This is a genomic window from Spirillospora sp. NPDC052242, assembly GCF_040679555.1.
Classification (GTDB): domain Bacteria; phylum Actinomycetota; class Actinomycetes; order Streptosporangiales; family Streptosporangiaceae; genus Spirillospora.
In genome coordinates, this window is sequence record NZ_JBFAUZ010000040.1 from 1 (window position 1) to 55521 (window position 55521).

57 protein-coding genes (1 of these 57 only partly in view) are annotated in these 55521 nt (G+C 73.3%); 20 read left to right on the plus strand and 37 right to left on the minus strand.

All coding sequences use genetic code 11. From position 1 onward, the window contains the following. Positions 1 to 93 precede the first annotated feature (93 nt). The 9 genes from AB0L25_RS28710 to AB0L25_RS28750 all read right to left on the minus strand — a co-directional run bounded on the left by AB0L25_RS28710 (position 94) and on the right by AB0L25_RS28750 (position 8449). The gene (locus AB0L25_RS28710; RefSeq protein WP_500175835.1) at positions 94 to 885 is read right to left on the minus strand and encodes an ABC transporter permease; all 792 of its coding nucleotides are present in this window, start codon (positions 883 to 885) and stop codon (positions 94 to 96) included. Then, positions 882 to 1823 (minus strand): ATP-binding cassette domain-containing protein, encoded by a 942-nt coding sequence (locus AB0L25_RS28715; protein WP_500175836.1) that lies wholly within the window; start codon positions 1821 to 1823, stop codon positions 882 to 884. The genes AB0L25_RS28710 and AB0L25_RS28715 overlap by 4 nt, the downstream gene beginning before the upstream one ends. Before the next feature lie 371 nt (positions 1824 to 2194). Beyond that, positions 2195 to 3037 (minus strand): DUF4097 family beta strand repeat-containing protein, encoded by an 843-nt coding sequence (locus AB0L25_RS28720; protein WP_500175838.1) that lies wholly within the window; start codon positions 3035 to 3037, stop codon positions 2195 to 2197. 41 nt (positions 3038 to 3078) lie between these two features. After that, positions 3079 to 3633: a hypothetical protein gene (locus tag AB0L25_RS28725; protein ID WP_500175839.1), complete on the minus strand. Its 555-nt coding sequence runs from the start codon at positions 3631 to 3633 to the stop codon at positions 3079 to 3081. A gap of 306 nt (positions 3634 to 3939) precedes the next feature. Then, a complete protein-coding gene (locus AB0L25_RS28730; RefSeq protein WP_500175840.1) occupies positions 3940 to 4734 on the minus strand; it encodes an SDR family NAD(P)-dependent oxidoreductase in 795 nt (264 codons plus the stop codon). Next, entirely contained in the window at positions 4731 to 5192 is a 462-nt protein-coding gene (locus AB0L25_RS28735; protein WP_500175841.1) for a nuclear transport factor 2 family protein, read from the minus strand. The genes AB0L25_RS28730 and AB0L25_RS28735 overlap by 4 nt, the downstream gene beginning before the upstream one ends. Then, on the minus strand, positions 5189 to 6067 hold the full coding sequence (locus AB0L25_RS28740; protein ID WP_500175842.1) for an LLM class F420-dependent oxidoreductase: 879 nt from the start codon (positions 6065 to 6067) through the stop codon (positions 5189 to 5191). The genes AB0L25_RS28735 and AB0L25_RS28740 overlap by 4 nt, the downstream gene beginning before the upstream one ends. Beyond that, complete coding sequence (locus AB0L25_RS28745) at positions 6064 to 7542, minus strand: FAD-dependent oxidoreductase (protein WP_500175843.1); 1479 nt, start codon at positions 7540 to 7542, stop codon at positions 6064 to 6066. Before AB0L25_RS28745 ends, AB0L25_RS28740 begins: the two co-directional genes overlap by 4 nt. Before the next feature lie 4 nt (positions 7543 to 7546). Then, positions 7547 to 8449, minus strand: coding sequence for a VOC family protein (locus tag AB0L25_RS28750; protein WP_500175844.1), 903 nt, complete (start codon positions 8447 to 8449; stop codon positions 7547 to 7549). Between the two features lie 162 nt (positions 8450 to 8611). Between AB0L25_RS28750 and AB0L25_RS28755 the strand changes: the two genes are divergently transcribed. After that, positions 8612 to 9472, plus strand: a complete 861-nt coding sequence (locus AB0L25_RS28755) for an SDR family oxidoreductase (protein WP_500175845.1) — start codon at positions 8612 to 8614, stop codon at positions 9470 to 9472. A 59-nt stretch (positions 9473 to 9531) separates the two neighbouring features. On the opposite strand, the gene AB0L25_RS28760 is transcribed toward AB0L25_RS28755, so the two are convergent. From AB0L25_RS28760 to AB0L25_RS28775, 4 genes are read right to left on the minus strand one after another with little or no spacing between them, the layout of a single operon-like run. Next, on the minus strand, positions 9532 to 10716 hold the full coding sequence (locus tag AB0L25_RS28760; RefSeq protein WP_500175846.1) for an acyl-CoA dehydrogenase family protein: 1185 nt from the start codon (positions 10714 to 10716) through the stop codon (positions 9532 to 9534). A 44-nt stretch (positions 10717 to 10760) separates the two neighbouring features. Beyond that, positions 10761 to 11801 carry a 2Fe-2S iron-sulfur cluster-binding protein gene (locus tag AB0L25_RS28765; RefSeq protein ID WP_500175847.1) on the minus strand — a complete coding sequence of 347 codons (1041 nt, stop codon included), beginning with the start codon at positions 11799 to 11801 and terminating at the stop codon, positions 10761 to 10763. 13 nt (positions 11802 to 11814) lie between these two features. Next, entirely contained in the window at positions 11815 to 13527 is a 1713-nt protein-coding gene (locus AB0L25_RS28770; RefSeq protein WP_500175848.1) for an FAD-binding protein, read from the minus strand. Continuing rightward, the gene (locus AB0L25_RS28775; protein ID WP_500175849.1) at positions 13524 to 14420 is read right to left on the minus strand and encodes an alpha/beta fold hydrolase; all 897 of its coding nucleotides are present in this window, start codon (positions 14418 to 14420) and stop codon (positions 13524 to 13526) included. The genes AB0L25_RS28770 and AB0L25_RS28775 overlap by 4 nt, the downstream gene beginning before the upstream one ends. Positions 14421 to 14632: 212 nt before the next feature. Here AB0L25_RS28775 and AB0L25_RS28780 point away from each other — a divergent pair, with 212 nt between their 5' ends. Then, positions 14633 to 15235 (plus strand): flavin reductase family protein, encoded by a 603-nt coding sequence (locus AB0L25_RS28780; protein ID WP_500175850.1) that lies wholly within the window; start codon positions 14633 to 14635, stop codon positions 15233 to 15235. Positions 15236 to 15252: 17 nt separating this feature from the next. On the opposite strand, the gene AB0L25_RS28785 is transcribed toward AB0L25_RS28780, so the two are convergent. After that, entirely contained in the window at positions 15253 to 16161 is a 909-nt protein-coding gene (locus AB0L25_RS28785; protein ID WP_500175851.1) for an IclR family transcriptional regulator, read from the minus strand. Between the two features lie 179 nt (positions 16162 to 16340). On the opposite strand from AB0L25_RS28785, the gene AB0L25_RS28790 reads away from it, so the two are divergent. Both AB0L25_RS28790 and AB0L25_RS28795 read left to right on the plus strand, forming a co-directional pair. Continuing rightward, a complete protein-coding gene (locus AB0L25_RS28790; RefSeq protein ID WP_500175852.1) occupies positions 16341 to 17210 on the plus strand; it encodes a TIGR03619 family F420-dependent LLM class oxidoreductase in 870 nt (289 codons plus the stop codon). Further along, positions 17207 to 17698 carry a nuclear transport factor 2 family protein gene (locus tag AB0L25_RS28795; protein ID WP_500175853.1) on the plus strand — a complete coding sequence of 164 codons (492 nt, stop codon included), beginning with the start codon at positions 17207 to 17209 and terminating at the stop codon, positions 17696 to 17698. The genes AB0L25_RS28790 and AB0L25_RS28795 overlap by 4 nt, the downstream gene beginning before the upstream one ends. Positions 17699 to 17718: 20 nt before the next feature. Here the strand turns inward: AB0L25_RS28795 and AB0L25_RS28800 are convergent, their stop codons facing one another. From AB0L25_RS28800 to AB0L25_RS28870, 15 genes are all read right to left on the minus strand, one after another. Beyond that, positions 17719 to 18522, minus strand: coding sequence for a maleylpyruvate isomerase family mycothiol-dependent enzyme (locus AB0L25_RS28800; protein ID WP_500175854.1), 804 nt, complete (start codon positions 18520 to 18522; stop codon positions 17719 to 17721). 615 nt (positions 18523 to 19137) lie between these two features. After that, complete coding sequence (gene fusA, locus AB0L25_RS28805; RefSeq protein ID WP_500175855.1) at positions 19138 to 21162, minus strand: elongation factor G; 2025 nt, start codon at positions 21160 to 21162, stop codon at positions 19138 to 19140. Positions 21163 to 21310: 148 nt separating this feature from the next. Continuing rightward, the gene (locus AB0L25_RS28810; protein WP_500175856.1) at positions 21311 to 21961 is read right to left on the minus strand and encodes a GntR family transcriptional regulator; all 651 of its coding nucleotides are present in this window, start codon (positions 21959 to 21961) and stop codon (positions 21311 to 21313) included. Between the two features lie 318 nt (positions 21962 to 22279). Continuing rightward, a complete protein-coding gene (locus AB0L25_RS28815) occupies positions 22280 to 23239 on the minus strand; it encodes a catechol 2,3-dioxygenase (RefSeq protein ID WP_500175857.1) in 960 nt (319 codons plus the stop codon). Continuing rightward, the gene (locus AB0L25_RS28820) at positions 23229 to 24359 is read right to left on the minus strand and encodes a 4-oxalomesaconate tautomerase (protein ID WP_500175858.1); all 1131 of its coding nucleotides are present in this window, start codon (positions 24357 to 24359) and stop codon (positions 23229 to 23231) included. Before AB0L25_RS28820 ends, AB0L25_RS28815 begins: the two co-directional genes overlap by 11 nt. After that, a complete protein-coding gene (locus AB0L25_RS28825; protein ID WP_500175859.1) occupies positions 24356 to 25081 on the minus strand; it encodes a 4-carboxy-4-hydroxy-2-oxoadipate aldolase/oxaloacetate decarboxylase in 726 nt (241 codons plus the stop codon). The genes AB0L25_RS28820 and AB0L25_RS28825 overlap by 4 nt, the downstream gene beginning before the upstream one ends. Beyond that, entirely contained in the window at positions 25078 to 25818 is a 741-nt protein-coding gene (locus AB0L25_RS28830; protein WP_500175860.1) for a PIG-L deacetylase family protein, read from the minus strand. Before AB0L25_RS28830 ends, AB0L25_RS28825 begins: the two co-directional genes overlap by 4 nt. A gap of 39 nt (positions 25819 to 25857) precedes the next feature. Then, positions 25858 to 26952, minus strand: coding sequence for an FUSC family protein (locus AB0L25_RS28835; protein ID WP_500175861.1), 1095 nt, complete (start codon positions 26950 to 26952; stop codon positions 25858 to 25860). A gap of 63 nt (positions 26953 to 27015) precedes the next feature. Further along, positions 27016 to 27810 (minus strand): VOC family protein, encoded by a 795-nt coding sequence (locus AB0L25_RS28840; RefSeq protein WP_500175862.1) that lies wholly within the window; start codon positions 27808 to 27810, stop codon positions 27016 to 27018. 13 nt (positions 27811 to 27823) lie between these two features. Then, entirely contained in the window at positions 27824 to 28618 is a 795-nt protein-coding gene (locus AB0L25_RS28845) for a VOC family protein (RefSeq protein WP_500175863.1), read from the minus strand. A gap of 78 nt (positions 28619 to 28696) precedes the next feature. After that, a complete protein-coding gene (locus AB0L25_RS28850; protein WP_500175864.1) occupies positions 28697 to 29476 on the minus strand; it encodes a VOC family protein in 780 nt (259 codons plus the stop codon). Between the two features lie 64 nt (positions 29477 to 29540). Beyond that, entirely contained in the window at positions 29541 to 30812 is a 1272-nt protein-coding gene (locus AB0L25_RS28855) for an alpha/beta hydrolase (RefSeq protein WP_500175865.1), read from the minus strand. Positions 30813 to 31150: 338 nt separating this feature from the next. Beyond that, entirely contained in the window at positions 31151 to 31882 is a 732-nt protein-coding gene (locus AB0L25_RS28860; RefSeq protein ID WP_500175866.1) for a DUF4097 family beta strand repeat-containing protein, read from the minus strand. Positions 31883 to 31980: 98 nt separating this feature from the next. Continuing rightward, complete coding sequence (locus tag AB0L25_RS28865; protein ID WP_500175867.1) at positions 31981 to 32949, minus strand: TIGR03557 family F420-dependent LLM class oxidoreductase; 969 nt, start codon at positions 32947 to 32949, stop codon at positions 31981 to 31983. 44 nt (positions 32950 to 32993) lie between these two features. Further along, positions 32994 to 33530 (minus strand): ferritin-like domain-containing protein, encoded by a 537-nt coding sequence (locus AB0L25_RS28870; RefSeq protein ID WP_500175868.1) that lies wholly within the window; start codon positions 33528 to 33530, stop codon positions 32994 to 32996. A gap of 246 nt (positions 33531 to 33776) precedes the next feature. Here AB0L25_RS28870 and AB0L25_RS28875 point away from each other — a divergent pair, with 246 nt between their 5' ends. The 4 genes from AB0L25_RS28875 to AB0L25_RS28890 all read left to right on the plus strand — a co-directional run bounded on the left by AB0L25_RS28875 (position 33777) and on the right by AB0L25_RS28890 (position 36977). Continuing rightward, positions 33777 to 34043: a hypothetical protein gene (locus AB0L25_RS28875; RefSeq protein ID WP_500175869.1), complete on the plus strand. Its 267-nt coding sequence runs from the start codon at positions 33777 to 33779 to the stop codon at positions 34041 to 34043. 117 nt (positions 34044 to 34160) lie between these two features. Further along, positions 34161 to 34388: a hypothetical protein gene (locus tag AB0L25_RS28880; protein ID WP_500175870.1), complete on the plus strand. Its 228-nt coding sequence runs from the start codon at positions 34161 to 34163 to the stop codon at positions 34386 to 34388. After that, complete coding sequence (locus AB0L25_RS28885) at positions 34385 to 35755, plus strand: zinc metalloprotease (RefSeq protein ID WP_500175871.1); 1371 nt, start codon at positions 34385 to 34387, stop codon at positions 35753 to 35755. Before AB0L25_RS28880 ends, AB0L25_RS28885 begins: the two co-directional genes overlap by 4 nt. Positions 35756 to 36116: 361 nt before the next feature. Beyond that, complete coding sequence (locus AB0L25_RS28890) at positions 36117 to 36977, plus strand: alpha/beta hydrolase (protein ID WP_500175872.1); 861 nt, start codon at positions 36117 to 36119, stop codon at positions 36975 to 36977. Positions 36978 to 36996: 19 nt separating this feature from the next. On the opposite strand, the gene AB0L25_RS28895 is transcribed toward AB0L25_RS28890, so the two are convergent. Then, on the minus strand, positions 36997 to 38250 hold the full coding sequence (locus tag AB0L25_RS28895) for a PP2C family protein-serine/threonine phosphatase (protein ID WP_500175873.1): 1254 nt from the start codon (positions 38248 to 38250) through the stop codon (positions 36997 to 36999). A gap of 300 nt (positions 38251 to 38550) precedes the next feature. On the opposite strand from AB0L25_RS28895, the gene AB0L25_RS28900 reads away from it, so the two are divergent. The 3 genes from AB0L25_RS28900 (at position 38551) to AB0L25_RS28910 (ending at position 42140) form a co-directional block, all read left to right on the plus strand. After that, positions 38551 to 39414, plus strand: coding sequence for a HalD/BesD family halogenase (locus AB0L25_RS28900; protein ID WP_500175874.1), 864 nt, complete (start codon positions 38551 to 38553; stop codon positions 39412 to 39414). Between the two features lie 74 nt (positions 39415 to 39488). Beyond that, on the plus strand, positions 39489 to 40298 hold the full coding sequence (locus AB0L25_RS28905) for a class I SAM-dependent methyltransferase (protein ID WP_500175875.1): 810 nt from the start codon (positions 39489 to 39491) through the stop codon (positions 40296 to 40298). A gap of 60 nt (positions 40299 to 40358) precedes the next feature. Continuing rightward, a complete protein-coding gene (locus tag AB0L25_RS28910; protein WP_500175876.1) occupies positions 40359 to 42140 on the plus strand; it encodes a choline/carnitine O-acyltransferase in 1782 nt (593 codons plus the stop codon). Positions 42141 to 42143: 3 nt separating this feature from the next. Here the strand turns inward: AB0L25_RS28910 and AB0L25_RS28915 are convergent, their stop codons facing one another. The 5 genes from AB0L25_RS28915 to AB0L25_RS28935 form a co-directional block, all read right to left on the minus strand. Next, a complete protein-coding gene (locus AB0L25_RS28915; RefSeq protein ID WP_500175877.1) occupies positions 42144 to 42719 on the minus strand; it encodes an antibiotic biosynthesis monooxygenase in 576 nt (191 codons plus the stop codon). A 153-nt stretch (positions 42720 to 42872) separates the two neighbouring features. After that, on the minus strand, positions 42873 to 44081 hold the full coding sequence (locus AB0L25_RS28920; RefSeq protein ID WP_500175878.1) for an ABC transporter permease: 1209 nt from the start codon (positions 44079 to 44081) through the stop codon (positions 42873 to 42875). Next, positions 44081 to 44764, minus strand: a complete 684-nt coding sequence (locus AB0L25_RS28925) for an ABC transporter ATP-binding protein (RefSeq protein WP_500175879.1) — start codon at positions 44762 to 44764, stop codon at positions 44081 to 44083. The genes AB0L25_RS28920 and AB0L25_RS28925 overlap by 1 nt, the downstream gene beginning before the upstream one ends. Next, positions 44761 to 46038 carry a peptidoglycan-binding protein gene (locus tag AB0L25_RS28930; protein ID WP_500175880.1) on the minus strand — a complete coding sequence of 426 codons (1278 nt, stop codon included), beginning with the start codon at positions 46036 to 46038 and terminating at the stop codon, positions 44761 to 44763. Before AB0L25_RS28930 ends, AB0L25_RS28925 begins: the two co-directional genes overlap by 4 nt. Then, positions 46035 to 46571 carry a hypothetical protein gene (locus AB0L25_RS28935; protein WP_500175881.1) on the minus strand — a complete coding sequence of 179 codons (537 nt, stop codon included), beginning with the start codon at positions 46569 to 46571 and terminating at the stop codon, positions 46035 to 46037. Before AB0L25_RS28935 ends, AB0L25_RS28930 begins: the two co-directional genes overlap by 4 nt. 170 nt (positions 46572 to 46741) lie before the next feature. Here AB0L25_RS28935 and AB0L25_RS28940 point away from each other — a divergent pair, with 170 nt between their 5' ends. Together AB0L25_RS28940 and AB0L25_RS28945 are read left to right on the plus strand one after the other, a co-directional pair. Then, positions 46742 to 47398, plus strand: a complete 657-nt coding sequence (locus tag AB0L25_RS28940; protein ID WP_500175882.1) for a response regulator transcription factor — start codon at positions 46742 to 46744, stop codon at positions 47396 to 47398. Then, positions 47395 to 48675, plus strand: coding sequence for a sensor histidine kinase (locus AB0L25_RS28945; RefSeq protein WP_500175883.1), 1281 nt, complete (start codon positions 47395 to 47397; stop codon positions 48673 to 48675). Before AB0L25_RS28940 ends, AB0L25_RS28945 begins: the two co-directional genes overlap by 4 nt. On the opposite strand, the gene AB0L25_RS28950 is transcribed toward AB0L25_RS28945, so the two are convergent. After that, positions 48657 to 49409, minus strand: coding sequence for a helix-turn-helix transcriptional regulator (locus AB0L25_RS28950; RefSeq protein WP_500175884.1), 753 nt, complete (start codon positions 49407 to 49409; stop codon positions 48657 to 48659). The genes AB0L25_RS28945 and AB0L25_RS28950 overlap by 19 nt on opposite strands. A 284-nt stretch (positions 49410 to 49693) precedes the next feature. On the opposite strand from AB0L25_RS28950, the gene AB0L25_RS28955 reads away from it, so the two are divergent. From AB0L25_RS28955 to AB0L25_RS28975, 5 genes are all read left to right on the plus strand, one after another. Then, entirely contained in the window at positions 49694 to 51040 is a 1347-nt protein-coding gene (locus tag AB0L25_RS28955) for an ATP-binding protein (protein ID WP_500175885.1), read from the plus strand. Further along, positions 51037 to 51495 (plus strand): roadblock/LC7 domain-containing protein, encoded by a 459-nt coding sequence (locus AB0L25_RS28960; RefSeq protein ID WP_500175886.1) that lies wholly within the window; start codon positions 51037 to 51039, stop codon positions 51493 to 51495. The genes AB0L25_RS28955 and AB0L25_RS28960 overlap by 4 nt, the downstream gene beginning before the upstream one ends. After that, complete coding sequence (locus AB0L25_RS28965) at positions 51492 to 51845, plus strand: DUF742 domain-containing protein (RefSeq protein WP_500175887.1); 354 nt, start codon at positions 51492 to 51494, stop codon at positions 51843 to 51845. Before AB0L25_RS28960 ends, AB0L25_RS28965 begins: the two co-directional genes overlap by 4 nt. After that, on the plus strand, positions 51823 to 52470 hold the full coding sequence (locus AB0L25_RS28970) for a GTP-binding protein (protein WP_500175888.1): 648 nt from the start codon (positions 51823 to 51825) through the stop codon (positions 52468 to 52470). Before AB0L25_RS28965 ends, AB0L25_RS28970 begins: the two co-directional genes overlap by 23 nt. A gap of 86 nt (positions 52471 to 52556) precedes the next feature. Continuing rightward, on the plus strand, positions 52557 to 53768 hold the full coding sequence (locus AB0L25_RS28975) for a cytochrome P450 (protein WP_500175889.1): 1212 nt from the start codon (positions 52557 to 52559) through the stop codon (positions 53766 to 53768). A gap of 112 nt (positions 53769 to 53880) precedes the next feature. Here AB0L25_RS28975 and erm read toward each other — a convergent pair whose 3' ends face one another. Then, positions 53881 to 54663 (minus strand): 23S ribosomal RNA methyltransferase Erm, encoded by a 783-nt coding sequence (erm, locus tag AB0L25_RS28980; RefSeq protein ID WP_500175890.1) that lies wholly within the window; start codon positions 54661 to 54663, stop codon positions 53881 to 53883. 273 nt (positions 54664 to 54936) lie between these two features. On the opposite strand from erm, the gene AB0L25_RS28985 reads away from it, so the two are divergent. Beyond that, entirely contained in the window at positions 54937 to 55371 is a 435-nt protein-coding gene (locus AB0L25_RS28985) for a hypothetical protein (RefSeq protein ID WP_500175891.1), read from the plus strand. Between the two features lie 146 nt (positions 55372 to 55517). Continuing rightward, on the plus strand, positions 55518 to 55521 hold the 5' portion of the coding sequence (locus AB0L25_RS28990) for a hypothetical protein (protein WP_500175892.1). It continues 119 nt past the right edge of the window; the window shows 4 of its 123 coding nt (coding positions 1-4); it begins with the start codon at positions 55518 to 55520; its stop codon lies off the right edge, out of view.

Here is a 55521-nt window from a genome sequence, read left to right on the forward strand (position 1 = left end):
GTTCCGCTCGTGGAAGTACGCCTGCCAGTCGATGGCGTCGTCCTTGTCCTGCCAGCGCACCCGGAGGGTGCGGGGCGCCGGGACGTGGGGCGGTCAGCGGGTGGTGGCGCGGTTGAAGCGGTACTTCGACCAGACGTAGCCGGAGACCGTGATGCCGACGCACCAGGCGACGGCCTGGACGCCGCTGTCGCCGATCCGGTCGCCCATGAGCAGCCCCCGCAGGGTCTCGGTGAGGGGCGTGAAGGGCTGGTACTCGGCGAACCAGCGCAGCGCGGTGGGCATCGTGTCGGTGGGGACGAATCCGCTGCCGAAGAACGGCAGGAGCATCAGGATCATCGGGGAGTTGCTGGCGCTCTCCACGGTCTTGGCGGCGAGCCCCAGCCCCACGGACAGCCAGGTGAGGGCGAGCGCGAACCCGGTGACCAGGCCCGCCGCGGCGAGCCACTCGATCACGGACGCGTCCGGCCGGAAGCCGATCGCGAGGGCGACGCCGATGACGACCACGATGCCCAGCAGGGCCTGGACGACGCTCGCGATGACGTGCCCGGTGAGCACCGAGGGTCGCCAGATCGCCATGGTGCGGAAGCGGTCGACGATGCCCTCGGTCATGTCCATCGCGACCGAGATGGCGGTGCCCTGCGCGGCGGCGGCCATCGCCATCAGGATGATGCCGGGCGCCACGTAGTCGACGTAGGCGCCGCGGCCGCCGGAGCCGCCGCCGATGCCGTTGCCGAGGGTGCCGCCGAAGACGTACACGAACAGCAGCAGAAAGACCACCGGCATGCCGACGAGCATCAGCGTCATCGACGGGTAGCGCAGCATCCGCCGGAACTGGCGGCGCAGCATCGTCGTCGAGTCGGTCAGGGAGTGGGCCACGGTGTTCATCGCTGGGGCTCCTTGTCGCGCCGGCCGGTGAGGGTGAGGAAGACGTCGTCGAGGTCGGGGGTGTGCACGGACATCTCCGCCACGTCGATCGACAGATCGTCGAGGCGGGCGAACAGATCCCGCATCGAGCGGACGCCGCCGTCGCTCGGGACCCGCAGGGACAGGCCGTCCTCGCCGAGGGCCGCGTCGGCCAGGGCGTGGACGGCGGTGGACACGGCGGCCGGGTCGGCGAACCGGAGCAGGATGTGGCCGCCGGGGATGAGGCGCTTGAGCTCGTCGGCGGTGCCCTCCGCGATCAGCCGCCCGTCGTCGAGGAGCGCGATCCGGTCGGCGAGCTGGTCGGCCTCCTCCAAATACTGGGTGGTGAGGAAGATCGTGACGCCGGCCGCCGCGAGGTCCCGGATGGTCCGCCACATGGTGCGGCGGCTGCGGGGGTCCAGGCCGGTGGTGGGCTCGTCGAGGAAGATCACGGCCGGGTTCCCCACCAGCGTCATCGCCAGGTCGAGCCTGCGCCGCATGCCGCCGGAGTAGGTGCTCGCCGGCTTGCGGCCCGCCTCGACCAGGTCGAACCGCTCCAGCAGCTCGTCGGCGCGGCGCCGGGACGCCGCCCGGCCGAGATGGTGCAGGTCGCCCATCAGGGCGAGGTTCTCCCGGCCGGTCAGCAGGTTGTCCACCGCCGAGTACTGGCCGGTGACGCCGATCGCGGCGCGCACGGCGTCGGCGTCCCGGGCCGGGTCGTGCCCGGCGATCCGCAGCTCGCCGCCGTCCGCGGGGATCAGCGTGGACAGGATCTTGACCATGGTCGTCTTCCCGGCCCCGTTCGGGCCGAGCAGCGAGAAGATCGTTCCCCGGTCGACCCGCAGGTCGATGCCGTCGAGCACGACCTTGTCGCCGTACGCCTTGCGCAGGCCGGTGACCGTGATGGCCGGTTCCGTCATGATTACTCTCCGTGTTCAATAGGGGGTGCAGGAGGTCCGCAGGCGGCCGGGACGGCGCGTACCGCCGTTCCCGACCCCCGCCGTTAAGTGATGTCGGTGAGTTGGGTGGTCTCTGTGGTCTCGGCCACGCCACCGCCGGCACCCGTGACGCCGACGCCGCCGACGGCGCCGTGGTGACGGACCGCCCGCGTCAATGACGCCGGGCGCTCCGGTGGTGCTGGAGGCGTCGGTGAGCTGGGGGACGGCGGTGGGGGCGGGATCACCTGGCGGCGGTCGTCAGTGCCTCGCGGCGCCGGGACTGGCGGGCGGGTAAGCAGAGTTCTTTGCGCCTGGGCCGAGTTGGCCGGGCGGGTGCGGGTCGGGGGCGGCGGTCAGGCGCGGCGGACCAGGATGTCGGCGAAGCGGGTGCGGGCGCGGATCTCGACCATCTCGACGGCGTTGCCCGGGTCGTCGGCGGCTTCGAGTTCGCTCCGCACGTTGCCGTACTCGGAGCTCACCTCCAGCCAGGCCGCGGTGCCCTCCGGGACGCCGACCTCCACCTCGCCGAAGCCGGTCTCCAGTGTGGCGCCGCCGCTGACGGCCTCGCTGATCCGGACGCTGCCGTGCGCGGTCTTCGCGTGGATCTCGGCGCGGGAGCGGCCGATCAGGACGTCGCCGTTCGCGGTGACGAGCCGTGCCTCGCCCGCCAGCCGGCCGATGGTGATGTCGCCGTTGGACGTCTTCACCGACGCGGTGCCGTCGATCTCGCCGAGCCAGATCTTCGCCGAGGCCGACACCACCTCGATGTGGCCGGTCGCCCCCCGGACGGAGATCTCCCCGGCGGCGGCGCGCACCTTCAGGCGTCCCGTCTCCTGCAGCCGGACGAACCCGGCCGCGGTGTCGAGGTCGGTGTCGCCGAGCCGGCCCTCGCCGCGGAAGTGCCCGCCGCTCTTGCCCTCGACCTGCGAGCCGGTCGGCAGGTCGATGGTCACCTCCACCGACGGCGGGGTGCCGACGAGCGAGCGGACCGCGTAGCGGGGCGTCCTGACCGAGAGCCGTCCCGCCTCGAACTCGACGCGGGTCTCCTCGGCCGCCTGGACGTCGAACTCCCGCGTGGCGTCGCTGGGACGCACGTCCACCACGGTGTCGGTGCGGTCCCCGGCGCGGAACCGGACCATGCCGCCCGCGGTCTCGACGGCGGCGACGATCGCGTCCGGGGTGTCGAAGGTGTGCACGTGGACCCCTTCCCGGTGCCCCTTGGGTCTGGTCTGCATCTTCAGCGCACCCATCCGGTGTAGTTCCGCCCGATCGGCCGTCCCTCGCCTCTGTCCTGCGGGGGGCCGCCGGGGTCGAGGGCGGCGGTGACCGCCCGGACGAGCCAGGCGTTGACCGACAGGCCCATCCGGCCGGCCGCCTCCTCGATCCGCGGTTTGAGGTGCTCCGGCAGTCGGAGCGTGATCCGCGACGTGCCGCCGGTCTCCTCCGGCTCGGCCACCGGCGCCCGGACGCCCATCGAGACCTCGAGGGCGCCGGCCAGCGCCTGCCGGAGCCCGCCGGGCGGCGGAGCCTCCGCGGGCGCGGGCTCGGGAGGCGGCGGCGTCACGACGAAGTCGGGATCGCGGCCGCGCAGCCGGACCTCGACCGAGCCGGGCGCGAGGTCCCGGGTGATCTCGTCGGCCGCGTCCGACAGGGCCTCCAGCAGGACGAGGCGGACCGCGGCCTCCAGTGGCGAGGTGAGCCGCTCCGCGAGGGCGCGGGCGTCCTCGCCTCCGGCCTCGGCCGCGACCGCGAGTTCGCGTCGAAGACTGTCGACGTACATCGCGATATCCATGACGTCATCATGGCGTCACGAGTGACGTCATGTCAAGTCGATGGATGTGGCGGAGTGATGTCAGGTTGGCGGCACCAGGTCTCCGGCTGTTCGCCGTCCGGCTGGGGATGCCTGCTTTTTCGGCAGAATGCCTGCTCAGAGCGGGTGTGGCGATGTGACGTCACGTGCGTCACGGTGGACTCGCGAGTGTTCGGGGTCGGCCGTCTCGGGTGCGGGTGGTCGGGTGGCGGCCCGGGCGACGCGGGCGTGACATCATCGGCGACTGCATCGTGACGTCACGCCCGGCGTCGCGGCTCCGGGGGGCGGTCAGGCGCGGTGGGGGCGGTTGGTCCAGCCCCGGTCGTCGGCGCGGACGAACCAGCCCGAGGCGGCCAGGGTGCCGCCGTCGACGGGGATCGTGTGGCCGGTGACGTAGCGGGCCTCGTCGGAGGCGAGGAAGGCGACGACGGCGGCGTAGTCGTCGGGACGGCCGAAGCGGGCCATGGGCACCCAGGTGTGCATCAGACCGGGGTCGTAGCCGCGGAGCATCCAGGACGCCGGGGTCTGCTCGGTGTCGGCGAGGTCGGGGGCGATGGCGTTGACGCGGACGCCGTGGCGGCCGACGGCGACGGCGAGGCTGCGGGTGAAGGCGGAGACGCCCGCGTTGAACGCCGAGTACACGGGGTGCTGGGGGATGCCGCGGAACGCCTCGACGGTGGAGTTGTTCACGATGGCGCCGGAGCCGTGCTCGATCATCGCGGGGAGCAGGGCGTGGGTGAGCTTGAAGACGTGCAGGAGGTTCAGCTCGTAGAGCCGCTGCCACTGCTCGGGGGTGCTCTCCTGGAAGGACGGGGCGGCGGGGCGGAAGTCGCCGACGTTGTTGACGAGGACGTCCGCGCGGCCGGCCGTGCGGGCGACCTCGGCGACGGTGGCGTCGTCGACGATGTCGCCGACGACGGTGACGCAGCGGCCGCCGGCGGCCTCGATGTCGGCGCGGGTGCGGGCGGCGGCGTCGGCGTCGATGTCGTTGATGACGACGAGGTCGCCGGCGGCGGCGAGGCGGCGGGAGACGGCGCCGCCGATGCCGAGGGCGCCGCCGGTCACCACGCTGACTCGGGTCATGGGCGTGCCTTTCGGACGGGACGGGTCTCGATCCAGTCGATCCGCAGGGCCCGGCGGACGATGCGCCACGTGCCGTCCCGGCGCGCGTAGGCGTCGGTGTAGTGCAGGTGCCAGGCGAGGTCGGTGAGTCGGCCGTCGTGTTCGGTGATGTGGTGGGCGACGCACGTGACGTGCCCGGACGCCGTGTCGGGTTCGTCGCCCGCGTCGAACACCTCGCCCGCGAGTTCGTGGGACGTCACCTGGACCGCCCGCAGCGTCGCGAGGGCCCGGACGATCGCGTCGCGTCCGGTGTGCGCGCGGACGGGCCCGAGGTCGGCGGGCGGGTCGGGCAGGACGAGCGCCGCGTCGGGCGTGAAGAGGTCCGCGAGGGCGTCGAGGTCGCGGCGGTCGGCGTGCAGCGCGTAGCGGGCGACCAGGTCGCGCAGGTCGATCCGGTCGCCCGCCGTGAGGTGCGTCATGCGAGGCCGAGGCGTTCGGCGCAGGCGGAGAGTTCGTCCTTGGCTTCGTTGAGGTCGCGCGTGGGGTTCGCGCGGAGGACGAGGCGGTCGGCGCCCTGGTCCGCGAGCCTCGCCGCCTTTTCCGGCGTTACCTTGGCCAGGCTGTGGCCGAGGGTCAGCTGCAGGACGTCGGGGTCGCGGTCCGCCTGTTCGGCTTCCTCGCGCATGAGCTTGACCAGCGCCTGCAGTTCGTCCCCTGCGACGCCCAAGGGCTGGAGGCCCTGCCCCAGGCGGCCGGCGCGGCGGGCGGCCGCCTTGCTGTGCCCGCCGATGTGGATCGGGACGTCGCCCTGCGCGGGCTTCGGGTAGCTCATCGCGTTGCGGAAGCTGAAGAACTCGCCCTCGTGGGTCGCGCCTTCGGGGGCGGTGTCGGCCCAGAGCGCGCGCAGGACGGCGATCTGCTCGTCGGCGCGGCGCCCGCGGGTGTCGAAGTCGGCGCCGCACGCCTCGATCTCCTCGCGCATCCAGCCCATGCCGACGGTGACGCGGAGCCGTCCGTTCGAGAGCGCGTCGATGGTGGCGAGGCGCTTGGCGAGGACGACCGGGTGGTGGTTCGGCAGGACGAGGACGCCCGTGGCGAGCCCGATCCGGGACGTGCGGCCCGCCAGATACGCGAGGAGGTCCAGCGGGTCGGGGATGTCGAGGTCGTCGGCGAGTTCCATCTTCCCGGACGCGTCGTACGGGTAGACGCTGTCGTAGCGGCTGGCGACGACGGCGTGCTCGACGGCGACGATGGACTCGAACCCGCAGGCGTCCGCGTGCTCGGCGTAGGGACCGATCCACGCGGGGTCCGCGGTGACGCCGGCGGCGACGGGCGCCAGGACGGCGTATCTCACTCGTTCTCCTCTCGTGCGGCGGCGCGTCCGGCGCGGCGGCCGAAGAAGGTGCCGTCGCCCAGGGACGTCCCGCTGATGTAGCCCTCGCCGTGCATGCCGGAGGACGCGCGTCCGGCGGCGTAGAGCCCGGGTACGGGGTCGCCGGAGTTGTTCAGGACCGCGCCGTCGACGGTGGTGTGCAGGCCGCCGAGGGTGAATCCGGCGGCTCCGGTGCCCTTGCCGCCGCCGCCGTCGAAGAAGCCCGCGCGGGGGTCGATCGCGGCGAACGGGGGCCGGAGCGGCCGCAGCCACTTCGGGTCCTTGTGGAAGTAGGGGTCCTCGCCCCGCTCGGCGTGCCGGTTGTACGTCTCGACCGTGGCCGCCAGGGACCCGGCGGGCATGCCGAGCTCCCGCTCCAGTTCGGCGAGGGTCTCGGCGACGTGGGCGGGCCGCAGGCCCCACCGGTCGGCCTCGGGGACGCTCTCGAACCCCTCCTCGTCGATGATCGTCCAGTAGGGGCCGGGCTGGTGCCGGACGGCGTGGACGCTGAAGTGGCCGGGGTAGACGTCCTCGTTGATGAAGCGGCGGCCGAGGCCGTCCACGAGCATCCCGCGGTTCACCATGGCGGGCAGCGCGGTGAGGGCGATCTCGACGACGCCCATGCGGCGGACGGCGGCGCCCGCGGCCGTGGCCATCCGGATGCCGGAGCCGTCGTCGAGGCCGTCGCTGACCTTGCCGTGCCCGAGCAGGACGGGCGCGTGGTCGGCGAGCATCTCCTCGTTGTCGACGAACCCGCCGGTGGTGATCACCACGGCCTTGCGGGCGCGGTAGGCGACCTCCCGCCCATACTTGCGGGCCACGACGCCCGCGACCCTGCCGCCGTCCATGACGAGCGCGGCGGCCTGGGTGTCGGTGTGCGTCGCGGCGCCGGCCGCGGTGGCGGCGGCGGCGAGCCTCTCCATGAGGAGCCCGCCGGCGAAGCCGGGGGCGGCCGGCCGGTGGCCGCGGGGCGCGGGCTTGGCGAGCGTGTTGTACGGCCAGGAGTTCTCGCCGAGCCACATCAGCCCGTCGTCGGTCATCGGCATCCAGACCGGCGACGGGTAGAGGGTCGGGTTGAACGGGACGCCGCGCTCCCGGAACCACTCGAAGTGCTCGACGCTCTCGTCGCAGTACAGCCGGAGCTTGGCGGTGTCGGCGTGCGGGCCGAGCGCCGCCTCGAGGTAGGCGTACATGTCGTCCGGCGTGTCGTCGAAGCCGCACGCCTTCTGGATCTCGGTGCCGCCGCCGAGGTACAGCTCGCCGCCGGACTGCGCGGACGACCCGCCGGGGCCGCTCGCCCGCTCCAGGACGATGACGTCCGCGCCCACGTCCGCGGCCTCGAACGCGGCCGCGGCGCCCGCGCAGCCGAAGCCGAGGACGAGGACGTCGCACTCGTGGTCGAACCCGTCGCCGACGACGGACGCGGCGACGGGCTCGACGGAGGATCGCCGGGTCACCCGTTCACTTCCCCTTCGGGACGAACGCGGCGAGCGGCTCGGAGCCGGACCAGTCGTGGCCCCAGTAGCTGTCGGCGGTGATCTCCTCGGCGGTGTAGTGCGTCTCGTCGACGAGCATGCCCTCGCAGCCGTACTCGAGGTCCCAGCCGCCGGGGGCGCGCACGTAGAACGACACCATCTTGTCGTTGGTGTGGCGGCCCAGCGTGGACGAGATCGAGAAGCCGTTCTTCGTGACCTTGTCGAGGGCGATGCCGACGGCGTCCAGGCTGTCGACCTCCACCATCAGGTGGACGAGGCCCGGGTCGCCGTCGTGCGGGGCGGGGCACACGGCGAGGCTGTGGTGGCGCTGGTTGACGCCCATGAACCGGACGCGCATGCGCTTGCCGGGCTCACCGCTGCCGAACGCGCCGCGCGGGAGGAACCCGAGGACCTCGGTGTAGAACGCGACGACCTCGTCCTGGCGCGGGGTCGGCAGGACGACGTGGCCCATGCCCTGCGGGCCGGTCACGAACTTCTGCGCGTTGCCGGTGACGACCGGCGAGTGGTCCAGGACCGGCCCGTAGAACACCTCGAGCGGCGTGCCGCCCGGGTCGGTGAACGCGATGGCGCGTTCGACGTCCTCGCCCGGGGGCAGGTCGGTGACCTCCCGGCCGGCCTTCTCCACGGCCTCCCGGACGGCGGCCAGCGCGAACTGGTCGCGGACCTCCCAGCCGACGGCCAGGACCCGGTCGCTGTCGCCGGGCAGGACGGCGAGGCGGTGCCTGCGCTCGTCCATGCGCAGGTACAGGCCGTCCGGGTCGGGGCCGGAGCCCTCGGCGAACCCGAGCGCGTCGATCGTCAGTTCGCGCCACCGCTCGATGTGCTGCGTCTGGACCTTGAGATATCCGAGTCCACGGATGTGCGTCACTGTCCTCGATCCCTTCGAAGTCGCGGCCCGCGCCGACCCGCCACGGCCGTCCATGGCCAACGTGTCAAAGCGCGCGCCCCGGCGCGCGGCCCCTTCCCGCTCAGTGAGAACCGGTCGCGGCGGGACCGCCCCGCCCGCTCTCATCGGGTCGAGGAGGTCTCGATGACGAACACGAAGCCGGACACGAAGCCGGACGCGAAGCCGGTCGCGCTCGTGACCGGAGCCAGCCGCGGGATCGGCCGGGCGACGGCGCTGGCGCTGGCCGCCGCGGGCCACGACGTGGCGTTCACCGCGCGGACGGTCGAGGAGGGGGCGGGCCGGATCCCGCCCAGGCACGGGAGCGGCGCGGACATCGCCGTCCCGGGGAGCCTGGCGCGGACGCGCGCGGAGGTCGAGGCGCTCGGGGCGCGGGCGCTGCCCGTCCGGATGGACCTGCTGGACGCGCGGAGCGTGACGGCCGCCGCGGAGACCGTCCGGCGGGAGTGGGGCCGGGTGGACGTGCTGGTCAACAACGCGGTCGCGCACGTCGGCGGCAACCACGCGCGGCTGCTCGACCTCGACCTCGAGGTGGCGGCGCGGACGATGGCGGGCAACTACCTGCACCAGCTCGCGCTGGTGCAGGCGGTGCTGCCGGGCATGGCGGAGCGGGACGGCGGGACGATCGTGAACCTGTGCTCCGGGTCGGCGACGTCCGATCCGCCGGCGCCGCCCGGGGAGGGCGGCTGGGGGCTGGCGTACGCGGCGTCCAAGGCGGCGTTCGGGCGGCTCGCGGGCGCGATCAACGCCGAGTACCGGGGGCGGGGCGTCCGGGCGTTCAACCTGGATCCCGGGTTCGTCGTCACGGACGCGGGCGCGGCGCGCGGCGGCGTCGACACCATCGCGGGCAAGGGGTTCGAGCCGACGCCCGAGAGCGCGCCCGCCGCGGCCGTCGTGTGGCTGGTGACCTCACCGGACGCCGACCGGTTCCTGGGCAAAGTGATCTGGACGCCGAAGCTCGTGCAGGATCTCGGCCTCAGGACGTAGTGCGCGCGCGCCCGACCCCGCCCGGCCGTCCGGCCGGGCGGGGTGGACACGGGATCCGGTCAGATCATCGAGCGCATCGGGCCCTGCGGGGGCTCGATGTCGAGGTCGGAGAGCGCGGACACGTGGTAGACGGCGCCGGGGACGTGGATCGCGTGCGCGAGGCCGACGTGGGCGTCCCGCCAGAACCGCTGGATCGGGTTGTCGGCGCGCATCGCGTTGCCGCCGGACCGGACGACGATCTCGTTCATCGCCTGCACGGCGCGCCACGCGGCGCGCACCTGGGTGCGGCGCCCGGCGGCGCGCTCGGCGAACGAGAACTCGTGCCCCGCGGCGGCCTTGTCGTACATGCGCGAGGCGTTCTCGATCAGCGCGGTGCGGGACGCCTTGATCTCCTCGGCGGCCTCGCTGATCGCGTACAGCACGTACGGGTCGTCCTTGATCTTGGTGCCGGTGATCTGGACGCGGGTGCGCTGGTAGGCGAGGTGGTGGTGCAGGGCGCCCTCGGCGATCCCGATCACGGCGGAGGTGATGCCGAGGGGGAACGCGCAGGAGAACGGCACGAGGAAGGTCGGGTTGGTCAGCCCGGCCTCGCGCGGCGCCGAACCGTCGATGATCTTGTTGAACGGGATCGTCCGGTAGTCGGGGACGAACGCGTCGCGGACGATGATGTCCTTGCTGCCGGTGCCCTTGAGCCCGGCGACGTCCCAGGAGTCCTCGACGATCTCGTAGTCGGAGCGCGGCAGGATCATGTGCAGGGACGACGGCGGCTGCGCGACCTTGCCGTCCTTGTCGCCCAGCATCGCGCCGAGGAAGATCCAGTCGCAGTGGTCGGTGCCGGAGGAGAACTGCCAGCGGCCGTTGAAGATGTAGCCGCCGTCCACCGGACGGGCGACGCCCATCGGCGCGTACGGGGACGCGATCCAGGTGTCGGGGTCGTCGCCCCAGATCTCCTGCTGCACGCGCGGGTCGGCCATCGCCATCTCCCACGGGTGCAGGCCGACGATCCCGGAGACCCAGCCGGTGGAGCCGTCCAGGGAGGCGATCTTCATGACCGTCTCGGCGAACTCCCGCGGGTGCGACTCCAGCCCGCCGTGCGCCGCCGGCTGCAGCATCTTGATGACGCCGGAGTCGCGCAGCACCTTGGCGGCCTTGTCGTCCAGCTTGCCGAGCCGCTCGTTGACCGGGCCCAGCTCGCGGATCTCCTCCGCCCGTTCCATGATCGTGTCGAGGACGCGGTTCGTCATCGCCTGTCTCCCGTGGTGTCGTGCGCGGTGCCGGGGCGCCGCGGTCAGCCGTCGTAAGTGATCTTCAGCCGGTCGCCGGCCGGCCGCGCCTGGCAGGCGAGGATGAGCCCGTCGGCGAGGTCCTGCTCGTCGAGGACGGTGTTGGCGTCCATGACCGCCTCGCCCTCCAGGACGACGCAGGCGCACGCGGCGCACGAGCCCTCGCGGCACGAGAACGGGGCGTCGACCCCGGCCCGCAGCAGGACGTCGAGGAGCAGTTCGGAGCGGGGCCAGGGCAGCGTGCGGGTCTCCCCGTCGAGCTCGACCTCGATCTCGCCGGGCTCGCCCGCGTCCCCGTCCGTGTCACCGCCGGACGGCGCCGGGTCGGTGGCCTCGGGGGTCTCGAACGGGTCGGCGGCGAGCGAGAAGAACCGCTCGACGTGGACCTTCATGCCGAGGCCGGAGAGCGCCGCCGCCGCGAGGTCCATGAACGCGCCGGGCCCGCACACGAACGCGTCACGATGGGTGTGCGCGCGCGCCAGTGCGCGTAGTCCCGACTCGGTGGGGAGGCCCTGCACCGACTCCAGCCAGTGGACGACCGTGAGCCGCTCGCCGTGCTCCGCCGCGAGCTCCCGCAGTTCGTCCGCGAAGATGACGGACCGCTCGTCCCGGTTCGCGTAGACGAGGACGACCGACCCCGTGCCCCCGGCCAGGCACGACTTGAGGATCGACATGACCGGGGTGATGCCGCTGCCGCCCGCGAGGAGCAGCAGGTCGGCGTCCAGCGAGGCGGGCGTGAACGTCCCGGACGGCCGCAGCACCTCCAGGACGTCGCCCGCGGTGACGTTGTCGCAGATCCAGTTCGAGCCGAGCCCGCCCGCGACCCGCTTCACCGTGACCTTGAGCCGGTCGTCGGTGACCGGCGAGCTGCACAGCGAGTAGCAGCGCGCCGCCCAGCCGTCCGGCGCGGGCACCCGGACGGTCAGGAACTGGCCGGGCTTGTACCGGAACCGGTCGCGGTCGCCCTCGGCCGGTTCCAGGACGAGCGAGTGCGCGTCGGCCGTCTCGCGGACGACCTCGACGACGCGCGCCTTCAGTCCCGTCATGCCTTCGGTCCCGTCATGCCCGCTCCGCCTCCGCGGTCGCCGCCCCCGCCCCGGTCTCGGCCCGGCCCGCGGCGTGCCGGGCCGCGATGTAGCCGAACACGATGGACGGGCCGATGGTGGCGCCCGGTCCCGCGTACTCGTTGCCCATCACCGACGCGGACGTGTTGCCCGTCGCGTACAGGCCGCCGATCACCGAGCCGTCCGCGCGCAGGACGCGGCTGTGCTCGTCGCACACCAGCCCGCCCTTGGTGCCGAGGTCGCCGACCTCCAGCCGGAACGCGTAGTAGGGCGCGGACTCGATGACGTCCAGGTTCGGGTTCTTCAGGTTCGGGTCGCCGTAGTAGCGGTCGTAGGCGCTGTCGCCGCGGCCGAACTCCGGGTCCTTGCCCGCGCGCGCGTACTCGTTGAACTTCGTGACCGTCTCGTTCAGCGCGTCCGCCGGGACGCCTATCTGCTTCGCGAGTTCGTCAAGGCTGTCGGCCTTGAACACGATGCCCTGCTCGTAGAACGCCTTGGGAATCGGCGCGCCCGGAAGGATCTGCGCGAACGGGTAGCGCGCGCGCGTCTTCGCGTCCATGACGAACCAGCAGGGGACGTGCCCGCCCTCCAGCTGGTCGTGGACGAAGTTCACGTACGGGGACGCCTCGTTCGTGAACCGCTTCCCCTCGGCGGACACGATGACCATCCGCGGGATGGCCCGCTCCGACACCAGCGGGATCACGGCCCCGGCGGGATGCCGCACGGCGGGCATCCACCAGGCGTCGTCCATGAAGTCCAGGGCGGCGCCGAGCCGCTCGCCGAGCCGGATGCCGTCGCCGGTGTTCTCCCGCGCGCCCATCGCGAAGTCCTCGCGGCCGCCCTCCGGCAGGTACGCGTCGCGCATCTTCTGGTTGTGGTCGAACCCGCCGGTCGCCAGCAGCACGCCGCGCCGCCCGCGCAGCCGCAGCGTCGCGCCGTCGCGCTCCACCACGACGCCGGTGACCGTGCCGTCCTCGTCGGTGACCAGGTCGGTCATCTTCGTCTTCAGCCACAGCGGGATGCCGGCGTCCTTGAGCGCCATCCGCATCCGGGCGACGAGCGCGCGCCCGCCCGTCGACATGTGGCGGCGGCGGATCAGGTTGGACGACACGCGCCACGCCGCGACCATCGACGCCCGGCGGCCCGCCCACGTCCGCTTGGCCATCGCCAGGTCGTGGTAGTCCTTCGCGGTGATCCACAGGCCCAGCGGGCCCTTCATGTTGTTCGGCCGCTGGTACTTCTCGTCCTCGCCGAGCTTGCGGGTGTCGAACGGCTTGGCCTCGATGGACCGGCCCAGCGGCCGTCCGCCCTCCAGCTCGGGGTGGTAGTCGGCGTAGCCCTTCGTCCAGAAGAACTGCATCCACTTGCTCTTGCAGATCAGCTCCATCGCGGCCGGGCCGTGGTCGACGTAGGCGTCGAGGCGGGCGGCCGGGACGCGGCCCTCGGTGAGCAGGTCGAGGTAGCGGCGGATCGACTCGCGGCTGTCGTCGTGGCCGCGCGCGCGCAGCGTCGGGTTGTTGGGGATCCAGATGCCGCCGCCGGACAGGGCGGTGCTGCCGCCGAACTTCTTGCCCTTCTCCACGATGAGGACGCTCAGGCCCTCCTCGTGCGCGGTCAGCGCCGCGGCCATCCCGCCGCCGCCGCTGCCGACGATGACGAGGTCGTACTCGTGGTCCCAGGCGCCGGACCCGTTCTCCGCCGCGCTCATGCCCGGCCCCGCTCACCGGCGGTGCGCCCGTCCACGGAGCGGGTGAGGAACGCGAGGACCGCGTTCTCCCACGCCTCCTTCTGCTCGATCATCACCCAGTGCCCGCAGTTCGGGAAGATGTTGACCTGCACGTCCGGGATCGTCCGCATCGGCACCAGGGCCATGTCGACGGGGCTGACGCGGTCGTCGCGGCCCCACGTGATGAGGGTGCGGGTCTTCAGCCTGTGCAGCATCGCCCAGTACGGGGGCTGGTCCGACTTCGCCTGCATCTTGAAGTTCGCGGCCATCGCGGCCTTGCCGTACATGCGCCGCGCGGCGGCCAGCGTGTCGGGGTCGGTGGCCTGCTTCCACCGCTCCTCGATGAGCTCCTCGGTCACCAGCCGCGGGTCGTAGACCATCGAGTGCAGCCACTGGACGAGCGCCTCGCGCGTGGGGTTCTCGGTGAACTCCATCAGCAGGTTGATGCCCTCGCCGGGCGACGGGCTGAAGATGCTGCGGCCGATGCCGCCGATCGTGACGAGGCTGCCCACCCGGTCCGGGTTCGCGAGCGCGACGTTCGTCCCGACGATGCCGCCCATCGAGTTGCCGATGACGTCGACGCGGTCGAGGCCCAGGCCGTCCAGGAAGCGGATCACCGAGCCGCCCGCCGCCATCATCGGGTGCTGGTCGGTCGGGTCGCTCACCCCGAAGCCCGGGAACTCGAGGACGAGGCAGCGGAAGTACCGCGAGAACAGCGGCAGGTTGTCGCGGAAGTTGCGCCAGCCCGTCACGCCCGGGCCCGAGCCGTGCAGCATCAGCAGGGGCGGGCCGTCGCCGGCCTCGTGGTAGCGCAGGACGCCCTGGTCGGTGGCGAGTTCCCGCAGCGTCGCGTCGTACGTCAGCTCCGTCGGCATGGCCTCTCAGTCCTTCAGGGTGGCTTGTCCGGAACGTATGCCCGCGCGCCTCGGCGGCACCGCCCCGGATCCCGATCAGCGGGACATTGCGGGCCCCGTACCGTCCCCCCGTCCCGCCCGGACCCCGTTCCGCTCAACGGGATCGTCCGCGCGCGGCACGCCGCGCGGCGCTTACGTTCCGAATCAGTCCAGCGACGATCCGAGGTGCATCGATGCCAGCCGAACCAGCGCTCACCACGCCGCCGCACACCGAGCCCGCCGCCGCGCCCGCCGCCGGGCCGGACCCCGCCGACTTCCGCCGGGCGATGTCCGAGTTCGCCACCGGCGTCACCGTCGTCACCGCGATCGACGGCGGCGAGCCGATCGGCTTCGCCTGCCAGTCGTTCACGTCGGTCTCCCTGGAACCCCCGCTGGTCCTGTTCTGCGCCGACCACCGCGGCCGGTCGTGGCCGCGGATCCGCGCCGCCGGGCGGTTCTGCGTCAACGTGCTCGGCGAGGACCAGCGCGACCTGTGCCAGCGGTTCGGGTCCAGCCGTGGCCGCAAGTTCGAGGACCTCGGCTGGGACGTCTCGCCATGGGGGACGCCCGCGCTGCGGGACGTGCTGCTCGCGGTCCACGCGGAGGTGCACGCCGTGCACCGCGCCGGCGACCACGACGTGGTGATCGGCCGCGTGCTCGCGGTGGAGCGGCCCGAGGACCGGCTCGACCGTCCGATGATCTTCTTCCGGAGCCGGTTCGGCGTGGACGAGCCGGAGGACCCGGGCGCGCTCGACGCGCCGGACGCGTGGTGGGCGGGCCAGTGGGGGTGGATGTGACGCCACCCCCGCCCGCGTCACATCCAGTCGCCGCGGCCGTCCACGGCCAGCAGCCGGTTCATCGTCTCGGCGGACCAGCAGTCCCGGTCGGACGGCCGGTCCCCCGCGTGCCCGCGGGCGCGGGACGTCCCCTTCCCGGCGGCGTCGTGCCGGGCGGGGGCCGAGCCGGGGAAGAGCACCTGGGACGCCTCGCGGGCCGCGGTGACGACGAGCGGCGCGACGTTCTCCAGCGGCGCGCGGACGTCGCCGACCAGCGAGATGCCCGCGACCGGGCCCTCGGCGCCGCGGATCGCGGCGGCCACGCAGGCGATGCCGGGGAACGACTCGCCGCGCTCGAACGCCAGCCCGCGCCGCTGCCGGATCCGGTGCAGCTCCTGGTGCAGCGTGCCCAGCTCGCCGATCGTGCGGCTGGTCATCCGGGCGATCTCCGGGCCGAGCAGCGCGTCGACCTGCTCGGGCTCCAGCCACGCCAGCATCGCCTTGCCGAGCGCGGTGGAGTGCGCCGGGGCCCGGCCGCCGACCCGCGACGGCACGGAGGTGGCGAGCCGGCCGCCGAGCTTGTCCAGGTAGAAGACCTCGGCGCCGTCCAGCACGGCCAGGTGCGCGACCAGGCCGGTGGTGACCTGCAGTTCGTGCAGCAGCGGCGCCGCCGCCTCGCGGATCTTGCCGTGCCCGCCGTCCCGGCCGCCCAGCCCGAGCGCGCGCTGGCCGAGCCCGTACCCGTACGAGTGGTGCGACAGCCAGCGCTGCCGGACGAGCTGGTCGAGGATCCGGTGGGCCGTCGAGCGCGGCAGCCGGGTGCGGCGCGCGACGTCCTCCAAGGTCAGGCGGGCGGACGGTCCGTTGAACGCGTCGAGGATCAGGGTCATCCGCTCGACCATCGACGGCGGCGTCTCCCGCCGTCCGGGCGCCATGAGCTCGGCCATCGCACCTCCCAGGGCACAAGACTGAAATGAATTCTTGTTGACTGGAATGTAGCAAGCGCTGGGTGACAACGGAAGGGGTCGCGTAAGACCAGGTCAGCCAATCGTGTAGCACCACCTGGAGGCCAGAGGCCGCGACCGCCTCGAAACTAGAACCTTTTCCTACCGAAGGGAGTCCCTGGATGCGCGTCGGCATCGTCACGCCCGTGGTGGCCCAGCCGCCGCCCGGGCACGCCGCCTGGGAGCGGCACGCGGGCATCGACGAGATCGCCCGGATCGTCGAGACGGCCGACCGCCTCGGCTACCACCACGTCACCTGCAGCGAGCACGTCGCCGTCCCGGCCGAGGCGGCCGAGCAGCGCGGCGGCGTCTACTGGGACCCCCTGGCCACGTTCGGCTACCTCGCCGCCCGCACCGCCCGGATCCGCCTCGCCACCCAGGTCCTGGTGCTCGGCTACCACCACCCCCTGGCGATCGCGAAGCGCTACGGCACCCTCGACCTGGTCAGCGGGGGCCGCCTCACCCTCGGCCTGGGCGTCGGCAGCCTCCAGGAGGAATTCGACCTGCTCGACGCGCCCTTCAGCGGACGCGGCGCGCGCGCGGACGACGCGCTGGCCGCACTCCAGGCGTCCCTGTCCCGGCGCACGCCCGAGTACCACGGCACCCACTACGACTTCTCGGGCTTCGTGGTCGAACCGCACGCCGTCCAGGAGCACGTCCCGATCTGGATCGGCGGCCGCACCGCCCGGTCCCTCCGCCGCGCCCTGAACGCCGACGGCTGGGTCCCCTTCGGGCTCGCCCTCGACGACCTCGCGAAGATGCTCGCCGACGCCGACGTCCCCGCGGGCTTCGACGTCGTCCTCGGCCCGTCCCGTCCGCTCGACCCGGTGGCCGACCCCGGCGCCGCCGCGGCGGCGCTGGTCCGGCTGCGGGACGCGGGCGCCACCGTCGCCGGCGTCCGCCTCGTCTCCGCCTCCCCCGACCACTACCGCGAGCAGCTCGCCGCCCTGCGCGAACTCGACTGCGGCCTGACCTTCGGAGACGTCCGATGACCGAGACCCCCACCGCGGACGACCGCCTCGCCGCCCTCGAGTCCCGGCTGCGCGCCCTCGAGGACGAGCGCGAGATCACCCGGCTGATCCTGTCCTACGGCCCGCTCGTCGACAGCGGCCGCGCCCCCGAGGTCGCCGCGCTCTGGGACGACGACGGCGTCTACGACGTCGACGAGCTCCTCATGACCGGCCCCGCCGAGATCGACGCGATGGTCCGGTCGGCGAACCACCGGCGCTGGATCGCGGGCGGCTGCGCGCACTTCGTGGGCCCGCCGCACGTCACCGTCGACGGCGACGAGGCCGTCGCCGTCGGCTACACCCTCATGATCGTCAACGGCCCGGACGGCTTCGTCCTGCGCCGCGCCACCGCGAACCGCTGGACGCTCCGCCGCACCCCGGCCGGCTGGCGGGCCGTCACCCGCACCAACCGCGTCCTGGACGGCCGCGAGGAGTCCCCCGCCCTCCTCACGTCCGCCTTCCCGCAGTAGCGGGTCAGGGGGTCAGGGGGTCAGGGGGTCAGGGCCATGGTGGCGAGGACGCGCGCGGCGAGGTCCTCGTCGCCCTTCGTCGCGACCGTGACGGCGTTCGCGGTGCAGCGGCCGGCGGCGAGGCGCACGTAGGTCTCGAGGTCCATGGCGAGCTCGGCGGTGAACTCCGCGGGCTCGGGGTCGGCCGGGACGGCCCGGCCCTCGGGGTCGACGACGATCGCCGCGCGGAAGGACGGCGGGCCGGTGATCGTGAACAGGACGGACGTGCCGGGCTCGGCCTTCGCGCGGCGCGCGACGACGAGCGGGAGCCCGGCGCCGAGGATGCTCCACAGGCAGTGCGCGGCCGGTGCGTCGAGGTTGCCCGGACGGCCGACCGCGCGCCGCACGTCCTGCTCGTGCGTCCAGCAGTCCATCGCGCGGAACGCCATGAACCGCTTGTAGCGGCCCTCCTTGCCGTTCGGCAGGACGGTGAGCTGGTCGGGGTCGATCGCCGGAAGCCGAGCGAGGCGCCGGTCGAGGGTGTCGGCGAGTTCGGCGGCGACCTCGGGACCGGGGACGTCGCGGCGCGCGTGCACGGCGACCTCTAGGGCCTTGCCGAAGTCGTTGCGGAGGTGGTCGAACGCGGGCACGTCGACCTGCGGCTCGGGGTCGCCCAGCAGGGCCCGTTCGATGCCGACGAGGTGGGAGAACTGGTCCTTGACCGTCCACCCCGGACATTCGGTCGGACGGTCCCAGTCGGCGGCGTCGAGCGTCGCGGCGAGTTCGAGCGACGACCGCACCGTCTGCTCCCAGGCCGCCGTGTTCGTCCGCATTTCCTCGTCCATCCGGACTCCTCCCGTGATGCGACTTCGCCGCCACACTACGGGACCCGCAGGGCGGCGACATGCGCGCCCCCGTCGGCGTTCTAGGCGATTCCTACCGATACGCGGCGGTGCCGGAGTGTGGGAGCCTCTTCGCGCCCCGCGCCCCATGATCGACGGACACGCGACGCCGCCCGGAAAGGCGGGCGACCGTCCGCGCCCCCGGGAAGACCTCCGCGTCACCGAGCGGAAGCCCGGGGACGGAACCCCTCGCCGCGCCGCGGCAGCGGCGGAGCCCCTCGCCGGCGCCGCAGGCCGCCGAGCGGCGGGCCGCGACGGTGATCGCCGCCGCGCCGCAGTGCCGCGGCGCGCTCATCGACCGGAAGGTCGCCCACTACCAGGGAAGGCCCATCGCCGAACTGGTCGTCTACGACGACGGCGGCGAGACGTGCGCGCCGCTCAACCACCTCGGCGTCACACGCGGCATGAAGCTGCGGACGAGCGTGTTCCTCGTGCCGTGCAAGCAGACCGGCCCGTCCTCCGGCTGCACCTTCCACGGAGCCCCCTCGCCACCCACTGCGGCTGACACGGCAACGGGGTGCGGGTCATTCCCGCACCCCGCCGCCGCGCCGACCGGGGTCAGACGAGGTCGGCCGCGATGTGCGCCGGGACCTCGGCGTACGAGTCGAACTCCATCGTGAAGACCGCGCGGCCGGACGTCATGCCGCGCAGGTCACCGACGTACCCGAACATCTCCGCGAGCGGCACCAGGGCGTGGACGACCCGGGCGCCGCCGCGCTCGCGGGTGCCCTCGACGCGGCCGCGGCGGGCGTTGAGGTCGCCGATGACCGCGCCCATGTGCTCCTCCGGGGTGGTGACCTCGACGGACATCACCGGTTCGAGCAGGACGGGCGCCGCCCGCCGGACCGCCTCCGCGAACGCGTGCGCGGCGGCCGTCTTGAACGCCAATTCGGACGAGTCGGTGACGTGGAAGTCGCCGTCGACGAGCGTGACGCGCACGCCCGTCAGCTCGTGGCCCGCGAGGACGCCCGCGCCCATCGCCTCCTGGCAGCCCGCGTCCACCGAGGGGACGAACTCCTTCGGGACGCGGCCGCCGGTGACGCGGTTGACGAACTCGTAGCCGTCCGCGATCGGTTCGACGGAGATCTTCACCTTCGCGTACTGGCCCCTCCCTCCGGTCTGCTTGCGGTGCAGGTGCTCGACGTCCGCGACCGGGCGCCGGATGGTCTCGCGGTAGGCGACGCGGGGACGGCCGACGCCCGCCTCGACGCCGAACTCCTCCCTCATCCGGTCGACGAGGATCTCCAGGTGGAGCTCCCCCATCCCGCCGATGACGGTCTGGCCGGTCTCGGCGTCGGCGCGCACGCGGAAGGACGGGTCCTCCTCGGCGAGCCGCCGGACGGCGGTGCCGAGCCGGTCGGTGTCGGCCGCCGAGCGGGGCTCGATCGCGACCTCGATGACCGGTTCGGGGAAGTCCATGGACTCCAGGACGACCGGGTGCGCCTCGGCGCACAGCGTCTCGCCGGTCGTGGTCTGCTTGAGCCCCATGACCGCGACGATGTCGCCCGCCCCGGCGGCGCCGATCTCGCGCCGCTCGGCCGCGTGCACCCGGTACACCTTGCCGATCCGCTCCCGGCGGCCCTTGACGCTGTTCAGCACCGTGGCGCCGGACTCGAGCCGCCCCGTGTAGACGCGGACGTACGCGAGCCGCCCGAGGTGCCGGTCGCTCGTGATCTTGAAGACGAGCGCGGACAGCGGGTCGTCGTCGGAGACACCGCCCGCGTCCAGCGGAGAGGGCAGGTACCGGACGATCGCGTCCAGCAGCGGCTGCACGCCCTTGTTCTTGAACGCGCTCCCGCAGAGGACGGGCGTCACGGTCACGTCGTCCCTCCGGATCGTCAGCCGGCGTATCGCGGCGTGCATCTGCTCGTGCGTCGGTTCGCCCTCCAGGTACTGCTCCAGGAACCGGTCGTCGTGCTCGGCGATCGTGTCGACGAGCCGGGCGCGCCACGCGTGCGCCTCGTCGGCGAGGTCGTCCGGGACCCGGGTGACCTCGTACGCCTCGTCCGTCCACACGTGGGCGCGGAGCCCGACCAGGTCGACGACGCCGGTGAACCCGGCCTCGGCCCCGATCGGCAGCTGCAGGACGAGCGGGACGGCGCCGAGCCGTTCGGCGATCATGCCGGTGCAGCGGGCGAGGTCGGCGCCCGCGCGGTCGAGCTTGTTGACGAAGCAGACGCGGGGCACGCGGTACCGGTCGGCCTGCCGCCACACGGTCTCCGACTGCGGTTCGACCCCGGCGACGCCGTCGAACACGGTGACGGCCCCGTCGAGGACGCGCAGGCACCGCTCGACCTCGATCATGAAGTCGACGTGGCCGGGCGTGTCGATGAGGTTGACGGTGTGGTCGGCGCCGTCCACGGACCAGTGGAAGGTCGTGGCGGCGGAGCCGATCGTGATGCCGCGCTCGCGTTCCTGTTTCAGGAAGTCGAGGGCGGCGGCGCCGTGGTGCACCTCGCCGATGCGGTGCGAGACGCCGGTGTAGAACAGGATGCGCTCGGCGGTCGTGGTCTTCCCGGCGTCGATGTGGGCCATGATCCCGATGTTGCGAACACCGGCCGCACCCAGGAACGTTGTGGTCATCGAAATCTGCCCTCCTCCGGGTCTCGGGAACGACGACCTGCCGCACACGCGGATACGCCGCATCGCGGCCCCGTGACCGTAACCGCGCGGAGGAGAGGAAGGCGAAGGGTTTTCCGGCCGCACCGGACGCCCGGGACGCCCGGTGCGGTCAGCGGTTCTCTTCGGGCAGCACCTTCGGGAGGGCTTCGAGGACGCTCCCCAGGTGGGCGCGCGCGGCGCGTTCGGCCTCGGCGGGGTCGCGGGCGGCGATGGCCTCGATGATCGCGAGGTGCTCGGGCAGGGACGTCTGCGGGCGCCCGGGGTGCAGCGCGAGCCGGAACTGGTGCCGGACGTTCTGCGCGCGGAGCCGTTCGAGGACGTCCGACGCGGTGCCCTGGCCGCTGATCTCGCGGACGCGCGCGTGCAGCCGCTGGTTCAGGCCCGAGTAGCCGAACACGTCGCCGGACGCGACGGCGGCCCGCATGCCCTCGCCGATCTCGCGCAGGTCGGCGATGTCGGCGTCGGTGGCGCGCCCGGCGGCCTTGGCGGCGCACAGCCCTTCGAGCACCATCCGGACCTCGGTGATCTCGATGGCCTCGGCGAGGGTCACCGCGCGGACGCGGGCGCCGCGGTTCTGGACGCGCTCGATGAGGCCCTCGTTGGCCAGTTCGAGCAGCGCGGCGCGCACGGCGGCGCGTCCGGCCCCGAACCGGTCGGACAGGTCGGCCTCGATGAGCCGCTGGTTCGGGACGAACTCGCCGGCGAGGATCGCCTCCCGGATGCGGGCGGCCACCGGGGCGGTCGGGCTGGACTCCGGCACTGACCCTCCAGATTGTCGCCAATTTTGTTGATGACCCAGCCTATCCGGAGACGAGCCCGCACGCCCCGAAGAGGGAGAGGTCACATGTCCGGCGACCCCATCCACCAGCGCCGCCCCGCCACGGCCTCCGCCTCGCTCGCCGCGCCGGTCACGCCGTCCGGCGCGGGCACGGCCGGGTCGTAGCCGCGGACCGGCGCGCCCGCCGCGACCAGGTCGCGGGCGAACGCCCCGCCGGCCTCGCCGAGGCCCAGAACCGCGATGGCCGCGGCGAGCCGCGACCTGCTGGAACGGCTCGCCGCGGAGAAGTAGCGGACGGGCTCAGGCCACCGGGGGCGTTCCGTGGGTGTGGAACGACTCGATGGTCTGCAGGCCCCACGCCTGGCCCTTGGCGCGTTCGGCCTCCGTCCAGGTGATCGTCCGCCAGTCGGGGGCGAGGACCAGCCGGGCGCCCGGGTTGCACAGCTCCACCCGGTTCCCGCCGGGCTCGTAGACGTACAGGAAGAACGTCTGCTGAATGGCGTGCTTGTGCGGGCCCGTCTCGATGAAGACGCCGTTGTCGAGGAAGATGTCGGCGGCGCGGAGGATGTCCTCGCGCGTGTCGGTCGCGAACGCGATGTGGTGCAGCCGCCCATTGCCGCCCGTCCGGTCCCGCGTGTACACGAGGTCGTACGACTTGTTCGTGAACGTCATCCAGCGCCCGGCGATCGTCCCGTCGTCGAGCCTGATCTGCTCCGTGGGCCGCGCGCCCAGGACGTCCCGCAGGACGCCGGTGCTGGGCTCGACCTCGGCGGCCAGGAAGTTGACGTGGTCGAGCCGCCGGACGCACACCCCGAGCGCCGGGTACGCCTGCGCCTGGTTCTTCAGCGACGGCGCCAGCTCGGGCGGCGCCTCGTACCACTCCGACTCCCAGTACAGCTCCAGCTCGTGCCCGTCGGGGTCGCGGAACACGTAGGTGGGGCCGAGGCCGGGGTCGCCGTCGCGCCAGCCGACGCCGAGTCCGGCGTCCTCGATCGCCCGCACGCGCCGGTCGAGCGCCTCCTGTGAGGACGTCCGCAGCCCGACCCGCCGGATCCCGGACGTGGCGTGCGCGGTGAGCTTCAGCGAGTGGTGCTCGTAGTCGTCCCAGGTGCGCAGGTAGACCGAGTCGCCCTCGGTGCCGTTCTCGGTGAGGCCCATGACGCGGGTGAAGAACCGGAGGCTCTTCTCCGGCTCGGGCGTCAGCAGCTCGACGTGTCCGACGTGCGCGATCTCGTGGGCGGGCGAGCGGTCAGGTGCCATGGGGGTCTCCGGGAGGTCGGGGGAAGACGGTGCCGTCGAAGAGCTTGCGGGCGGTCCGGACGATCGCGGCCCGCCGGACGATCGGGACGCCGCCGTCCCGGCCGCCCGGCGCCGCGTCGAGCCGGACGTCGACGTCGAGGCGCCCGGTGGGGTGCTCGATGCTCATCGGCTCGCCCGGCGCGGGGAGCTCGGCCAGGTCGTGGCCGACGGCGCCGTCGATGAGCACGGCGGTCGCGACGGTGACGGCGCCCAGCACGCCGATGGAGGTGTGGGCGCGCAGCGGGATGAACGTGCGGGTGCCGATCGTCCCGCCGGCGCGGGGCGGGGCGACGAGGGTGGTCTTCGGGACGGACGCGCCGGCGACGTCCCCGAGTCCCATCAGCTCCCCGGCGCGCAGGCGGAGCGACTGGATCCGGTCGCGCAGCCGGTCCTCCAGTTCGGCGGGCGGCTCGTCGCCGGTGACGCCGAAGTCGGCGGCGGCGGCGACCACGACCGGCATCCCGTTGTCGACGAGCGTCACCTCGACGCCGTCGACGACGTCGCGGACGCGTCCGGTGGGCAGCAGCGCGCCGCCGGTCGCCGAGCCCGCGGTGCCCTCGAAGTCGAGCAGGATCGGGGCGGCCGTCCCGGGCACCCCGGAGATCGCGGTGCCGCCCGCGTACGCGGGACGCCCGCCCGGGGTGGGGAACGTCGCGGTGGCGACGCTCCCGGAGTTCAGCATCCGGACGCGGACGGCCGTCTCCGCTCCGCCCGCCGCGACGAGACCCCGCTCGACGGCGAACGGGCCGACCCCGGCGAGCAGGTTGCCGCAGTTCTGCCGGTCGGAGACGGCCGCCTCGTCCACGCCGATCTGCAGGAACAGGTAGTCGACGTCGGCGTCCGGGGCCGCCGAGGGCGCGACGACGGCGACCTTGCTGGTCAGCGGGTGGGCGCCGCCGATCCCGTCGATCTGCCGGGGGTCGGGGGTCCCCATGGCGCGCAGCAGCAGGTCGTCGCGCTCGGCCGGATCGGACGGCAGGTCGTCCGCGAGGAAGTACGCGCCCTTCGAGGTGCCGCCCCGCATCAGCATGCAGCGCACCCCGTCGCCCGCGGCCCCGCCGCCGGTGGTGCGGTCGGTCACGCGCCCGCCCCGCCCTCGGCCGCGAACTCCGCCTCGTACTCGGCGTGCGTGACGTACTCGATGCCCATCCCGGCGAGCCGGCCGCGCAGCCCGTACCGGTCGAGGCCCAGCTCGCCGCGCCGGAACGCGGCGCGCGTCGCCTCCTCCTTCTCCTCCCGGGCGCGCGCCGCGGCGACCGCCTCCGCGACGCGCCCGCGCGGGACGCACAGGACGCCGTCGTCGTCCGCGATGATCGCGTCCCCGGGGCGGACGACCTGCCCGCCGACGGCGACCGGGACGTTCACGGCGCCGGGCGTGGCCTTCACCGTGCCCTGCGCGCTGACCGCCGCCGACCACACCGGGAACCCCATCGCGTGCAGTTCCGCGACGTCCCGCACGCCCGCGTCGATGACCAGCCCCCGGACGCCCCGGTGCTGCAGGGCCGTCGCGAACAGCTCGCCGAACATGCCGTCCGTGGAGGGCGACGTCGTCGTCACGACCAGGACGTCGCCGGGACGGCACTGCTCGACGGCCACGTGGATCATCAGGTTGTCGCCGGGCCACGACAGCACCGTCACGGCCGTCCCGGCGATCCGCGCCCCGAGGTGGACGGGGCGCAGGCCGGGCCCGAGGTACCCGGTGCGGCCGAGCGCCTCGTGCACCGTCGCGACGCCGAACGCGGCGAGCACGTCCACCTGCGCGAAGTCGGCGCGCGGCGGGTCGGTGACCACGACCGTCCTCATGCCAGCTCCCGAGTGGTCTGCGGGTACAGCCGGACGTACGCCTCGGCCATCGTGTCGACGGGCAGCCCCAGGTTCGGGCCCGCGTTCCGCTTGAGCTGGACGCCGCGCCGCTTCGCGAGCGCGGTGTAGTAGTCCCACATGTGCCGCTGCGCGGGCAGGCACTCCATCGCGCGCCGCTTGCGCTCGAACACCGGCGTGATGTCCAGCAGCACGTTCGGCTTGAAGTCGCACTGCTCGGGCTGGTGCGGCTCGAAGAAGAAGACGGGCGGGGCGCCCAGCGGCTCGCCCGGCGCGTCGTACCCGATCGCCTGCGCCAGCACCCGCGCCTGGAGCGCCATCCGGGCGGCGGCGGGGTGGTCGCCGTTGTAGGGGTCGGCGAGGGGGTGGGTCAGGACGACCGCCGGCTCGACCTCGCGGTAGACGCGCACCAGCCGGTCGACCAGCTCGTGGCTCTCGACCAGGGGGTAGTCGCCGGCGTCGAGGAACTCGATCTCCGCGCCGAGCTCGGCGGCGGCGGCCTCCGCCTCGCCCCGGCGGATCTTCTTGATCTCGTCCAGTCCCTTGCCCTCGCGCCACGCGCGCGCGGACTCGCCGCGCTCGCCGTAGCTCAGGCACACGACCTTGGCGCGGTCGCCGCGCTCGGCGGCCAGGGCGATGGCGCCGGCCGCGCGCCAGACGAAGTCGCCGGCGTGGGCGCTGATCACGAGGAGGGGGCCGGAGGCATTCTCGGTGCTCATGGCCCCTACATTCGACCCCGTAACCCAAATTGTCAACAATTATGGCGACAGTGCGTGGAGGGTGAGCCCCGACAGCCGCAGCAGCTCCTTGCGGGGGTCCCAGATGCCGTGCGCGTCGGTCCTCGCCTCCTCGAACGGCCGCTCCAGCCGGTCCTGCAGCTCGCGGGCCCGCGCCCGGGCCTCGTCCGCGGCCGCGGCGGACTCGCCCGACTCGCAGCGGACGACCTCGGCGAGGGCCCGCAGCAGCCCGGCGTAGTCCGCGCGGAACGTCCGGGCGAGACGCAGCTCACCGCTCTCCCCGTCGGTCGCCTCCCGCAGCGTCCCCGCGATCGCGCGCAGGTCGGCCGTCGCGTGCTCCAGCGTCGTCATCTGCCGCGGCGTCCCCCACTGGTCCGCCATCCGCGGGCGCAGCCGGAACCCCCACAGCCGCGCCCGGGGATTGCCGCGCAGGCTCTCCCGGCCCTGGTCGACGGCGAACCGCGCCTGGTCGACGACGTACCCGAGCCGCGGCTCCGCGTCGTCCCACCGGCCGCGCCAGTCCTCCTCCTGACCCGCGACGCCGGCCGCCAGCACCTCGAACGACTCCGCCAGGACGTCCCGCACCTCCCGGACCGCGTACTCGCCGCGCCGCAGGTACAGCGGCGGGAACAGCAGGAGGTTCACGACCAGCCCGAACGCGAGCCCCACGCCGACGTCGTACAGGCGCGGATGGACGTACTCGACCACCCGGTCGCCGCCGACCAGCAGCGCGAACAGCGCCGTGAACGCCACCTGCGACGACTGGCTGCCGAACCCGCGCCAGCTCGACAGCATGAGCCCCACCACCAGGACGGCGGCGATCCCCGCGGCGTTCGGGCCGACGAGGATCCCCACCGGGATCGCGAGGCCCGCGCCGACCAGGAACCCGGCCGCGTAGCCGATGCTCTCCCGCACCGACCGCGCCACCGTCGGATACACCCCGAGCAGCGCCGCCAGCGGCGCGAAGTACGGCACGGCATGCCCCACCAGGTACTTCGCGACGAGCCACGCGCCGACCGCCGCGACGACGCCCTTCACCGTGATCTTGATCCGGTCTTCCCAGGACCGGCGGTCCGTCCGCGGCGCCAGGCGCCGCACCAGTTCCCCGACTCGCACCGGTCTGCACTGCCCGCCGCCCGGCCGTTGAACCACCGGACGGACGGCGCGCCGCGCGGGCGGTCAGCCCTGGAAGCTCAGATCCGGAGTGATCATCGCGAGCCGCGCGCCGGTCGGGTCCATGATCGTCGCGAACCGGCCGGGCGGGATGGCGGTCGGCGGGATCGTCATCCGCGCGCCGAGGTCGGTGGCCCGCCACGCCGTGGCGTCGCAGTCCTCCACCCAGAAGTACGGGATCCAGTGGGCGCCCCAGTGCGGCGGCCAGTGCTCGTCCATGAACACCATGCCGCCCACCTGCCGCCCGCCGGCCTCCCAGTTGGTGTACGGGGCGGCGCGGTAGTACTCGTACTCGACCGACCGCCAGCCGAAGACCTCGCCGTAGAACCGCCGGGCGCGCTCGATGTCGCGCGACGCCAGCTCCACCCAGCACATCGCCCCCGGCTCCCGGACGATCTCCATGCCCTCCGGCTCGGTCGGCTGCCAGAGCGCGAAGTCCGCCCCCTCCGGATCGCTGTACATGGCCGCGTAGCCGAGGCCGACGCCTTCCCGCGGGGGGAACAGCTCACGCCCGCCCGCGGCCAGCGCCGCCCGTCCGGTGGCCGCGATGTCGGCGACGCCGAAGTAGACCGTCCAGGACGGCGGCTGCGTGTCGTCGGCGAGCGTCTGCATCCCCGCGACCCGCGGGCCCTGCGTCCCGCCGAGCGTGAAGATCTCGTAGTCGCCGAACGCGTCCTGCGTCAGCGTGTACGAGGACCAGCCGAACAGCTCGCGGTAAAACCGCATGGACGTCCCGGGGTCCGGGCTGGCGAGATCCAGCCAGCACGGCCCGCCCGGCTCGTGCCCGGTCACCTCCGGCATCGGCGTCCCCCCACTACCCCTCGCCGCGCGGGCTGATCAGCGCGAGGCGCGCACCGGTCGGGTCCATGATCACGGCGAACCGGCCGGGGTCGACGTCGTCCGGCGGCACGGTGACGGTCGCGCCCAGGTCGACGGCCCGCTCCGTCGCGGCGTCGCAGTCGGCGACCTGGAAGTAGGGGATCCAGTCGCCCGGCCACTCGTCCGGCCACGTCGCGTCCATGTAGACCAGCCCGGCCACCGACCAGTCGCCCACCTTCCAGTTCGTGTAGACGTAGTCGCGGTAGTAGCGGCGCTCCACCGCGCGCCACCCGAAGACCTCGCCGTAGAACCGCCGGGCCTTCTCGACGTCCCGCGCCGCCAGCTCCACCCAGCACATCGTCGACGGCTCCCCGACGACCTGCGCGCCCCGCAGCTCGTCCCCGTGGGGCTGCCAGACGGCGAAGTCCGACCCCTGGAAGTCGGCGAACATCGCCATCCGCCCCAGGTGGGCGATCTCCACCGGCGCGACGAGCTCCTGCCCGCCCGCCGCGACGACCGCCCGCGCGACGGCGTCGACGTCCGTGACGGTGAAGTAGCACGTCCACGACGGGGGCTGGGCGGGATCCGCGAGCGTCTGCATCCCGCCGACCGACGGCCCCTCCGCGCCGCCGAGCGTGAATATCTCGTAGTCGTCCAGCGTGTCGATGGTCAACGTGTACGAGGTCCAGCCGAACAGGTCGCCGTAAAACCGCCGGGACGTCCCGGGGTCCGGGCTCGCGAGGTCGATCCAGCACGGCGCGCCCGGTTCGTACCGCGTCACCTCGGGCATCGGCGGCTCCCCACTGCAGGCATGGGACCCACGCTACGAACGGGCGGGCCAATCACTCCCGCAGCGACCTCGAAGAATTCACCCGTTTTCCGGCAAATCTGTGCCAACTTCGCGCGGAGTGATCACCGTGACCCACGCGCCGTTCGGGTCCACGACGGCCGCGATCCGGCCCGCCGCCGTGTCCCGCGGCGGCACGGCGACGCGCGCGCCGAGTTCCGCGCCGCGGCCCACCGCGGCGTCGCAGTCGGCGACCTGGAAGAACGGGATCCAGCCGCCCGGCCGCTTGTCGTCCATGGGGATCAGCCCGGCCACCGGCCCGCGGCCGGTCCGCCAGGTCGTACGGTCGCCGCGCCGCACCGCGTCCCACCCGAACACCGCGGCGTAGAAGTCCTCGGCCGGAGCGGGCTCGTACGCCGCCAGCTCCGTCCAGCACATCGCCGACGGCCGTCCGACGACGTCCGCGCCCGCCACCTCGTGCGGCTGCCAGACCGCGAAGTCCCACCCTTCGCGGTCGCAGTACATGCCGACGCGCCCGAGATTGGCGATCTCCGTCGGCGGGAGGAGCTCCCGCCCGCCCGCCGCCACGACCCGCCCCGCGGCCTCCTCGACGCTCCCGACGTGGAAGTAGCACGTCCACACCGGGGGCTGGGCGGGGTCGGTGAGCCGCTGCATCCCCGCGACCGTCGGGCCGTTCACGCCGCCGAGCGTGAACATGTCGTAGTCGTCGAGCGTGTCGATGGTCATCGTGTACGAGGTCCAGCCGAACAGCCCGCCGTAGAACCGCCGGGACGCCGCCGGGTCCGGACTCGCGAGGTCCAGCCAGCACGGCGCACCCGGCTCGTACCGTGTCCCCTCCATGGGTTCCACGCTACGGACGCGGACGCCAAGCCCTTCGCCCGCGCACGGTCAAGCGTTCACCAGGTCAGAGCTTCTTCGCGCCGATCGCGCCGGCGACGAGCGGGAAGCTCTTGGCCAGCTCCGGGCGCCAGTACTTCCAGTTGTGCATGCCCTTGCCGTACAGGCTGCCGGTGACCTCGACCCCGGCCTTCTCCGCCGCCTCGATGAAGTTGACGTTCATCCGGTAGGCGAGCCGCTCGCCGACCCGCCCGGCGTCCCAGAACGCCGCGTTCGGGTTGTCGTGCGCGCCGGGCTCGCCGTTCCCGCAGGACACGTACACGCCGATGCCCTTGAGCTTGCCGGCCATCACCGCCGCGTCGTGCTGCCGCCACACGTCCCGGTTCATGATCGGGTCGCCCCAGATCTTCGTCCCCGCCTCCTTGTTGATCGAGACGAGGAACGCGGGAACGCCCGGCGCGGTGATGTTCAGCGCGCCGCTGTAGGACGCGACGTACTTGAACAGGCCCGTGTGCCGCTGGGCGTACGTCACCGCGCCCTGCCCGCCGGACGAGAGCCCGATCGCGGCGCGGCTCGTCCCGGCGTGGAAGTTGCGCTCCATCAGCGGGATGACCTCCTCGATGTGGAAGGTCTCCCACATCGGGATGCCGCCCTTGCCGTCGTTCCACCAGTTGCTGTACGAGCCCTGCCAGCCGCCCTCGGGCATCACGACCATCACGTCGTAGTCGTCGACGACCTGCTCGATCTGCGAGTCCTTGGTCCAGGACTGGTAGTTGTTGTTGCCGCCGTGGTACGCGTACACGACCGGCCAGGCCCGGTTGGCACCGGCCTTCCAGCCCTTCGGCAGCAGCAGCCGCGTCTTGACCGTCGTTCCCAGCGCCGGGGAGGCGATGGAAACGTCGTACATGCGCGTGCCGACCTTCTTCACCTCGGTGATCTTCGCGCCGTCCGGGGCGGGCGCGTACTTGCTGGGCTTGTCGGCGACGTCGCTCGGCAGTTGCGGCTTCTTGCCGTGGTTCGCCGTGTTGGTGTCGGGGTCGTTCGGGGCCGGCCTGCCGGAGCCCGTGTTGAACGGGTCGGTGGTCATCGGCCGGGTCGGCACCTCGGGGATCGGCGACGCGGTCGGCGACGGCGAGCCCGGCCCCGTCGGCGTCCCGGGGGCGCCCGGCTGCGTCGCCGGTCCGAACGACGGCACGGGCTGCGACGCCCCGGCGTTCTCCGAGTCCTTCGTCGGCACGCCCACGCCCGCCTGCGCGAGCCCCACCATCAGGGCGGGCAGCAGGACGGCGGCCGTCGCGGTGCCGATGACGGCGATCTTCCGGTCGGTACGCTTCTTCATGGGCTCCCCAGCAGCCGATGGCTCCCAGCCGGTCAGGCCGTACTGTGCTCCGCGCCCCGGCCCGCTACTCACTCGCGGATGAAACTACTGTCCCGGACGTCCCATTCGCAAGTATTGGCAAAGAATGCAATAACAGTGTTACGCCGTTAAGTCGAGGGCCGGGAACGTGCCATTCACGGACGGACGGCGCGGCCACGGCGTCGCGTTCCGCGTCCGCCCGGCGGGCCTCCTCCTGCTCGGCGGCGACGCGCGCGTCGTAGGCGGAACGGGCGGCGGCGATCGCGTGCCGGTGCTCCTCGGTCCACCGGACGAGCGCGCGGATCGTCGAGTGCAGGGGTTCAGGGGGCCGTCGCGGTGATGTCGCCGTTGCCGCTGGTCAGGTCGAGGCGGTGCGGGGCGGACGGGGCGGTGGGGACGTTGACGCGCTCGTCGCCGTTGCCGGTGGTCGCGGAGACGCGGTAGGGGCCGCCGGTGACGGTGACGGTGATGTCGCCGTTGGACGTCTCGGCGCGGACGTCCGCCGGGACGGACGGGACGAGCGTGATGGCCCCGTTGGACGTCTCGGCGTCGATCCGCCCGGCCTTCAGGTCGTGCCCCTCGATGCGGCCGTTGGACGTCCGCGCCCTGATCGGCCCCGTGACGCCCGCGAGGCGGATCGAGCCCGAGTCGGTGGTGACGTTCACGTCGCCCGCCTTGTGGAGGTGCAGGGAGCCGCTGGACGAGCCGCCGCGCACCGGGACGCCCGCCGGGACGTCGACCGTGTAGCTCGCCGAGCACTCCCGTCCGCAGCCGCCGAGGATCAGGACGCCGTCCTCGATCCGGTGGGTGGCGCCGGCCGGGCGGTCCTCCCGGTACCGGAGGGTGCGGCGCAGGTACGGCTTCGCGTCGCCGCCCCGCACCGTCACGCTGCCCGCGCGGACGTCGATGCGCACGGCCTCGATCCCGGACGGCAGCTTCGCCTCGTCCCGGTACGTGTCCGCCGGGCCGAACGAGGCGAACGAGACGTCGCACGCGGCCAGCGCGACCGTCCCGGCGGTGGTGAGGGCGAGGGCGCAGAGCAGCCGGTACACGGTGTCCTCCCGGGTTCGTCGGTTCGCCCCGAACCTACGAACCCGGAGACCGGACGGTCGCCACGCCGGGGAGCCATCCCCGGCATGGCTCCCAGGTCTCAGCCGAATCGCTCCCGGAGGGCGGGAAAAAGTTCCATCTCCGCCCAGGTGCGGAAGTCCTTCTGGTGCTCGGCCCCCGACTGGCAGAACGAGATGTGCGTGAACCCGGCGTCGGCCCACTGCTGGACCGCCTCCAGATAGTCGTTCACGTCGTTCCCGCACGGGACCGACTGCGCCACGTCCTCGGGACGGACGGTCTTCGTCGCGGCCTCGAAGTTGACCGGGCCCGGAAGTTCCGCCATGACCTTCCACGCCGGAGCGGAGAACTTCCACACGCGGTGGGCGCGCTGCTTGCACTCCTCGTAGTCCTGGCCGTAGGCGACCGGGATCTGGCCGTAGACGGGCTTGCCGCCGCCGCCCTCGTTCTGGAAGAGGGAGACGACGTCGCCCACCGGCTGGTCGGAGATGAGCAGGTCGCCGTGCCGCGCGGCGAGCCGTCCAGCGCGGGGGCCGAACGCCGCCATGCCGATGCGGACCGGTTCGTCCGGCAGGTCGTACAGCTTCGCCGAGTCGACGGTGAAGTGGCGGCCCCGGTAGTTGACGTAGTCGCCGCCGAACAGCGCCCGGATGATCTCCACGGCCTCGGCGAACATCTCGTGCCGGACGTCCACCGACGGCCAGCCGCGGCCGACGATGTGCTCGTTGAGGTTCTCGCCGGCGCCGAGGCCGAGGGTGAACCGCCCGTCCGACAGCACGCCCATCGTGGCGGCCTTCTGCGCCACCACGGCCGGGTGGTAGCGCATGATCGGGCACGTCACGAACGTCATCAGCGGGATGCGGTGGGTGGCCTGGGCGAGCGCGCCGAGCACCGACCAGGCGTAGGCCGAATGGCCCTGGTCCTCCAGCCACGGGAAGTAGTGGTCGGAGATGACCGAGTAGCCGAAGCCCGCCTCCTCGGCCTCCACCAGGTCGGTGACCAGCTGTTTCGGCGGAGTCTGCTCGCACAGGAGCGTGTATCCGAATTCCATGCCGCCCCGCATACCCGGCGTGTCCGGGGTGACACGGTCGCCCCTCACTTTCCGAGAAGATCCATCAGGTCGTCGGCGTGTTCCTCCTCTTCCGCCAGGATGTCCTCCATCAGGCGGCGGGTGGTGACGTCGCCGTCGCCGAGCCAGCGGATGATCTCCTGGTAGGACTCGATGACGATGCGCTCGGCCACGAGGTTCTCCTCGAGCATGCCGCGCAGGTCGTCGTCCTTGAACGTCTTGTACTGGGTGTGCGAGCGCCGCGCGATGGTCTCGGGGTCGAAGTCGGGGTCCCCGCCGAGCTGGCTGATGCGCTCGGCGGCCCGCAGCGCGTGGTGGCGCTCCTCGTGCGCGTGCTCGTTGAACTCGTCCGCGACCTGGGCCCGGTTGATGCCGGACGCGCTGATCGCGTGCTGCGCGTAGCGCATCCAGCAGACGACCTCGGTCGCCACGACGTCGTTGAGGACGGCGATGACCTCCTCGGGGCTCCGCTTGTAGCCGTCGGTCACCGGGCCCGCGTCCATCTTCTGCCGGGCGCGTTCCCGGATCGCCGCCACGTCGATGCTGAAGCTGTTGTCGGCCATGCCCCCTCCTCGTCGCTCTCGCGGATCAGCCCGCGCCGACCGGGCTGCGCCCCTCCTCCTACCCAGCACGAAAAGGTCATGCGTCGGACAAGCCGATAACACGCGGTAGCGAAATGCTCACCCTGAGAGTTGGCACACAGGGTGAGGGGTGCTATACGTAGAGCTACACCGCTGCGAACCGCAGCGGGACAGGGACGACCGGTATCCACCTTGGAATCCGGGCCTGACAAGGAGAAAAGGAACCACATGAAGTCCTTCAGCTACACCGAACTGGACATGCTCGCCGGCGAGGTTCTGCCGGAGCGCGCCGTGCTGTCCACCCTTCTCGTCGGTGGCGGCAACGAGAACGAGAACGCCAACCTGAACCTGGGCGGTCACGACGGCGACGACACCACGGTCGTCAGCGCCTGCTCCGCCAACAGCAACCAGCCGGCGACCGGCCTGCTCACCATCATCAACGGTGTGCCCGCGGCCAACTCGCAGATCTGCACGCCGGCCGCGGTTCAGGGCTGACCTCAGTTCTGACATCGCAGGCTTCGGTCTGCATCGGAAGGGCTGGCGTTCATACGCCAGCCCTTCCCCCTTCTCGACCATGACCACCTGCTTACGGACGAACCCGAAGGCGAGTTCATGAAGCCTCAGAGATTCACCTACGCCGACCTGGAGCGACTCACGGGCGAGGTGCTGCCGCAGCGAGTCGCGATGTCGGGCGGCGGTGGCGACACGGTCGTCTTCTACGCCTGCCAGGCGACCTACTCCGCGGGCACCACCGGACTGCTCGGCACCGGACTGCTCGCCCAGCCGCCGCACTCCACGCTGACGTGCGTTCCGGCGACCGTCGTGCACGACAACGCATGAGCACGGGCCCGACCCCGACCGTGGACGGAGCGGGGCCCGGCGCGGTCCTCACCCTCCCGACCCTCGCCGACGGCACCGAACTGGTCGGAGAGTTCAAGAACTCCGGCTACCGAGAGCCCCCGCAGCTCGTCAGCCTGCCGAACCGCCAGCTCGTCCGGCTCCCGCCGCTGCTGTTCCAGGTCGTCAAGGCGCTGCACGAGCACCGCCACCTGGCCGGGACGACCGACGTCGAGACGGCCCTCGACCGGGTGGCCGACGCCGTCTCCCGGGCCGCGGGCGCGCGGCTGACCGGCGAGCAGATCGTCTACCTGGTCGACAACAAGCTGGCCCCGCTCGGCGTGACCACCTACAGCGACGGGACCGCCCCGCCGGTCGTCAAGGCCAACCCGTTCCTCGGGCTGAAGTTCAAGGTGGCGATGATCCCGGAGTCGGTCAGCTCCCTCCTCGGCGGGATGTTCGCCTGGCTGCTCAGCCCGTTCGCGATCATCCCGGTGCTCGCGGCGCTGCTCGTCAGCGAGGTCTGGGTGTTCACGTCCCGGTCCGTCGTCGACGCGCTCCGGCAGTCCATCGTCAACCCCGTCGGAATCCTGGCGATCATGGGGCTGGGGCTGCTGTCGGTCGCGTTCCACGAGGTCGGCCACGCCGCCGCCTGCCGGTACGGGGGCGTCAAACCGGGCGTCATGGGCTTCGGCATCTACATCGTGTGGCCCGCGTTCTACACCGACATCACCGAGTCGTACCGGCTCGGCCGGGGCGGGCGGCTGCGCGCCGACCTGGCCGGCGTCTACTTCAACGGCGTCTTCATCGTCGCGCTGACGCTGCTCTACCTGCAGACGGGGTACGAGCCGATCCTCGTCGCGGTGCTCTACGTCAACCTCGAGATCCTGCAGCAGCTCCTGCCGACCATGCGGTTCGACGGCTACTACATCATGTCCGACCTGGCCGGCATCCCCGACCTGTTCAAGTACATCAAGCCGATTCTGAGCCGGACGCTGCTGCGGCGCCCGCCCGACGCGCTGCTGCGGGACCTGAAGCGCTGGCCGCAGGTCTTCGTCGCGTTCTGGGTCCTCACGGTCTTCCCCGTGATGATCCTGCAGCTTTCGCTGATCGCCTTCCGGGTGCCCGACCTGCTGTCGCTCGCCTGGTGGAAGGTGCGGCGGCTGTTCGAGGACGCGATGGCCGGCGGCGAGCCGCTGGCCCTGGTCGCGGCCACGCTGCAGACGATGCTGATCGTGCTGCCCATCGTCGGCCTCGCGCTGATCCTCTTTTCGATCGGCCACCGGCTGGTGCGCTGGGCGATCCGCTTCGTGCGGGAACCCAAGTCCCCCGGCAAGGGCTCCGCCCCCGGCCCGGTACCGGAGGCCTGACCCGGTGCGCGCGGTCGCCCCGCGCGCACCGCGACGCCCCATCGAGCGCCGGACGCCCACCCGCGTCCGGCGCTCACGTATAAAATGCACCAGGCGCACCCAATGCATTTTATACGCCTTTCTTTTGCCGCATTCACGATCGGCGGCACGGGAACTTACTCGGAGTAAGTTCCTTTCCCGAAAGGCTCCCGCCTTGTTCCGCCGCAGCGCCGCCGCCGTATGCGCGGCCGTCCTCGCCCCCACCCTCCCGACCGCGTTCGCCGCCGCACCCGCGCACGCCTCTTCACACGCCTCGCCGCACGCCTCCGTGCACGCGTCATCCTCCGTATCCTCCGTGCACTCGTCATCGGGTGCGCGGGTGGTGGCCGAGACCCGGGTCGCCCCCCGCACCCTGGACCTGACCATCGAGTCGCCCGCGATGGGACGGCGCGAGACGGTGCGGCTGCTCGTCCCGGACGGCTGGTCGCGGGACGCGCGCCGCACCTGGCCGACGCTGTGGCTGCTGCACGGCGGCGTCGACGACCACACCGCCTGGACGCGCGACACCGACGTCGCCGAGCTCACCGCCGGCTCGGACGTCATCGTCGTCATGCCGAACGGCGGCCGGTGCGGGAACTACTCCGACTGGTGGAACCACGGCGACGGCGGGCCGCCGCGCTGGGAGACGTTCCACATGACCGAGGTCCGCGGAATCCTGGAACGCGAATACGGCGCCGGGAGGCGGCGGGCGATCGCGGGCAATTCCATGGGCGGGCTCGGCGCGATGCTGTACGCGGCGCGCTTCCCCGGCATGTTCGAGGCCGCCGCGGCCTTCAGCGGCTACCTGCACACCCTCGACGGGCACACCCCCGGCGACGACACCACCGGCTGGGGCCCGTCCTTCGCCTGCCCGGGGACGGACTGGCGGCGCGTGTGGGGCGACCCCGACGACCAGGCCGCGATCTGGCGCGCGCACAACCCGACCGACCAGGCCGGACGGCTCGCGGGGGTGCGGCTGTGGGTGGCGAGCGGCGACGGCCGGCGCGGCGACCTCGGCGGGTGGCCGATCATCGACCCGGTGGAGGCCGCGACGCACCGGCACGGCCGCGCGTTCGTCGACCGGCTCCGCGAGCACGGCATCCCGGTGACGGCGCGGTTCTACGAGGGGCAGCACACCTGGCCGTACTGGCAGCGCGAGCTGCACGAGGCGTACCCGATGCTGATGCGGGCCCTGCGCGGCTGAGCCGCGCCCGGCGGGCGCCTCAACCTGCGCTGATCCGCCTCGCCGCCTTCTTTCCGCCGGACGCCCCGTACCACTCCAGGAGCAGGACGGTGGCGTCGTCGTCCAGGCGTTCCCCGTGGTGCTCCAGGAGGCTCCGGACGAGCCGCCGCAGCGTCTCCGGAACGGGCAGGCCCGCGGCGTCGTGGCGGATGATGAAGTCGACGAACCGGGCGATGCCGAACTCGCGCTTGGCCGGATCGCGGGCCTCGACGACGCCGTCGGTGTAGAGGATGACGCGGTCGCCCGGCTGGAGCTGCTTCTCGCACACCCGCGGGGGGAGGTCGATGCCGGTGCCGAGCGGGACGCCGGGAACGCACTCCAGGGTCGTCACCCAGCGCCCGCCGCGGAGGACGATCGGCGGCGGATGCCCGTACGAGGCCCACGCGAGCATTCCCGTCGACAGGTTCAGGCGGGCCAGCACCGCGGTGACGAACCGGTCCGAGGAGTCCCGCTCGATGAGCGCCTCCTCGATCGCCCGCCCGTTCTCCAGAAGGTCGCCGCCCTCCACCCGGCTGTTCCGGTACGCCGCGACCGCCAGGCTCGACGTCAGCCCCGCGGCCGTGTCGTGCCCCATCGCGTCGAACACGCCGAGGTGCACGATCTCGCCGTACAGCCCGTAGTCGAAGGTGTCGCCGCCCAGCTTGTACGCGGGTTCGAGCGCGGCGGAGATCACCATCTCGTTGTTGGCGAAGGTCATCGGGGGCAGCAGCCGCCACTGCATCTCCGCCGACACCGACATGTGCCGGGTACGGACCAGCCGGGCGAGCGAGTCGCTGGACGGGCCCTTGCTGACGATCATCAGCGCGGTGAGGGCGGCGAGCGACTCGGCGCGCCGCAGGGTCGCGGCGTCGTCCGCCATGGTGAGCCGCAGCACGCCGAGCCGTTCGGTCCCGTCCAGCAGCGGCAGCCACCATCGGCACAGCCCGTCACCGGCACCGCCGCCGCGCAGCGGGACGACGTTCTGGTAGGCGCGGCCCGCGAGCGTCCCGTCGACCCGGATCTCATCGGCGGCGCCTTCCCGCGCCTCGCGAGCCGCCTCCCGTCCCGCCTTGCGGTCAGCTTCCCGGCTGGTCAAGAGGCGAAGGACGCCCTGCTGGAGGTCGACCATGTAGATCCGCATGTCGTGCAGGCCGGCCGCGTCGGCATACCGGGAGACGACGTCGGGGAGCTGCTTCAGCGACGTCAGATGGCTGGCCGCGAGGAGGTCCGCCAGCATGCGTTCGTCGCCGTCCACTCTCTCGGCCCTTCCGCGTGTCGGATGCAGGTTCCGCGATGCGTGTACCCGGCTGCGCTGCGAAAACACGGTGCCGCGCGCGTCCCGCCGCCGGGCGGGCGGGACCGCCCCGCGGCGTGAGATGGGACACACGGGAGGGCGGCGCGGCCCGCCCGGCCGACGAATTTGGAACGTTTGAAAGCACAGGTCACCGGCCCCGTTCATCAGTTTCCGATAAATCACGCCAGAAAGGTGCACCGTGAATTGCGACAAGGGATGTGCTAAAACCCGTCTTGAGTTCGCCGAGGCGGAAGGACGTCCATGGGCGCGGCAACGGAACCGGACCGGGCGATCGACGCCGAACGCTATCCCCTCGCCGCGCCGGCGAGCGCCCGCTGGCACGAGGTCGTCTCCGCGACCCGGGCCGAACTGGCGGAGACCGGCTGCTGCGTGCTGCCCGACTTCGTCCGCCCGGAATGGCAGGAGACGCTCCGGGCGGAATGCGCGTCCGTCGAACGGGACGCGCATTTCGACGTCGAAACGGTGAACGCCTACAACATCGACGTGAACACGCCGTTGCCGGAGGGCCACCCCGGACGGCTCACGGTCGAGCGGGGGAACGCGTTCGTCGCGCGCGACCGCCTGCCGCCGCACCACATCGTCCCCCGCCTCTATTCGAACCCGCTTTTCCGGCATTTCGTGGCGAGCTGTTTCGGGCTGCCGGAGGTGCACGAGCTCGCCGACCCGCTGTCGGGGCTCGTGCTGAACGTCGTCCGGCCGGGGATGGAGCATCCCTGGCACTTCGACACCAACGAGTTCACGGTCAGCCTGCTGACGCAGGAGGCGGAGGGCGGGGGCGTCTTCGAGTACTGCCCGAACATCAGGTCCGCGGAGGCGGAGAACTTCGACGACGTGCGGCGCGTGCTCACCGGCGAGGGCGCGCACCTGGTCCGCGGCCTCACGCTGCGGCCCGGCGACCTCCAGCTGTTCAAGGGGCGCTACTCGCTGCACCGGGTGAGCGCCGTCCGGGGCGCGACGGCCCGGCACACCGCGATCTTCGCCTACAGCGAGCGCCCGGGGGTGGTGGGCAGCGTGGCCCGCACCCGGCAGCTCTTCGGCCGCGTGCTGCCCGAGCACCTCGCGGCCGAGGGCCGCGCCGTCCGGGTGGACGCGCTGCTCGACTGACCGCTTCCCCGCCCGTCCGGCCCCGTCCCCTCGAGCCCGTTCCTCCAGCCCCCCGTGAGGAAGGACCGCGATCCGTGCGCGTCGACACGTCCGGAAAGATCTCGCTCGACCACATCTACACGCAGCCCGACCCCCGCGCCTACTTCACGACGCTGCGGGACCTCGAGTACAACATCCCCCAGCTCGCCCGCCCGCACTTCGCCGCGCTGATCGACGAGTACCGCGAGGCCCGGAACGTCGCGGTCCCGACGGTGCTCGATATCGGCTGCTCCTACGGCATCAACGCGGCACTGCTGAAATACGGAATCACGATGGGCGAACTGTACGAGCGCTACAGTGGCGCCGACGCCCACCGGCGGACGCGCGACGCGCTGCTGGCCCGCGACCGCGAGCTGAGCCGCCGCGGTCCGCGCACCGCCCCCGCGCGCTTCATCGGCCTGGACGCCTCCGACAATGCCCTCTCCTACGCGCTCGACGCCGGCTTCCTCGACGGCGCCGTCCACGCCGACCTCGAGAACGACGACCCGACCGGCCCGCAGCGGGACCTGCTCGCGCAGACCGACCTCGTCGTCTCCACCGGCTGCCTCGGCTACGTCACCGAGCGGACGATCGCGCGCGTCGTCGCCGCGTGCGGCGGGCGGCGCCCGTGGATGGCGCACTTCATCCTGCGGATGTTCCCGTTCGACCCGATCGCCGGGACGCTCGCCGCGGCCGGCTACGAGACCGTCCGCCGCGAGGGCCTGTTCCGGCAGCGGCGGTTCGCCACGCCGCAGGAGCGCGAGAACGTGCTGCTGCGGCTCGCGGACGCCGGGATCGACCCGCACGGCCTGGAGACCGACGGCTGGTACTACGCCGAACTGCACGTGTCCCGTCCCCGCACCTGATCCCGTGCGGCGCCGGCCGCACGCCCCGACCCCCACGATCCGGAAAATCGAGGTCCGACGTTGAACGAACCCTCCGCCCGCACCTTCGGCAACGAGGACGCGCTGCCGCGGGTGCCGCTGCCCACCCTCGACGAGACCCGCGAGCGGTTCCTGCGATGGTGCGCGCCCCTGCTCACCGCGGACGAGCTCGCACGCACCGAGGCGGCGCTGGACGAGTTCGTCCGTCCGGACGGGCCGGGACGGCGGCTGCACGCGGAACTCGAACGGTACGACCGGAGCGAGGGCGTGCACAGCTGGCTCGACACGTTCTGGCCGTACCGGTACCTGGGCCGCCGCGACCGCATCGCCCTCAACGCGAACTTCTTCTTCCTGTTCGGCGACTCCGGGGAGACGCAGGTCGCGCGGGCGGCCGGGCTGGTCGCGGGCGCGCTGGACTACAAGCTGCGGCTGGACGACGAGCGGGTGCCGCCGGTCGTGCAGCGGGGGCGCCCGCTGTCGATGGAGCAGAACAAGTTCCTGTTCTCGACGACGCGGATCCCCGGGCCCGAGCAGGACACCGTCCGCGCGCCGTACAGCGAGGCGTGGCCGGGGCCGTCGACCGCGCGGCACATCGTCGTGTTCTTCCGCGGCAACATGATCCGGATGGACGTGATCGGGCCGGACGGGCGCCCGCACACGCTCGACGAGCTCGCCGCCGGCCTCGGCACGATCATTAAGGCGGAGCCGTCGCCGGAGCCGTCCCCGGGGCACCTGACGACGAAGGCGCGGGCCGAGTGGGCCGCGAGCCGGGACGCGCTGCTCGCCCTCGACCCCCGCAACGCGCGCGCCCTCGACGACGTCGAGACCGCGCTGTTCTGCGTCTGCCTCGAAGACTTCGTCCCCGCGTCGACGCAGGAGGCGTGCGACAACCTGCTGCACGGCGACAGCGCGAACCGCTGGTTCGACAAGGCGGTGTCGTTCATCGTCTTCGGGGACGGGTCGGCCGGCATCAACGTGGAGCACTGCGGGCTGGACGGCACGACGATCCTCAGCTTCGTGGACGCGCTGCTCGGCGAGCCCGCGGCGGAGCAGTCGCTGCGGTCGGGCGCCCGAAGCCAGGGGCTCCCGGCGATCGAGCCGATCGAGTTCGTCCTCGACGACGCCCTGCGCGCGGACGTCCGGGAGGCGGCCGCGGCGTTCGCCGACTACGCCGCCGCGACCGCGACGGCCTGCGTCCCGTTCGACGACTTCGGCTCGCGGGACGCGAAGGAGCTGGGGATGTCGCCGGACGCGTTCGTCCAGATGGCGTACCAGCTCGCGCACAAGCGCGCGAAGGGGCGGGTCGGCGCGACGTACGAGTCGATCGCGACGCGGCAGTACCGGCGGGGCCGCACGGAGGCGATGCGGGTCGTGACGCCGGAGGTGCTGCGGTTCGTCGAGGCCATGGACGACCCGGACGCGGGGCCGGACGCCCGCCGGAACGCGTTCCGCGCCGCGGCCGACGCGCACGTCCGGCGCGCGAAGGAGTGCCAGGCGGGGCGGGCGCCGGAGCAGCACCTCTGGGAGCTGCAGCTCATCGCGAAGCGGCGGGGGGACGCCGAGCCGCTGCCGCTGTTCGACTCCCCCGGCTGGACCGTCATGCGGGACGACTACCTGAGCACCAGTTCGGCGCCGTCGACGAACATCCGGTACTTCGGGTTCGGGTCGACGAGCGAGCAGTGCATCGGCGTCGCGTACGTCCTGCTCCCGGACCGGTTCAACGTGTACCTGAGCACCCCGCGCCCGGTCGCGGACGCGATGCACGACTTCGCCGGCCGCCTCCGCGAGGCCGTCCGCGAGCTGCGGGAGCTGCTGTCCGGCTGACCCTCAGTGCCCCGGGCGCGCCGCCCGGGGCACCCGCCGGACCGGGTACAGCCAGCGCCGCAGCGCCCGGCTCATCGCCGGCATGACCAGCAGCGTGAGCAGCGGGACGACGATCGCGGGGAACAGCACGGCCTTCAGCGGCAGCGGCCAGTCCTCCGCGAGCGGGGTGACGAACGTCTGCAGCAGCAGGCTGAGCGGGTAGACGGCGCAGAACGTCACGACGATCATCTTCGCCTTCGACGGGGCCGGCACCGACTCCCCCGGCAGGCTGAACCAGGTCTCGAGCCCGGTGGTGCGGTGCCCGTGCTCCTCGGCGATCCCGCCGAGCCGTCCGAGCAGGTCGCGGCGCTCCGGCGAGCCGAGCCAGGCGTCGAGGCTGTCCTGGTCGTCGAACCGGACGACCGTGTAGTACCGGTGCCGTCCGCCTTCGGCCCGCAGCCACATCGCGTCGTCGTGCCCCGGGTACCGGCTCGCGGCCTCGTGGAGCGACTCCGTCCACCGCTCGAAGTCGCGCTCGCGTCCCGGCCTGACGTCCCAGGTGAACACGACCGTCACCGGCTCCCGCCCCCGCTGCTCCATCCCCGGAACCTCACCGCTGCCGCCCTTTCCATGCACGCCCGGAACGGCCGCGTGGCTCCTCGGCGACCAACGACGACGACGCGGGGGGCGCATACAGCGGCGGTCCAAGGCCCCCGGGGCCTTGGACCGCCGCCGTCGGCACGGTCACCGTGGTCAGGTGCCGGACAGGGCCTCCGTCGGGGAGAGGCGGGACGCCCGGATCGCCGGGTACAGGCCCGCCACCGCGCCGATGAGGAGGGTGGCGAGGATGCCCCCGCCGACCGCCCAGAGCGGGATCACCACCGGCCAGCCCTGGTACATGGCGTAGATCGTGGTGATCAGTGCGCCGATGAGGGCGCCGCCGAGGCCGCCGAGCGCGGACAGCAGCAGCGACTCGGTGAGGAACTGCGTGCGGACCTGGCCGCGGGTCGCGCCCAGCGAGCGGCGCAGCCCGATCTCCGCGCGCCGCTCCAGCACCGAGATGACCATGGTGTTGGCCACCCCGACGCCGCCGACCAGCAGCGCGACCGCGCCGACGCCCAGCAGCAGCCCGGTGAACGCCTCGCCCGCGGCCTGCCGCGCGGCGAGCGCGTCGGACGGGCGCGACACCTCGACCTCGTTGGGCGCCTCCGGGTTCGCGGTGGGCCCGAGCACGCCGCGGACGTCCTCGACGGCGGTGTCCCGCGACCGGGTGTAGACGGTCGTGGCGTGCCCGTCGAAGCCGAGTTCGGACGCCGCGACCGGCCAGCCGACCAGCGCGGCGGTGTCGAGCTCGGGCGCCAGCTCGGCCGGTTCGAGGATGCCGATGACGGTGAAGTACTCGCCGCCGATCAGCACCTGGACGTCCGGTCCGGCCTTGCCGATGCCGAGCCGTTCGGCGGCCTTCGCGCCGAGGACGGTCGCCGGGTAGCGGCCCGTCGCGTCGTTCAGCCACACGCCGTCGGCGAGTTCGGCGCCGACGGCGGCGCGCAGGTCGGTGCGGGTCGCGTACGCGGCGATGCCCTTGGTCTCGCTCTCGGGGATCTTCGAGTTCCGGTACACGGCGACGTCGTCGAGCAGGCCGATCGCCGACACCTCCCGGACGGGCGCGATCCGCTCGACCATCGTCTCGGCCTGCAGCGGGAGCTGCGCCTCCTCCCCGGTCATGGTGCTGCCGGGCGCGACGGTGAGCAGGTTGGTGCCGAGCGCGTCGAGGGCGCGGTTCAGCTCCGCCTGCGACGAGGACGACACGCCGACGACGGCGACCATCGCGGCGATGCCGATCGCGATGCCGAGCGCGGACAGGAACGCCCGCATCGGCCGCGTCCGCAGCCCGACCGCGCCGACCCGGACGACGTCGCGCGGCCACATCCGGGCCGGCTGCAGGGCCGTCCCGTCCGCCATCACGCCACCTCCGCGCGGTCGGCCGCGGAGTCGGACTGGACGCGGCCGTCGCGCATCCGGACCCGCCGGGGCAGCCCGGCGGCGATCTCCCGGTCGTGCGTGATGACGACGACGGTGGTCCCGGCGCCGTTCAGCTCGCGCAGCAGCGCCATCACCCCGTCGCCCGAGACGGAGTCGAGCGCGCCCGTCGGCTCGTCCGCCAGCAGCAGCGCCGGTTCCCCGGCGACGGCCCGCGCGATCGCGACGCGCTGCCGTTCGCCGCCGGACAGCTCGTGCGGCTCGTGGTCGAGCCGGTGCCCGAGCCCGACGCGTTCGAGGGCGGCCGCCGCGCGGTCCCGGCGGGCGCCGAGCCGCAGCCCCGTGTACAGCAGGCCGTCGGCGACGTTGTCGAGCGCGCGCGTCCCGCCCGCCAGGTGGAACTGCTGGAAGACGAACCCGATGGTGGTGGCCCGCAGCGCCGACAGCTTCGCGTCCGAGAGCCGTCCGACGTCGTGCCCGTCGATGTGGACGGTGCCGGACGTGGGGCGGTCGAGGGTGCCGAGCACGTTCAGCATCGTCGACTTGCCCGACCCGGACGGCCCGACGATCGCGACGAGCTCGCCCGCCGCGACGTGCAGGGACACCCCGCCGAGGGCCCGGACGCCGCCGGGGTACTCCTTCGTCACGTCCCGCAGGTCGATCACTCCGGGACCCCCACGACCGTGCCCTCGGCGATGCCGGGCCCGGAGATCTCGACCTTCCCGCCCGCGAACAGGCCGGTCTCGACCGAGACGAAGTCCGACGTGCCGTCCTTGACGACCTCGACGCCGAAGCCGCCCTCGCTGAGCGCGACCAGCGCCGTCACCGGGACCGTCAGGACGTTCTCCTCCTGCCCGGCGGTGAACGTGACGTCCACGGACGCGAGCGCGTAGTCCGCGGCGGCCTTCGCGGCCTCGTCGGAGTCGAGCCACACGGTCACCTCCACCTTCGTGGTCGGCTCCTCGCCCTGCCCGCCCGGGTCGATCACGGTGGTGACCTCGTCGATCTCCGCCCGGACCGGCTCGTTCTCCGGCAGGGTGACCTCGACCTCCGCGCCCTTCTTCGCCATCCGCTGCTCGGACGTCTCGAGCTCCACGGTCACGGCCTTCGCGGTGCCGGTGTAGTCGAGCACCTTCGCGCCGGGCCCGACCTGCCCGCCGACGCTCGCCTGCAGGCTGTCCACCCGGACGGCGCCGTGCGCGAACACCACCCGTCCGGGCTCGACGATCCCGGTCTCCTCGACGCCGATGTCCTCCTGCCACTCCTGGACGGCCGCGGCGGTCGCGCTCGAATACTCGTCGTCGACCGTGAACCCGTCGTAGCCCAGGGCGCTCAGGTTGGCCTCGAACGCCTTGACGTCCGCGCCCTCGGTGCCGATCCGCAGCGGCCGGTAGGCGGGCTTCGACCCGTACATGAGGACGACCGGGTCGCTGTCCACCTCGTACAGCTCGTGCCCGCGCTTGATCTCCGATCCGCTCTCGGGCAGGTCGGTCAGCGTGCCCTTGACGCCGCTGGTGGCGGTGTAGGTCGGGCCGTAGCCGAGTTCGCCGTCCACGGTCTCGGTGTCCTTGAGCGTCTCCCGGGTCACCTGGGCGGTGTGCGGCGGCAGTCCCGTCGCCGCCGCCTCGTCCGTCCCGCCGGACCCGTTCAGCGCGACGAACGCGCCGCCTCCGCCCGCGGCGGCGACGGCCGCCGCGGCGAGCGCGATCCGCAGCCGCGGCCGGCGGCGGCGCGACGTGCGCCGCCCGGCCGCGCCGTCGTCCTTCGCGGCCTTCTTCGCGGCCTTCCGCGCCTTGCGGCCCGGCTTCCCGTCCGGCTCCGGGACGGCCTGCGCGTCCGGCTCCGGGACGGCGGGCCCGTCGCCGTTCGGGGACGGCGCGTCCCCCGGCGGTGCGGGCGGGCGGTCCGGACGGCCGCCGACCGCGGGGCCGCCCCTCACTGCGGCCCGCCCTTCCCGGCGCCCTGCAGCAGCTCCTGGCACTTCTGCTGCGCGGCCTCGAAGTCGGGGTCCTCACCGACCTCGGGGGTGATCCGGATGCCGCGCTGGTTCGGCTTCGGGTCGGGGAACGCCTCGACGCCGTTCTCCCGCATGCACTCGGCGTGCTTGCGGGCGCGCTCCTGGTCCTCGGCGCTGGCCGGCCGCCCGGCCTGGTCCATCGGGTTGAACTCGCGGCACGCCTCCTGGGCCTTCTCCATGGTGGCCTTGTCGACGCCCTTCCCGTTCACCATCAGGCCGCCGCCGGGCTTCGGGTCCTCCATCTGGACGCCGTTCTCGCGCATGCACTGGGCGAACTTCACGCCCATCTCCTCCGGGCTGAGGCTCGCCCCGGCGGCGGCGCCGGACCCGGCGGCCTTGTCGCCGCCGGCCGACGCCACGCCGGAGCCGTCCTCGCCGTCCCCGCCGCAGCCGGTCAGGGCCAGGGCGAGCGCCAGCGGCAGCGTCGCGAGCGCGCCACGGGTTCGCAGTCGCATATCTCTCTTCTCCTCGTTCCGCGACCGGATCGGTTCCGGCCGGACGAGAGGCGATGCAACCGGGCCGGGCGTTTCCCCTGCGTTTCCTGCGGCGGGAACCCGGTTCCTTACGGAAAGGAAACGCGGCGCCCAGCACCATGGCCCTGGTCCGACGAGCGGAGAGGCGGCACATGCGGGTGCTGGTGGTGGAGGACGAGCGGCTGCTCGCCGACGCGATCGCGGAGTGGCTGCGGGACGAGGCGCACGCCGTCGACCTCGCCTACGACGGGGCGGCGGCGCTCGAACGCGTCCACGTCAACGACTACGACGTGGTCGTCCTGGACCGGGACCTGCCGCTGACGCACGGCGACGACGTCTGCCGCGCGATGGTGCGGTCGGGCGCGTCCGCGCGGGTGCTGATGCTGACCGCGGCGGCCGAGGTCACCGACCGGGTGGACGGGCTCGGCATCGGCGCCGACGACTACCTCACCAAGCCGTTCGCGTTCCCGGAGCTGGCGGCGCGGGTGCTGGCGCTCGGCCGCCGGTCCCGCCCGGCGGCGCCGCCGACGCTGCGGCGGGCCGGCATCGCGCTGGACCCGGCGCGCCGGGAGGTGTTCCGGGACGGCCGGTACGTGCCGCTCGCGAAGAAGGAGTTCGCGGTGCTCGCCGAGCTGCTGCGGGCCGAGGGCGGCGTGGTGTCCGCGGAGCGGCTGCTGGAGAAGGCGTGGGACGAGCACACCGACCCGTTCACGGGCGCGGTGCGGCTCACGATCCTCAAGCTGCGGCGCAAGCTCGCCGATCCGCCGGTCATCGAGACGGTCAAGGGAGTGGGGTACCGGATCCCGTGAGGACGAGGACAAGGGCGAGGGCGAGGGCGAAGGGGAGGCGGCACGTCACGCTGCGGGCCCGGCTGACGCTGACGTACGGCGGGCTGTTCCTGGTGGCGGGGCTGCTGCTCCTCGGCGTCACCTACGCGCTGTTCACGCAGGAGCTGTCCCGGCCGGGGGACACCAGGTACCTCGCCAAGGTGACCGCCCCGCCGACGGCGAACGCGCAGGGGGACGCGGCGGGGCGGCAGACCGCCCCGGGCGGCGAGGTGATCGAGGCGGCCCCGGAAGACCGCGTCCACGTCACCCTGGAGAACCTGATGCGCGCCCAGAAGAAGGAGGTGCGCGACGCGGCGGTCACCTCGTTCATCACCCAGGGGTCGATCGCGCTGCTGGTCGTCGGCGGGGTCGCGGCCGGGTTCGGGTGGCTGATCGCGGGGCAGGTCCTCGCGCCGCTGCACCGGGTCACCGAGACGGCGCGGCGGATCGCGGCGGCGCCCGCCGCCGACCGGGGCCTGCACGAGCGGATCGCGCTGCGGGGGCGGCGCGACGAGGTCCGGGAGCTGGCCGACACGTTCGACACGATGATCGAGCGGCTCGACCGGTCGTTCGACGGGCAGCGCCGGTTCGTCGCGAACGCGTCGCACGAGCTGCGCACGCCGCTGACGGTCGGCCGGGCGATGGTCGAGGTCGCGATGCACCGCAAGGCGGCGTCCCCGGACGTCCTGCGGCTGGGCGAGGCGCTGCTGCAGATCAACGCGCGGCACGAGCGGCTGATCGGCGGGCTGCTGCTGCTCGCCCGGTCGGAGAACGAGATCGTGAACGCGGCGCCGGTGGACCTCGCGGACGTCGTCGCGCACGTGGCGGCGCAGACCTCGGACGAGGCCGCGGAGGCGGGCGTGACGGTCCGGGCCGACGCGGGCGAGGCCGTGACGTCGGGCGACGCGCTGCTGCTGGAACGGGTCGTCCAGAACCTCGTGGAGAACGGCATCCGGCACAACGCGGGCGCGGACGGCTGGGTGCGGGTCGCGTCGCGGGCGGCGGGGCCCCGGGTGGTGCTGGAGGTCGCGAACTCGGGGCCGGTCGTGCCGCCGTACGAGGTCCCGGCGCTGTTCGAGCCGTTCCGGCGGCTCGATGCCGACCGGGTGGTCACCGCGAAGGGCGCGGGGCTGGGGCTGTCGATCGTCCAGTCGATCGTGCGGGCGCACGGCGGGACGGTGACGGCGCGGCCCCGGGCCGGCGGCGGCCTCGACGTCGTCGTCGCGCTGCCGGTCTGCCGTCAGCCGGTCCCGGTCTGACCGCGCCGCAGCTCGCGGGGGCTGACGCCGAACCGGCGGCGGAACGCGGTGCTCAGCGCCCCGGCGGAGGAGAACCCGGCGGCGTGCGCGAGGTCGGTGATCGACACGGCGCGGTCGGCGGGGTCGCGGAGCCGGTCGCGGACGAGCCGGAGCCGCTCCTCGCGGATGAGGGCGCGCGGCGTCGTCCCGGCCCGCTGGAGGGCGAGCTGGATCTGGCGGAGCGACCAGCCGAGCTCCTGCGCCATCACGCGTCCGGTGAGGCCGGGGTCGGTGGCGTGCGCCCGCACGTAGCGGCGGACGACCGTCTCGACCTCGGCGAGGTTCCCGGGCGCGGGCGGACGCTCCGCGGCGCGTCCCGCGACGGCCATGCGGAGCAGTTCGGCGATCCGGTCGCAGGCCGCCTCGAACTCGGGGGCGGCGAGCGCGCCCGCCTCCGCGGCGACGGCCCGCGCCATGTCCGCGACGATCCGGCCGAGGCCGGACGACACGTCGACGCGGACGACGGCGCCGAGCGCGGCGGGCGGGAGTTCGCGCACCGGGACGGTCAGGGCCAAGGCCCGGCCGGACGGGCGCGCGGGATGCGCGGGCGGCAGCAGGACCGCGGTTCCCGGGGGGAGGTCGGCGCCGTCCAGGGTGAGGCCGCCGCCGTCGGGGAGCAGGAGGCGGCCGGTGCCGCGCGGTGCGGGGTCGTCTGGCCGGTACCGGACGACCCGGTAGGCGGCGCCGTCGCCCATCCGCGCCTCCACCCGCACCCGCCGTTCGACCCTCGTACCGCCGCAGGTCAGGCTAGCGCGATCATGGCCGAAAACCGCCGCAAACTACCGGAAAGTAACTCCATTCCCGCGCACGGTGATCATCCGTGCGCGTGACGGCGGTTTTTCTGCGCGTTCGCACAAGCGCCCGGAACCTGAGCGTCCTACGGTCACCAAATCGCGACATTTCATCACTGTCCGATAACCCACCCCGGCCCCGGGCGGCCCCCGCCCGCCGCGGCCGTCCCCCTGCGCACGAGGAACCGATGGAGCACATCCTGTGGGCGGCGGCCCTGGCCGTCGTGGCCGGCGTCGCCGCCGTCCTGCTGGCCCGCGAGCGCCGGTCGGCCGCCGGGCTCCGCGACCGCGCCGCCGAACTCGCGGACGCCGTCGACCTGCGGGACCGGGAGCTGGCCCACCTCGCGGCGGTACGGCTGCCCGAGCTGATGGAGTCGCTGCAGAACTCGGCCGTCCGGGTGAGCGGCCCGCTGCACCGGCGGCTGGACGCGAAGGCGCCCGGATTCGCGCAGGACGTGCAGAAGATCATGGACCTGTTCGGCGGGTCGGTCGAGCGGATCACCGAGCACGCGGCGCTGGCCGGCCGGTCCGCGGGCCGCTCGATGATGCGCACGATGCAGAGCCTCGCCAACGAGCAGCAGCTCGCCATCTCGACCATGCAGGAGCGGCACGACGACCCCGACGTGCTCGAGGGGCTGCTGCGCATCGACCACATGAACGCGCAGATCGGCCGCCGCGCGCAGGCCATGGCGGTGCTGAGCGGGTCGTGGCCGGGCCAGCAGCGGTCGGCGTCCTCGCTGAGCGACGTGGTCCGCGGCGCCACCTCCCGCATCCGCGACTACCTGCGCGTCAACGTCCAGAACCCGGTGAACATGGCGGTGACCAGCCGGGCCGTGGAGCCGGTCGTGCTGACCGTCGCCGAGCTGCTGGACAACGCCGCCCGGCACTCCCGGCCCGACACCATGGTCGAGGTCAACTTCCAGACGACGCACAACGGCGTCGCCATCATGATCGACGACGCCGGGGTCGCGATGACGCCCGAGGAGCTGCAGCGGGCGGGCGAGCGGCTGTCCGGCGAGGTCCCCTCGGACGTGCAGTGGCTCGGCGACCCGCCGCAGGTCGGGTTCGCCGTCGCGGGCGTGCTCGCCGCGCGGTACGGGTTCTCGGTGTCGGTCGACACCCGCTCCCCCTACGGCGGCGTCCGCGCGGTGGTGCTCATCCCGAACGCGCTGCTCACGCCCGTCCCGGACGCGCCGCGCTCGGCCGCCGCGCGCGGGCCCGCCGCGTCCCGCCCGGCGGACGCGGCGCCGTCCGGGGACGCCGCGCGGGCCGGGGCGGTCACCGCGGGCGGGCTGCCGAAGCGCAGCCGCGTCGCGGTCGCCGAGCGGGCCGAGGAGCAGACTTCCGGCGCGGGGGACGCGACGGGCGCCGCGCCGGCGCCGGCCGCCGGCGCCGGGGAGGAACCGCCGGCCCGGCCGGCACGAGAGATCGCCGCGGGCCTCGGCGCCTGGCAGCGGGGGACGCGCTCCGGCCGCGCCGGCGCGCCGCCCGGCGACGCCGGCGCCTCCGGACCCGAAGGGGACCCGCGGCCATGAACGAGGGGTGGAACGGCTCGATGGACGACGGTGTGAACCGGCTCGGGTGGATGCTGGACGACGCCCTGCGGATGCCCGGGACGCGGTACGCGATCCTGCTGTCGGCCGACGGGCTGCTGATGGCGCACTCGGAGCGCATCGGCCGCGACGACGCCGAACGGCAGGCGGCGGGGATGGCCGGGCTGCAGTCGCTCGCCCGCAGCACCGCCGAGTTCTGCGGCGACGCCGGCACCACCTGGCGGCAGACGATCAGCGAGTTCGACGACGGGTACGTGTTCCTCGTCGCGGCGGGGCCGGGCGCCTACCTGGCGGTGTCGGCGGCGCTGGACGTGGACATGGAGACCGTGTCGTTCCGGCTGCAGGAACTCGTGCAGCGGCTCGGCAAGGAACTGACGAGCCCGCCGCGCCCGGACGCGGGCGGCGGCCGGGGCAGCGGCCAGGGCGGCACCGCATGACCCGCCGCCGCACCGACCGCGCGCTGGTGCGCCCGCACGTCGTCACCGGCGGCCGGGCGCACCCCACCCGCAACGTGTTCGACCTGGTCACCCTGGTCACCGCGAACACCGACCGGCCGCTCACCGGGCTCAGCCCGGAGAAGCTGCGGATCGTGGAGCTGTGCCGCGGCGGCGCGCTGTCGGTCGTGGAGATCGCCGGGCATCTGGAACTGCCCGTCGCCGTCACCAAGGTGCTGCTGTCGGACCTGGTGGACGACGGCCACCTCACCACCCGGGCCCCGGCGCCCGCGGCGCGGACCCAGGCCCGGCTCCTGCAGGAGGTGCTCGATGGACTCCGCGCCACGCTCTGAGCCGCCCGGCGCGCGGCACGGCGAGCCGCACGACGAGGGCGGGTACACGGGCGGACGGTACGTGCGCGACACCGTCCGGACGGCCGTCAAGGTCCTCATCGTGGGGCACTTCGCCGTCGGCAAGACCACCTACGTCGGGACGCTGTCGGAGATCCGGCCGCTGCGCACCGAGGAGCGGATGACGCAGGCCGGGGCGACCGTGGACGACCTCGCCGACATCCGCGGCAAGACGACCACGACCGTCGCGATGGACTTCGGCCGGCTGACGCTGAGCGACGACCTCGTCCTCTACCTGTTCGGGGCGCCCGGGCAGCAGCGCTTCACCCGGCTGTGGAACGACCTGGCGCGCGGGGCGCTCGGCGCGCTGATCCTGGTCGACACGGCGCGGCTCGACCAGTCGTTCGCCGTCATGGACATCGTGGAGCGGCAGGGCCTGCCGTACGCGGTCGCCGTCAACCGGTTCGAGGGCTCGCCGTCCTTCCCCGAGGAGGAGGTGCGCGAGGCGCTCGACCTGGCGCCCGAGACGCCGCTGGTGACGTGCGACGCCCGCGACCGCGCGTCGTCCACCAAGGCCCTGATCGCCCTTGTCGACCACCTTCTTTTCTTGGACAGGGAGGCTCCATGAGCGGGCGTAAGGAGCGAAGCGACTGGAGTCCGCTCATGGAGGTGCCGGGGGGTGTGGGGGGTCGCCCCCCACAGGAAGCACGCCCCATGAGCGAGGCGGGGGCCGCGCCGGCGGAGCGGACGAAGCTGTACGGCCCGGAGTTCGCGCGCGACCCCGGCGCGGTCTACGACCGGCTGCGGCGCGAGCACGGCGAGCTGGCCCCGGTGGAGCTGGCGCCGGGCGCGGAGGCGACGCTCGTCATCGGGTACGACGCGGCGCTGGAGGTCATGCGCGACACGGGAACGTTCCCGCGCGGCGGCCTGGAGTGGCAGGCGAGCCTGCCGCCGGACTGCCCGGTGCTGCCGATCTTCCTGGACCGTCCGAACACGCTGTCGGCGAACGGGCCGGTGCACGCCCGGCTCCGCACGGCCATCACCGACAGCCTCGCGCGGGTCGACACGTTCGCGCTGCGCGGCCACGTCGAGACGAGCGCGGACCGGCTCATCGACGCGTTCGCCGGGAAAGGCGAGGCCGACCTCGTCGCCGACTACGCCCGGCCGCTGCCGCTGCTGGTGTTCAACGAGCTGTTCGGCTGCCCGACCGAGATCGGCGACCGGCTACTGCGGGGCATGAGCGGCATCTTCGACGGCGCCTACGACGGCCTGACCGCCGAGGAGGCGAACGTCCTGCTCGGGAAGGCGGCCCGCGACCTGGTGGCGCTCAAGCGGGAGCGGCCGGGCGCGGACGTCACGTCGTGGATGATGAGCCACCCGGCGGGCCTCGACGACGACGAGATGGCCGAGCAGCTCACGCTGCTGCTCGGCGCCGGGACCGAGCCGGAGCAGAACCTCGTCGCGAACGGGCTGCGGCTGCTGCTGTCGGACGACCGGTTCGGCGGCGACCTCGCGGGCGGCAGCCTCCCGGTGGAGGACGCCCTCGACGAGATCCTGTGGACCGACCCGCCGATGGCGAACTTCGGCGCGACCTACCCGCGCCGCGACCTGAACTTCCGCGGCCACTGGCTGCCCGCGCACCTGCCGGTCGTGATCAGCTACGCGGCCGCGACCACCGACCCGTCCCGGGCGTCGGCGCGGCAGGCCGGCAACCGCGCCCACCTGGCGTTCGCGGCGGGCCCGCACGGCTGCCCCGCGAAGGGCCAGGCGCGGCTGATCGCGTCCCTCGCGATCGAGCGGCTCCTCGACCGGCTGCCCGACCTGGAGCTCGCCGTCCCGCCGGACGAGCTGCGGTGGCGTCCCGGCCCGATCCACCGCGCGCTCGTCGAGCTGCCCGTCACGTTCCCGGTGGAGGAGGCGCTGTAGGCACCCCGCCGGACGCGCCGGGCACCGGCGGCGGAAGGCACCCGAGCATCCGGTCGGGTTCGGCGTCCGGCCACGGCGCGCGCGCCCGCGGGTCCTTCGTCATGCGCGCACCCTAGCCCGCTCCGCCGCCCTCCCGGAGGCGGTGCAGGTCGGCCCACTGGGCGGCGGTGAGGGCCTTGGGCAGGGCCATGGGGGCGACGCCGTGGTACCGCAGCCAGCCCCGGACGCGCCGCCGGGGGACGTCCGGGACGGCGTTCGGGAGGATCTCGGCGAGGCCGCGGCCCCGGCCGGTGAAGACCCGCTCGACGAGGTGCTGGTAGCGGGCCCGGTCGGCGGCGTCCACGAGCGGACGCGCGCGGCGCGCGATCGTCAGCAGGCCGCCGTCGACGCCGGGGCGCGGCCGGAACGCGGCGGCGGGCACCCGTTCGGCGAGCCGGAACTCGTACCAGGGCCACCACTGCGCGGTCATCATCGTCGCGCCGCCCACCCCGGCGCGGCGGCGCGCCACCTCCCACTGGACGAGCAGGACGGCGTCGGTCCAGCCGGGTGCGCGCAGGACGCGGCGGAGCATCGCGGTGGTCAGGTGGAACGGCAGGTTGCCGGCGAGGACGTGCGGTGCGGCCGGGGTCCGGTACCGCAGGAAGTCCGCCCGGACGATCTCGGTGGACGCGTCCGCGCGGCGGGCCAGCCGGGCGGCGCGGCGGTGGTCGACCTCGATGGCGGTGAGGGGGCGGCCCAGCCTTTGCAGGGGCAGGGTGAGGGCGCCGTCGCCGGCGCCGATCTCGATGATGGGACCGTCCGTGGCGGCCACCAGGTCGACGAAGGCGGCGACGACCTCGGGGTCGGTGAGGAAGTTCTGGCCGAGCTCGTGCCGGCCGGGACGCTGCGTGCGCAAGGGATCTCCGCGGCTCAGGGGAAGCCGGGCAGCGCGAGGAGGCCGCCCGGCGGGGACACGCTGGAGCGGCGGAGCGATCCGTGGATGGGAGGAGTCCGCCGCTAGGCGCGGCGGAGCCTCGTCATCGCCATGGCGGCGTACATGCCGGCCACGTTACCGGCGGGCCGGGTCCGGACGGCAACGGGTTTTCCCGCAACGCCCCGTCCGCCGGAGCGATGAATTCACCGGGGGCCGCCGGTCTCCCCTTCGACGGGACGGACGAACGGAGAACCCATGCGCAACACCGGACTCGAGAAGCTGGGCGGGCTCGTCGGCACGTGGACGATGACGCTGGCGAACGCGCCGTTCCTGCCGGAGGGCACCGAGGTGCCGGGCACCGCGACCGTCGAGTGGCTCGGTGAGTCGTTCCTGGTCATGCGGTCGGTGTTCGAGGGCGGCGACAACGCCTCGGAGATGACGTGCGTCTTCGGCCGCAGCGACGCCAACGACGCCTACGTCGCGCTGTACCACGACGACCGCGGGGTGTGCCGCGAGTTCGCGATGACCTTCGAGGACGGGCGCTGGACGCTGCTCCGCGAGGACCCCGACTTCCACCAGCGGTGGATCGCCGACGTCGGCAAGGACCGGATCGACGGCCGCTGGGAGGCGTCCGAGGACGCGGGGACGACCTGGCGCAAGGACTTCGACCTCGCCTACCTACGGGTCTGACCGCCGGGGCGCAAGCCGCCGGATCCGACGAGATGATCACCACCGAATTGGCAGAAGCTGTCATTTCCATGTCGTGATCTTGAACTTTACGATCAAGCCACAGCGCGCGACCGGACGCGTTGTGCCCCGATCAGCCGGGAGGCCCCGTGC

Bases quoted from the DNA above. Each gene is read 5' to 3' on its own strand.
- AB0L25_RS28840 (WP_500175862.1), bottom strand. From the start codon at position 27,810: ATGCCGGAGGTGACCGGGCACGAGCCGGGCGGGCCGTGCTGGCTGGAT.
- AB0L25_RS28725 (WP_500175839.1), bottom strand. From the start codon at position 3,633: ATGGATATCGCGATGTACGTCGACAGTCTTCGACGCGAACTCGCGGTC.
- AB0L25_RS28850 (WP_500175864.1), bottom strand. From the start codon at position 29,476: ATGGAGGGGACACGGTACGAGCCGGGTGCGCCGTGCTGGCTGGACCTC.
- AB0L25_RS28780 (WP_500175850.1), top strand. From the start codon at position 14,633: ATGCCAGCCGAACCAGCGCTCACCACGCCGCCGCACACCGAGCCCGCC.
- AB0L25_RS28760 (WP_500175846.1), bottom strand. From the start codon at position 10,716: ATGACGAACCGCGTCCTCGACACGATCATGGAACGGGCGGAGGAGATC.
- AB0L25_RS28710 (WP_500175835.1), bottom strand. From the start codon at position 885: ATGAACACCGTGGCCCACTCCCTGACCGACTCGACGACGATGCTGCGC.
- AB0L25_RS28865 (WP_500175867.1), bottom strand. From the start codon at position 32,949: ATGGAATTCGGATACACGCTCCTGTGCGAGCAGACTCCGCCGAAACAG.
- AB0L25_RS28845 (WP_500175863.1), bottom strand. From the start codon at position 28,618: ATGCCCGAGGTGACGCGGTACGAACCGGGCGCGCCGTGCTGGATCGAC.
- AB0L25_RS28985 (WP_500175891.1), top strand. From the start codon at position 54,937: ATGCGCAACACCGGACTCGAGAAGCTGGGCGGGCTCGTCGGCACGTGG.
- AB0L25_RS28970 (WP_500175888.1), top strand. From the start codon at position 51,823: ATGGACTCCGCGCCACGCTCTGAGCCGCCCGGCGCGCGGCACGGCGAG.
- AB0L25_RS28920 (WP_500175878.1), bottom strand. From the start codon at position 44,081: ATGGCGGACGGGACGGCCCTGCAGCCGGCCCGGATGTGGCCGCGCGAC.
- fusA (WP_500175855.1), bottom strand. From the start codon at position 21,162: ATGACCACAACGTTCCTGGGTGCGGCCGGTGTTCGCAACATCGGGATC.
- AB0L25_RS28735 (WP_500175841.1), bottom strand. From the start codon at position 5,192: ATGACGCACCTCACGGCGGGCGACCGGATCGACCTGCGCGACCTGGTC.
- AB0L25_RS28940 (WP_500175882.1), top strand. From the start codon at position 46,742: ATGCGGGTGCTGGTGGTGGAGGACGAGCGGCTGCTCGCCGACGCGATC.
- AB0L25_RS28965 (WP_500175887.1), top strand. From the start codon at position 51,492: ATGACCCGCCGCCGCACCGACCGCGCGCTGGTGCGCCCGCACGTCGTC.
- AB0L25_RS28765 (WP_500175847.1), bottom strand. From the start codon at position 11,801: ATGACGGGACTGAAGGCGCGCGTCGTCGAGGTCGTCCGCGAGACGGCC.
- AB0L25_RS28855 (WP_500175865.1), bottom strand. From the start codon at position 30,812: ATGAAGAAGCGTACCGACCGGAAGATCGCCGTCATCGGCACCGCGACG.
- AB0L25_RS28915 (WP_500175877.1), bottom strand. From the start codon at position 42,719: ATGGAGCAGCGGGGGCGGGAGCCGGTGACGGTCGTGTTCACCTGGGAC.
- AB0L25_RS28715 (WP_500175836.1), bottom strand. From the start codon at position 1,823: ATGACGGAACCGGCCATCACGGTCACCGGCCTGCGCAAGGCGTACGGC.
- AB0L25_RS28790 (WP_500175852.1), top strand. From the start codon at position 16,341: ATGCGCGTCGGCATCGTCACGCCCGTGGTGGCCCAGCCGCCGCCCGGG.
- AB0L25_RS28795 (WP_500175853.1), top strand. From the start codon at position 17,207: ATGACCGAGACCCCCACCGCGGACGACCGCCTCGCCGCCCTCGAGTCC.
- AB0L25_RS28775 (WP_500175849.1), bottom strand. From the start codon at position 14,420: ATGCCGACGGAGCTGACGTACGACGCGACGCTGCGGGAACTCGCCACC.
- AB0L25_RS28730 (WP_500175840.1), bottom strand. From the start codon at position 4,734: ATGACCCGAGTCAGCGTGGTGACCGGCGGCGCCCTCGGCATCGGCGGC.
- AB0L25_RS28935 (WP_500175881.1), bottom strand. From the start codon at position 46,571: ATGCGACTGCGAACCCGTGGCGCGCTCGCGACGCTGCCGCTGGCGCTC.
- AB0L25_RS28815 (WP_500175857.1), bottom strand. From the start codon at position 23,239: ATGGCACCTGACCGCTCGCCCGCCCACGAGATCGCGCACGTCGGACAC.
- AB0L25_RS28785 (WP_500175851.1), bottom strand. From the start codon at position 16,161: ATGGCCGAGCTCATGGCGCCCGGACGGCGGGAGACGCCGCCGTCGATG.
- AB0L25_RS28880 (WP_500175870.1), top strand. From the start codon at position 34,161: ATGAAGCCTCAGAGATTCACCTACGCCGACCTGGAGCGACTCACGGGC.
- AB0L25_RS28825 (WP_500175859.1), bottom strand. From the start codon at position 25,081: ATGAGGACGGTCGTGGTCACCGACCCGCCGCGCGCCGACTTCGCGCAG.
- AB0L25_RS28885 (WP_500175871.1), top strand. From the start codon at position 34,385: ATGAGCACGGGCCCGACCCCGACCGTGGACGGAGCGGGGCCCGGCGCG.
- AB0L25_RS28900 (WP_500175874.1), top strand. From the start codon at position 38,551: ATGGGCGCGGCAACGGAACCGGACCGGGCGATCGACGCCGAACGCTAT.
- AB0L25_RS28950 (WP_500175884.1), bottom strand. From the start codon at position 49,409: ATGGGCGACGGCGCCGCCTACCGGGTCGTCCGGTACCGGCCAGACGAC.
- AB0L25_RS28975 (WP_500175889.1), top strand. From the start codon at position 52,557: ATGAGCGAGGCGGGGGCCGCGCCGGCGGAGCGGACGAAGCTGTACGGC.
- AB0L25_RS28800 (WP_500175854.1), bottom strand. From the start codon at position 18,522: ATGGACGAGGAAATGCGGACGAACACGGCGGCCTGGGAGCAGACGGTG.
- AB0L25_RS28875 (WP_500175869.1), top strand. From the start codon at position 33,777: ATGAAGTCCTTCAGCTACACCGAACTGGACATGCTCGCCGGCGAGGTT.
- AB0L25_RS28960 (WP_500175886.1), top strand. From the start codon at position 51,037: ATGAACGAGGGGTGGAACGGCTCGATGGACGACGGTGTGAACCGGCTC.
- AB0L25_RS28870 (WP_500175868.1), bottom strand. From the start codon at position 33,530: ATGGCCGACAACAGCTTCAGCATCGACGTGGCGGCGATCCGGGAACGC.
- AB0L25_RS28755 (WP_500175845.1), top strand. From the start codon at position 8,612: ATGACGAACACGAAGCCGGACACGAAGCCGGACGCGAAGCCGGTCGCG.
- AB0L25_RS28770 (WP_500175848.1), bottom strand. From the start codon at position 13,527: ATGAGCGCGGCGGAGAACGGGTCCGGCGCCTGGGACCACGAGTACGAC.
- AB0L25_RS28830 (WP_500175860.1), bottom strand. From the start codon at position 25,818: ATGAGCACCGAGAATGCCTCCGGCCCCCTCCTCGTGATCAGCGCCCAC.
- AB0L25_RS28955 (WP_500175885.1), top strand. From the start codon at position 49,694: ATGGAGCACATCCTGTGGGCGGCGGCCCTGGCCGTCGTGGCCGGCGTC.